Raw genomic sequence first — 57,671 nt, forward strand, 5'->3', positions numbered from 1 at the left:
GACGTCTCATGGCGCACCGCATAAGAGAGGCGCGCGGAGAGCGAACCGTTGAGCTTGCCGGTGAGGCCAGTGGTGTTCGCATAGCTGCTATTGCCGGAGCTCCACACCGCCTGGGCATTGTTCTTGAGCTCGAAGGCGCGCGAAATCTGCCAGCGCAGATCGGCGGCGGCCAGCGTGTTCAGTTCAGTCGTATCGGGCTCGTCGATCCCGACGGTGTGCCGCCAAGCCGGTCCGCCCTTGATGTCCAGACTGAAATCGGCCTGCCGCACCAGCCGCACACCGACGCCGCCCGAGGCCGTGGTGCGGTCCGAAAAGCCCTGAAACCGGTCTTTCTCATAGGTCGCCAGGCCATATGCGTAAATCGCATCGTTCAGGGTGAAGTTCGGCTCGTAGCTGGCAAGCCATTGGTTGCGCGTCGTGACGCCATCGCTGCGCTGATAATCGACATTGGCGCGGAACTTGTGCAGCCAGTCTATCCCTCGCCGTTCGAGCGAGAGACCTGCGCTGATGCCGGAGCTTTCGGTATTGCCGGTGGTGATAAAGCCACCCAGTTCGCCACTGCCTGACCAGGCGTGAAAGAAGCTCGCCTGCCTCAGCCGGGCTTCCCGCTCGGCATCAATGGCGGCCTTGTGCGCCTGAATCTTCTCGTCGATCTCCGCGGCATTGTCGGGATGCGTCTGCTTGGCAAAGCGCGCGACGGTGGCGAGCGCCCCGGCATCCCCGCTTGCGATGGCGGCATCCAGCATGGCCTTGACCGATGGCGGCAGTTCGGCCGCTGCGGGTGCAGCCCCGATGCCGCTCGCGATCATCGCCATTGCGCCAAGCCTGAGGGCCGACTTCATGCCCAACTCCTTCTAGAACGGCAGGACGGCCATCCCGCACGGGGACCGCTTCCTGACCTCACTCGCCTCGTTCGAGCCGCCGACTGGCGCGAAGATGCGCATGGGTGATGGCGACGGCAAGTGCATCCGCTGCATCAGGACCGACCACGCTCGTTCCCGGCAGCAACCGCATCACCATAGCGTGTATCTGATCCTTGCTCGCATTGCCTACGCCCACAATGGCTTTTTTGACGAGCCGGGCTGCATATTCGCCGACCGGTATGCCGGTGCGCGCGGCGCCGAGCAAAATAACGCCCCGCGCCTGCCCCAGCTTGAGGGTCGATTGCGGGTTGGTGTTGATGAACACCTCTTCGACCGCCGCTTCCGCCGGCCGATATTCCGCAATGAGGGCCGCCAGCGCCGCATCGAGCGCGACCAGCCGGGCGGGCAAGGCATCGCTCGCTGCCGTGCGGATCTGGCCATTGGCAATATGAGACAGGCGATTGCCCTGCGCACGGATCAGGCCCCAGCCCGTGGTGCCAAGGCCGGGGTCGAGACCCAGAATGATCATGGCCGCAAGATGCGGGCGATCACCCCAGCTTTTCCATCACGTCGTCGGGAACCTCGTAATTGCCCCAGACGGTCTGAACGTCATCGTCATCGTCCAGCGCGTCGACGAGCTTGAGCAGCGTACCTGCATTGCTCTCGTCCAGTTCCACGGTGGTCTGCGGCTTCCACGCGAGGTTGGCGCTTGCTGCGGCGCCGAGCTTGTCCTCCAGCGCCTTGGCGACCTCGTGCAGGGCATCCATGGCTGTCCAGATCTCGTGCTCATCGTCGTTCGACGACACATCGTCCGCGCCCGCTTCCAGCGCAGCCTCGAAGATCGCGTCCGGATCGCCGACGGAGGCCGGATAGGTGATCAGGCCCATGCGATCGAACCCATGGCTCACCGCGCCGGACGCACCCAGATTGCCGCCATTTTTGGAGAAGGCCGTGCGGACGTTGGTCGCGGTGCGATTGCGGTTGTCGGTCAGCGCCTCGACGATGATCGCCACGCCACCCGGGCCGTAGCCCTCATAGCGCACTTCCTCGTAATTCTCCGCGTCTCCCTTGCTCGCCTTGTCGATCGCGCGCTGGATGTTGTCCTTGGGCATGGACTGCGCCTTGGCCGCGTTGATCGCCAGCCGCAGACGCGGATTCATGTCCGGGTCCGGCGCGCCCATCTTGGCCGCGACGGTGATCTCGCGCGAGAGCTTGGAGAACATGGCCGAGCGCTTCTTGTCCTGTGCGCCCTTGCGGTGCATGATGTTCTTGAATTTGCTATGGCCTGCCACGGCCGGCTCCTTCGATTAGTGATCCGGATTTTTCTTGGGGGCCTCCTATCGCGGCAAGTCCAATCAGGCAACGGGCGCGAGGGCAGGAGGCAAAATGAGCGCCATCGTCCTGTCACGAAGATGCGCCAGCACGACGCATAGGCTCGTGCCCGTCCTGACTCTCGCGATGGAGGTGGAATGTTGACCCGAAGGCATGCCATCGGTCTGGGCGTCGCGGCCTTGGCGACCCCTGCTCTCGGCGGAGAGACGGGGCGCGCTCAGACGCTCGACGGCAACCAGCCTCTCGTATTCGCTCACCGCGGCGCGAGCGCCCTGCGGCCCGAGCATACGCTGGAATCTTATGGCCGGGCCATTGCGGACGGCGCGGATTTCATTGAGCCGGACCTGGTGATGACCCGCGACGGCGTGCTCGTTGCGCGGCATGAAAACGAGATCGGCGGCACCACCGATGTGGCAACGCGTGCTGAATTTGCGGACCGCCGGACCACGAAGCAAATCGATGGCGAGGCGGTCACCGGCTGGTTCACCGAGGATTTTTCGCTCGCGGAACTCAAGACCCTGCGTGCCGTCGAGCGATTGGGTGCCATCCGCCCGGAAAGCCAAAGCTACGACGGCCAGTTCCCCATCCCGACGCTGGATGAGATCATCGCCTTCATCGCGGCGCAAGGGGTAGCGCAAGGCAGAACGATCGGCCTGATTCCGGAAATCAAGCACTCCACATACTTCGCCAGCATCGGCCTGCCGCCTGAAGACGTCCTGCTCAGTGCGCTGGCCGGCCACGATTATACGCGCCGCTGCCCGATCGTGATTCAGTCCTTCGAAACCACCAATCTGCGCGCCATCCGGCAGAAAATCGGTCGGCCGACGAACATCCAGCTGCTCCAGTTGTTCGAAGCCTTCGATCGCCAGCCCGCCGACGCCGCCCTCGCCGGGCTGAAGACAACTTATGGCGATATGGCCTCGCCAGCCGGGCTCGCCGCCATTGCCGGCTATGCCGACGCCATCGGCCCCTCCTCGCGGTCGGTCATGCCGCTGGACGCCGAAGGCCGCCTCGCCAAGCCCACCCGCCTTGTGGCCGATGCGCATGCCGCCCGTCTCCGCGTCTATCTGTATACCTTCCGCCCCGAGAACCGCTTCTTGCCGAGCGATCTGCGCGGTCCTGACGGCGAAAATGCCCGGCATGAGGCGGGCTCAGTGGCAGAGATCCGGCGCTATCTGTCGCTTGGGGTGGATGGCTTCTTCACCGATGACCCGGCTCTGGGGCGCCTCGCCGTGGATGGAGCCTGATCGGCGCTGGCCTCCCGCCCGTGGCCGCGCTATCCCGCTTTGCATGGCTTCCCGCAATCATCTCTATCTCGTCGATGGCTCGAGTTACATCTTTCGCGCCTATCACCAGCTTCCACCGCTCACCAACCGCCATGGCACGCCCGCCGGCGCGGTATATGGTTATACGGCGATGCTCTGGAAGCTCGCCGACGCGCTGGACAAGGAGGAGGGGCCGACCCATCTCGCGGTGATCCTCGACAAGGGCTCGCACACCTTCCGCAACGATCTTTACGATCAGTACAAGGCCCATCGCCCGCCGCCGCCGGAAGACCTGATCCCCCAGTTTCCGCTGATCCGCGAGGCCACCCGCGCCTTTTCGCTGCCCTGCATCGAGGAAGCGGGATTCGAGGCCGACGATATCATCGCCACCTACACCTGCCAGGCGGTGGCGCAGGGCTGGGACGTGACGATCGTCTCGTCCGACAAGGATCTGGCCCAGCTCATCCAGCCGGGCGTGGACATGCTCGACACCATGAAGAATGAGCGGCGCGGCCCCGATTATGTGCAGGACAAGTTCGGCGTCGCACCCGAGCAGCTGCGCGATGTGCTGGCCCTGATGGGCGACAGCGTCGACAATGTCCCCGGCGTGCCCGGCGTCGGCGCGAAGACCGCTGCGAAGCTTATCGGGGAATATGGCGACCTGGATGCGGTGCTCGCCGCAGCGCCGGACATGAAGCCATCCAAGCTCAAGGAACGGCTGATCGAGCATGCCGAGCTCGCCCGCCTCTCGCGCGAACTGGTGACGCTCCACTGCGAAGTGCCGCTGCCCCACGCGCTCGATGATCTCAAGCTGGATGGCATCCCCGCCGAGCCGCTGCGCGCCTTTCTTGAGGATCAGGGCTTCAAGGCGCTGCTGGCCCGCATGGCCAGCCATGCGCCGGGCCGGCAGACGGCGGATCCCGTCGCCGAGGCGGTCGTGGACGCCGCGCTGGACCCGACGACCCCGGATTTCATCCCCCTGCCCCCTATCAACTGCGAGAGCTACGAGACGGTGACGACGCTGGAGCGGCTGGATGCGTGGATCGCGCAGTCCTACGCCAGCGGCATCATCGCCATCGACACGGAGACGGATTCCCTCGACAGCATGGCTGCCAATCTGGTGGGCATCTGCCTCGCCACGGCCCCCGGCACGGCCTGCTATATCCCACTCGGCCACCGCAGCGGCGACGACATATTCGCCGAAGCGCCGCCGCAGATTCCCATCGCGGACGCCATCGCCCGCCTTCGCCCGTTGTTTGCCGACGCGAGCGTGCTGAAGATCGGCCACAACATCAAATATGATCTCAACGTGCTCGCCCGGCATGGGCTGTCCGTCGCGCCCTTCGACGACACGCTGGTGATGAGCTTCGATCTCGATGCCGGGCAATCCCTTGCCGGACACGGTATGGACGAGGTTGCGCACGCGGTGCTTGAGCATACGTGCATCAGCTTCAAGGACGTCACCGGCACCGGCAAGAAGGCGATCAGCTTTGCGCAGGTGCCGCTCGATGCCGCCACACGCTATGGCGGCGAGGATGCGGACGTGACCTGGCGGCTGTGGACGCGGTTCAAGCCCCGCCTCGCCCAGGAAGGCGCGACCCGGGTCTATGAGCTGGTCGACCGCCCACTCATTCCGGTGGTCGCCGGCATGGAGCGGAGAGGCATCAAGGTGGACCGCGATCATCTCTCCCGGCTCTCCGGCCGGTTCGCGCAGGAAATGGCGCGACTGGAAGAAGAGATTCACGCTGAGGCCGGCCAGCCCTTTGCCATCGGATCGACCCAACAGCTGGGTGCGATCCTATTCGAGAAAATGGGTCTTAAGGGCGGCAAAAAGGGCAAGTCCGGCGCTTATTCCACGGATGTGACCGTGCTCGAGCGGATGAAGGCGGATGGCGTCAAGATCGCCGGCCTGGTGCTGGACTGGCGCCAGCTTTCGAAGCTCAAATCGACGTATACCGACGCTCTGCAGGCCCAGATCAACCGCGATACCGGTCGCGTCCACACCAGCTACTCGCTGACTGGCGCGCAGACCGGCCGCCTCTCCTCGACCGACCCGAACCTGCAGAACATCCCGATCCGCACCGAAACCGGTCGCCAGATTCGCGATGCCTTCATTGCCGAACAGGGCAATGTGATCCTGGCTGCGGACTACAGCCAGATCGAGCTTCGCCTTGCGGCGCACATGGCCGACGTGCCACAGTTGCGGGACGCCTTCCTGCGCGGCGAGGATATTCATGCCGCGACTGCCCAGGAGCTCTTCGGCGAGATGAACCGCGAGACGCGTGCGCGGGCCAAGACGATCAACTTCGCCATTCTCTATGGCATCTCACGCTGGGGGCTGGCGGCCCGTCTGGAGATCGACGCAGACGAAGCACAGGCCATGATCAGCCGCTATTTCGACCGCTTCCCCGGCATCTCGGCCTATATCAACGAGACGCTGGAGAAGGTGCGTTCCACGGGGCACACAACCACGCTGTTCGGCCGCAAGACCTGGTTCAACCAGATCAAGTCGCCGGTGCAGCACGTCCGCCAGGGGGCGGAGCGCGCCGCGATCAACGCCCCTATTCAGGGGACCAGCGCGGACATCATCAAGCGCGCGATGGTGCGCATGGGTCCGGCTCTTCGCGATGCCGGGCTGGACCGGGTGAAGATGCTGCTGCAGGTCCATGACGAGCTGGTGTTCGAACTGCCGGAAGACGATGTGGCGGCCGCCACGCCGATCATCCGGTCTGTCATGGCCAGCGCCGCAGAGCCACTCGTTACGCTCACCGTGCCGCTTGGCGTGGAAATCGGGACCGGATCGAGCTGGGGCGCTGCCCATTAGGCGCAGCCATATGCGGAAATCGACCTGATGCCCCACATGCTGATCTTTGGACTGGGTTACACCGCCACACGGCTCGCCGAGGCGCTCCGATCGCGCGGTTGGACGGTCGAGGCGACCGGGCGTGCCGGCACGATCGCATTCGATGACGACGCGGCGGTCACGAACGCCATGCGCCGGGCGACCCACATCCTGTCCTCTGTTCCTCCGACGGATGAAGGCGATCCAGTGCTGCAGCGCTACGGTGCCTTGCTGGAAGAAGCATCTGCCGGTTGGATCGGCTATCTGTCCTCGACGGGAGTTTATGGGGATACAAACGGCGCATGGGTGGATGAAAGTGCACCCGTCGGCCAAGGCCGGCGCAATGCGCGAGCCGCTGCTGATCTGGCGTGGCAGAAGCTTGGTGCGCGCGTTCGGGTGTTTCGGCTGCCGGGCATTTACGGCCCGGGGCGCAGTGCCCTTGATCGGATTCGCGAAGGCCGGGCCCGCAGAATCGATCTACCGGACCAGATATTCAGTCGAACCCACGTGGAGGATATCGTCTCAGGCGTGCTGGCGGGCATGGCCGGGCCTTCCGGCATTTATAACCTCGCCGATGACATGCCCTGTTCTCAGAATGACGTCATCGCGTTCGGCTGTACCCTACTCGACCGACCAGCGCCGCCCTTGCAATCCATAGAAGCCGCAGGTCTGTCTCCGGCCGCACAGGCTTTCTACAGCGAGAACCGGCGTGTCGCGAATGGCAAGGCGAAACGCCTGCTGGGATGGCAGCCCCGGTTTCCAGATTATCGCAGTGGCCTCGCCGCCTGTCTGGCGGAAGAATAAGCGAGCGGCGCCGACAACGCCTGCCGGCACCGCTGCTCGGGCTTTGCGGGACCGCGTCGGGCGGCTATGCGGGTTGCATGACAGAGATTGCCCCTCACAGCGTCACCATCGGCCCGCTGCGCATCGCCAACGACCGCCCACTTGCCCTGATTGCCGGCCCCTGCGCGATGGAATCGCGCGCGCATGCGCTGGAGACGGCGCAGGCCCTTGTCGAGATGACCAGCGCACTTGGAATGCCGCTCATCTACAAGAGCAGCTTCGATAAGGCGAACCGCACCTCCGTGGATGCGCCGCGCGGCATCGGCCTAGCCCAAGCGCTGGATGTGTTTGCAGAGGTGAAAGCGCAGTTCGGCTGCCCGGTGATCACTGATGTGCATGATGCGGCGCAATGCGCGCCAGTCGCTGAGGTGGTGGATGTCCTCCAGATTCCGGCCTTCCTCTGCCGCCAGACCGATCTCTTGCTGGCTGCTGCCGCAACAGGCCGCGTCGTCAACGTCAAGAAGGGCCAGTTTCTGGCCCCTTGGGACATGGCGAATGTCGTCCGCAAACTGCGCAGCGCCGGAAACGATCAGGTCATGCTGACCGAACGCGGCGCGAGCTTTGGCTACAACACATTGGTCAGCGACATGCGGGCGCTCCCGCTTCTGGCGGAGACGGGCTGCCCGGTCGTTTTCGACGCCACCCACAGTGTCCAGCAACCGGGCGGACGGGGAGAAAGCTCAGGCGGCGAACGACGCTTCGTGCCCGTGCTGGCGCGCGCTGCGGTTGCAATCGGCGTCGCGGCCATATTCATCGAAACGCATGAAGACCCTGACCGCGCGCCGAGCGACGGCCCGAACATGGTGCCGTTGCGCGACCTGCCAGCGCTTCTGCGCGACCTTCAGGCTTTCGACGCGCTGGCCAAGCGGCGCTGACGCCCGAAGGAAGCGATTAGAAGCCGCCGCCGGTCAGCTTCTGGCAGATCATGTCCAGCTGTTCGAGGCTGGAATATTGCAGGGTCAGCGTGCCTTTCCCGCCCTCATGATTGATGCCGACGCGCAGGCCGAGCAGATCCGACAGATGCTGTTCCATGGCGATCAGATCGGGATCACGTCCATAATCAGCTCGTGCCTCAGCACGCGGCGCCGATTTTCCTTCACGTGCCAATCGAACCAAGCGCTCGGTTTCGCGAACAGACAGGCCCTTGGAGGCGACATCTTTTGCCAGTTCCGCGCAATCGGCGGAACCGATAAGGGCGCGCCCGTGGCCCATGGACAGGGCCCCGGTCATCACCAGCTCCTGAACAGGCTCCGGCAGATCCAGCAACCTGATCAGGTTCGCAATATGACTGCGGGATTTGCCGACGATCCGGGCCAAGGCGTCCTGCGTGTGGTGAAACTGATTGATCAGGCGCTGATAGGCTTGCGCCTCCTCAATCGGGTTCAGCTCCTCCCGCTGGATGTTCTCAACCAGCGCAATCTCGAGCGTTTCTGCCTCGGTGAAATCGCGGACGATCGCGGGGATTTGGTGAAGCTGTGCCTTCTGCGCCGCCCGCCAGCGCCGCTCACCCGCGACGATCTGGTAGCGATCATTCCCAAGCGGTCGCACAACGATGGGCTGGATGATTCCTCGCTCGCGGATGCTGTCTGCGAGTTCAGAGAGGGCACCTTCGTCGAAATGTCGCCGCGGCTGATCGGGATGCGGCGACACGCGGACGATTTCAAGGAAGCGGACGGCCTTGGGCCGGTCCGCATCGCTTGCCGCCCCGCTATCCGCCCCAGCCCGGCCCTCTTCCGACACGGATACGTCGCGTTCGACTTCGCCCAGCAAGGCAGAAAGACCGCGCCCCAAACGGCGCGGCTTGCCGGATACATCTGCATCGCTCATGCCGCTACGGTCTCCTTGGGAAGCTTCTCGATCAGTTCGCGCGCGAGCGCCATATAGGCTTCCGATCCGGCGCAGCGCATGTCGTAGATGAGGGCGGGCAGCCCGTGGCTGGGGGCCTCCGAGAGGCGCACGTTGCGCGGGATGACCGTCTTGAACACGAGGTCGCCGAGACAGGCACGCACGTCGTCTGCGACCTGATCGGTCAGCCGATTTCGGCGATCATACATCGTCAGCGCCACGCCGAGAATCGAGAGGTCCGGATTGAACCGTGCACGAATGCGCTCGAAGGTCTGCAGCAGCTGCGACAAGCCCTCAAGGGCAAAGAACTCGCATTGTAGGGGCACAAGGATCGACTGCACCGCGACCATGGCATTGACGGTCAACAGCCCTAGCGACGGCGGGCAGTCAATCAGGCAGACTTCCCAACGCCCGGCTTCCGCATCGTTCAGAGCGTTGGCGAGACGATGGGTTCGTTGCTCGACATCGATCAATTCGATTTCAGCACCAGAGAGATCCTGTGTGGCAGGAATGAGGTCCAGGCCCGGCACGACCGTGCGAATCACCGCATCGTCAAGCTCACAGTCCCCCATCAGCAAATCGTAGCTCGACCGCGCGCGATCCTTCGTCGTGACACCCATCCCCGTGGAGGCGTTCCCCTGCGGATCAAGATCGATCAGCAAGGTGCGATGGCCAGTGGCAGCCAAGCCAGTAGCGAGATTGATCGCCGTGGTGGTTTTTCCAACGCCGCCTTTCTGGTTCGCGATTGCAATACTGATCATGAGTGTCCTTTTGGCCCCGCCGACGTCACTATCGCCCTGCGCCTCTTGCCATTCCGTCCCGAACTGCCCGGCTTTTTATCGATCGCTCGGACCGGGACACGTTTTTTCAGCTGGCGGACTGTTAGGATGGCGCTTTCGGCGTCCGTTACGCTTTGTTCCACGTGAAACACAGCTTGCCAGTGCGGCCGGACAATTTCCAGTTCCTTCTCGCTGCTCCGGCCCTTGGGGAGCAGCCAGATGGTGTTTTCGTCCGCCAAATGATGCGCTGTGGTGAGCAGTCGATCCAAAGGCGCATAAGCACGGGCGCTGATAATGGCAGCGGGCCGGTCAATTCGGGCCGATTCTACCTTGGATTGCAAGACTTCCACACGATCGAGGCCGAGAGACTCGGCACAGCGTTTGAGGAAAGCGACTCGTAAGGGACGGACCTCTACGAGACGAATTGGCGCCTCGCGCAAGCAGCCGATAACCAGGCCCGGAAACCCAGCGCCGGTTCCGAGGTCCAGCCACAGCCCATCGGCGGGCGTTTGAGCGGATACCGCATGAGTTAGCAACTGGGCGGAGTCTACAATATGCCGCGCCCAAATGGATGCCTTGGTCCCAACAGAAATGAGGTTCTGCCGGTCGGCCTCTTCCAGTACGAGGTCCACAAAAGTCCGCAGCCTATCCCCGGTTGGACCATCCCACCAGCCTTGAGCGGAGAGCCACGCTTGCGCCTCTTCCTCTGTCATGCAGCCCGACCAGTCCGCGCAGCGACGAGGAGCGCCGCCAAAGCTGCCGGCGTAATTCCCCTGATCCGGGCGGCGCCACCGAGCGTCTCAGGGCGGGCGAGGGTCAACCGTTCGACCATCTCTGTGCTCAAACCGCCGACCGCAGAAAAATCGAGGTCGGCGGGCAGCGCTATGGCATCATTGGCCCGGAGCGCCCTCACTTCCGCGTCCTGCCTTTCGACGTAAGGCGCATAGATCGCGTCCTGCAAAAGCTCGTCGACAAGGCCGTCGTTTCCCGTTTCGAGGGCCGGCGCATATTTGGCAAGATGCCCGCGCGCCACTGCCGGGAAACGAGCCCACTCGGCGAGAGATCTGCGGACACCGTCGTCGCGAACATCGGCCCCTGCCGCGCGTAAATCAGTGCCGGACACTTGCTTCTCCAACACGCCAGCGAGCACCACGCGTACTTCCTCTCGCTCGTGCCACCAAGTCGTTCGGGCTGCGGTTGCCAAGCCAAGCCGAACGGCCGTCGGCGTAAGGCGCGTGGCAGCATTGTCTGCCCGCAGTCGCAGCCGGAACTCGGCACGAGCGGTGAGCATTCGGTAGGGTTCGGTAATCCCCTGCAGGCAGAGATCGTCGATGAGGACGCCAATATAGCTTTCCGCCCGGTCAAGCAGCAGCGGCTCAAGACCCAGCGCATGAGCGGCAGCGTTCGCGCCAGCGACAAGGCCCTGCGCCGCGGCTTCCTCATAGCCGGTGGTGCCGTTGATCTGCCCGGCCAGAAAGAGCGAAGGCATGGCGCGGAGCGAAAGGGTCCGATCCAGAGCGCGCGGGTCGATATGGTCATACTCAACCGCGTAACCGGGAACGGTGACCTCGACTTGCTCCAGCCCTTCCATGGACCGGAGGAATGCAATCTGCACGTCCGTCGGCAGGGACGAACTCAGGCCATTGGGATAGACAAGATGATCATCCAGACCCTCGGGCTCGAGGAAGACCTGATGGCCCTCCCGGTCTCCGAAGCGGACAATCTTGTCCTCGATTGAGGGACAATAGCGTGGTCCCCGCCCCTCAATATCGCCCGAGAACAAGGGTGAAAGGCCGAGGTTATCGCGAATGATGCGATGGGTCTCGGCGTTGGTCCGGGTGATGGCGCAGCGAAGTTGCGGCAGCTGTTCGCGTTCAACCAGACCTAAATAGGACATCGACCACGTATTGAGATCTGACGGCTGCTCCTCCAACCGGGCCCAATCGATCGTGCGTCCATTCAGACGGGCCGGTGTCCCCGTCTTGAGGCGGCCCATCGGGAGGTCGAGGTCCCGCAATTGTTGAGCCAAGGCACTCGCGGCATGCTCACCGATCCGCCCACCCACAACTCGCTCCGCGCCCCTAAACATCAGGCCGCCCAGAAATGTTCCGGTTGTGAGGACAACGGCCTGTCCGCCCACCTTCTGTCCATCCGCGAGCACGACCCCGCTCACAGCCCCGGCAGGGCCGACATCCAATGCTGCCACTTCACCGCCAATGACCGAGAGGCCCGGTTGCGCCGCGATCATACTCTGAATGGCTGCGCGGTACTTCCGGCGGTCGGCCTGGACACGCGGGCCGCGAACAGCGGCGCCCTTGCTGGCATTGAGCATTCGGCGATGGATCGCGGCGCTGTCTGCGGCGCGCGCCATCAACCCATCCAATGCATCCACTTCACGTACGAGGTGGCCCTTGCCCAACCCGCCGATGGAAGGATTGCAGGACATTTCCCCGATGCGGATCGGATCGGCCGTTACCAGAGCGACACGCGCGCCTCGGCGCGCGGCAGCGGCCGCAGCTTCCGTGCCGGCATGGCCACCGCCGACAACGATGACATCGAACATGGCTTGCGCATGCTTGCTCATGTCCCAGCCCCTAGCGGCCACATCAAAGAGCGTCAAAGCATTGCGGGGCCGGCCGATGTTCCACGTGGAACAAACACCCCCTATTTGCCGATGCAGAAGCCGCGAAACACCTCGTCCAGCACAAGCTCAGTCGTGGTGCGTCCGGTCAATTCATCCAGAGCGGCCAGCGCCTGCCGAAGATTTTCTGCAACCAGGATTTCGTCGGACTCACCAGTGCAGGCGTCCACAGCGTCAACCGCTCGCTTTATGACAGCTCGTTGCCGCTGTGACAGCGCATAGTCGCCGGGCACCGGCAGCATGCTGCCGGCCAACGCACACAGTTCCTCAATGAGAGAATCAATCCCCTCACCTGTCACACTCGACACGTACAGGCTCGACGCCTCGCGATCTGCGAGAGCAAGATCGGCTTTCGCTGCGACCTGCACCAACGCCCCCTGACCTGAGGGCGCGTCTTCAGGCCGCCCTAGCCACAGCACGATGTCAGCCTCGGCCAAAAGAGCTTCCGCGCGTCCGATGCCGATCTGCTCGATCTCGTCGCCGGCTTCGCGCAGTCCCGCCGAGTCAGATATCACGAATGGGATGCCATTAAGGGCGACTGACGCCTCGATCACATCGCGAGTTGTTCCCGCATGCGGAGAGACAATCGCAGCATCGCGTCCAACCAGCTGGTTGAACAGGGACGACTTGCCAGCATTGGGCGGACCGCCGATGGCGACGCGAATACCATCTCGTAATCGGTCCGCGGAGGGACGCTGCAGTTCCTTACGCATGTCTGCGCTGATCTCAATCGCTGCTGTGATGCGCGTGAGGTCCGCGCCCGATACGTCCCCTTCATCGGAAAAATCGAGCTGAGCCTCGATCTGTGCGGCGAGCAGTCGAAGGTCGGTCGTCCAGGATTCGATCTTGCGGGAGAACACTCCACCCATCATCGCCATGGCAGCGCGCCCTTGCAGCGCCGTCTCTGCCGCGATCAAATCGCCTAAGCCTTCGATCCCGGCGAGATCCATCTTGCCGCTCAAAAAGGCGCGCCGGGTAAACTCGCCTGCCTCGGCCCGCCGAAAGCCCGGCATGGCAACCAGAGCGGCTTCCAACGCCCGCACCACCGCATGGGAGCCATGGCATTGGAATTCGGCCATGTCTTCGCCGGTCTCTGTATTTGGCCCGGGAAAGCAAATCAGCAAACCTTCATCGAGCAAGTCGCCATTCGCCGGATCGAAAAATCGCCGCAACGTCGCTTGCCGAGCCGCTGGGGCATCCCGACCTGTTATGACGCGAGCAGCCTCAAGCGCGAGAGGTCCAGATACCCGGAGGATCGCAATCGCGGCGGGCAGTTGCCCGCTGGAGAGCGCAAAAATCGTATCCCGATCCGTCATCGATCGTCAAACCACGTGAAAAATCAGCCGTCATTCTTGGATTTTGCAGGAGAGCTAGCGCCCGCCGCGCCCATGCCAATATCCATGAGGCTGGAAAACAATTTCATGCCTGCATCACCCAGCGGCGACATGCTGCGGAACATCCGCTCCATCTGCTCAAGGTTGGTCTGGCCGCTCATCGTATCGAGCACCGCCTGAATATAAAGATCATGGATCGGCTTCAGATCAGGCAGACCGAGAAACGACCGTGCCTCTTCCGGGGTGCACTCAACATCGACCTTGAACTTCATGATGGCAGGGCTCCGCGCGAGATAGGGTGGGCATGACATGCCGCATCGGGGCTCATATCGCTAGCAAATTGCCCTCGGCAGGCGATTATCACCCCGCACTGGTCAGCCAGAAACAAGGAAACCGGCAGCGCTCCTTTGCCGAGCGCTGCCGGTTCCTGTTTAGCGATTTGCTTCTCCGCTCAGGCGAAGAGCTGAAGCAGCCCGATATCCTTGTCTGTGATGCCGGTGTAGATCATCGTCGCGGCCACATAGAGAATGACCAGCAAGCCGATCCAGGCAATCCAACGATAGCGCTCGATATATTTCGCGATGATATTCGCAGCGATGCCCATCAGAGCGACCGCGAAGACCAGGCCGATCATCAAAATGCCGGGGTGCTCGCGGGCTGCACCGGCCACCGCCAGCACATTGTCGAGGCTCATGGAGACGTCTGCAACCGCCACAGCCCAAGCCGCGCCGATGAAGCTCTTCGCGGGACGAAGCCCGGAATGCTCGTCGCCCTCCACCTCAGGCGAGCCGGCATTGTGTCCTGCCCCCTGCACGATCTCGCGGTACATCTTCCAGGATACCCACAGGAGCAGGATGCCGCCGGCAAAAATCAGCCCGATGATCTGCATGAGCTGCGTGACCACGAGCGCAAAGGCGATGCGCAGCACCAGCGCGGCAATGATACCGATGAAGATGACCATCCGGCGCTGATGCGCCGGCAATCCCGCCGCGAGCGCGCCGATGACGATGGCATTGTCCCCGGCCAGGACGACGTCGATCAACAGAACTTTGACGAACGCGGACCAGGCGCTGATATCGCCCGAGAACAGCGTGGAGACGTCCGAGACGATATGTGACCAGATTTCAGCCATGGCAGCGCGTAACCCCTGTTGAAATGCGTTACTGGTTCATCGTGGCGAAGAAGTCTTCGTTGGTCTTGGAATCCTTCATCTTGTCGAGCAGGAATTCCATCGCGTCGATCGTACCCATCTGCATGAGAATACGACGCAGCACCCACATCTTGGAGAGCTTGTCCTTCTCGACCAGCAGCTCTTCCTTACGGGTGCCGGATTTGCCGACATCCAGCGCCGGGAAGATGCGCTTGTCCGAGACCTTGCGATCCAGGACGATTTCCGAGTTACCGGTGCCCTTGAACTCCTCGAAGATCACTTCGTCCATGCGGCTACCCGTATCGATGAGTGCCGTGGCGATGATCGACAACGAGCCACCCTCCTCGATGTTCCGTGCTGCGCCGAAAAAGCGCTTCGGGCGTTGCAGGGCGTTGGCATCGACACCGCCGGTCAGCACCTTGCCGGAGCTGGGAACGACGGTGTTGTAGGCGCGGCCCAAGCGCGTGATGGAATCGAGCAGGATGACGACATCCTTCTTGTGCTCGACAAGGCGCTTGGCCTTCTCGATCACCATTTCGGCGACCTGGACGTGGCGCGTCGCGGGCTCGTCGAAGGTGGAGGAAACCACCTCGCCCTTCACGCTGCGCTGCATGTCCGTGACTTCCTCCGGCCGCTCGTCGATGAGCAGCACCAGCAGGAAGACCTCGGGATGATTGTCGGTGATCGCCTTGGCGATGTTCTGCAGCAGTACGGTCTTGCCGGTCCGCGGCGGCGCCACAATGAGCGCGCGCTGGCCCTTGCCCTGCGGCGCAATAATGTCGATGACGCGGGCCGACTTGTCCTTGATCGTAGGATCAAGCGTGTCGAGCCGCAGCTTCTCGTCGGGATAAAGCGGCGTCAGATTGTCGAAATTGACGCGGTGACGGACCACATCGGGATCGTCGAAATTGACCGAGACGAGCTTGGTCAGCGCGAAATAGCGCTCGCCATCCTTGGGTGCGCGGATCTCGCCTTCGACCGTATCACCGGTGCGCAGGCCGAATTTGCGGACCTGATTGGGCGAGACATAGATGTCGTCCGGGCCGGCCAGATAATTCGCCTCAGGGCTGCGCAGGAAGCCGAAGCCATCGGCCAGCACCTCGATAGTGCCCAGACCCATGATCTGCTCGCCATTTTCCGCCTGCTCCTTGAGGATGGCGAACATAAGGTCCTGCTTGCGCAGCGTCGAGGCACCCTCGACGCCGAGTTCCTCGGCCATGGCGACCAGCTCGGCCGGGGCTTTGCGCTTCAAATCTTTAAGATGCATGGATTGGGTCCGACGGCGGGAGTGAAAATAAAGGGAATATGACTGTGCCGGAATGCCTGGAGAGGGCAATCAGGCGCATAGGTCAGCGCCTGTAAAGGGAACGCCCCGAATTACGCACTGGCCGATTCCAAGTCAAGCGCAGAGCGATGGCGCTCTCACCGCTCGCAACGGGCCGTTCAGAACGGACGGACGATCACCAGAATAACGATCAGGGTCACGAGCAGCGCCGGCACCTCGTTGATCATACGCAAGCGCTTTTCCGGCCAGGGGCGCAGGCCGCGAGCGAGCTTCTTGGAATAGCCGACGATCCAGCCGTGAAAGCCCGACAGGATGATCACCAACAGCAGCTTGGCGTGGAACCAGCCCTCGCTCCAGGCCCCGGTCTGAAAGGCCAGCAGCAGGCCCAGCACCCAGACCAGCACGATCGAGGGGTTCATGATGATGCGCTTCATCCGCGTCTCGCGTTCGATCCACGCCTGATCCTCGGCCGAGCCGGGCTCGGTCTGATGATGGTAGATGAAGTAGCGCGGGATCATGAACAGGCTGGCCATCAGGAAGATGACGAAGATCACATGTGCGGCAAGAACCCACGGATAAGCAGCGCCGAGAAAGCCGATGCCGGGCAGGATGGACATGGAGACTGAACCTCTTCGTCGTGCTTCAACAACCGCGCGCGATCGCCAAGCCTTCTAGGCCAGCCGACCAGGAATTGAAACGGGGTGCGAGGCGCTGGCTTGCGTTTTCCAAGAGCCGCCGATCACCCGCGAACGCGCGCCACCAGTTGCTCGACATGGGCAATCGGCGTGTCTGGCAAGATGCCATGACCCAGGTTGAAGATGTGCGGCCGGCCGGACAGAGCCTCGAGAATGGCGTCCACCGCCCGATCCAGCGTCTCCCCGCCGGCGATCAGCGCCAGCGGATCGAGATTGCCTTGCAGCGGCAGATGGGCGGGCAATTCACGCGCCGCCCAGGCCGGATCGAGCGTCTCATCGAGACCCAGCGCGTCGACGCCGGTTTCCTGGGCATAGTCGACGAGTTTGGCCCCTGCCCCCTTTGGAAAGCCGATGATCGGCGTATCGGGGTGGCGCAGCTTCAAGGCTTTGACGATGCGCGCGTTGGGCGCGATCACCCATCGGCGGAACTGTGCCGGGCTAAGCGAACCGGCCCAGCTATCGAAAAGCTGCACGGCATCCACGCCGGCCGCGATCTGGGCCGAGAGATAATCGACCGTCGTTTCGATAATGGCATCGATGATCGCGCCGAATTTCGCCGGCTGCTGATAGGCCATGCGGCGGGCGGCGGCGTGATCCTTGCTGCCCTGCCCGGCCACCATATAGGTCGCCACCGTCCAGGGACTGCCGGCAAAGCCCAGAAACGTTGTTTGCGGGGCCAGCGCGGCCCTCACGCGCCGGACCGTGTCGATCACCGGCGCCAGCCGCTGCGGCGCCGGCACGAGGCTTGCCAGCTCGCCTTGGAGCAGCGGCGGGGCGAGGCGCGGTCCTTCGCCGGCCTCAAACCAGAGATCCTGACCGAGAGCATGGGGAACCACCAGAATATCGGAAAACAGGATCGCGCCATCGAACCCGAAGCGGCGAATGGGCTGCAAGGTGACCTCTGCCGCGGACTCACTATCATAGCAAAGATCGAGGAAACCGCCCTTCTCGGCGCGCAAAGCCCGATATTCCGGCAGATATCGCCCGGCCTGACGCATCAGCCAGAGGGGCGGACGCGCCGGGACAACGCCGCGCAGGACGCTCAGCAGCGGTGCCGTCACACCGGGATCGATCGCGGACGAGTCATGCACAGACCAATATCCTATTTATATAAAAGAGAAGGTTGTTGGATTCTGTTGGGGAGTGGACAACGGGCATTATTCGCTCATCACCCTTTTGCCAACAGCTTGACCTGAAGGGATCCATGAAGGTGCGACGAGTCACCAGGCTCATCCCCATGATTCACAGCCTGTGGGCAAGCCGGTGGGCCTGTGGATAGATGATCGGGTTCCGACAGGGTGAGTGCGCATGAAATGAGGAGGGGCGGTTATCCACAGTTCTGTCCCTTGTGTTATCCCGCAATGTTCCACATGAACGGTGGATATGGACCGCCTGAACCTGCATCTGCTTTCGGATTCCACCGGCGAAACGCTCGAGCATATCGGCAAGGCGGCGCTCGCCCAGTTCGAGAATGTCGAGACGATCCGCCATTTCTGGCCGATGGTGCGCTCCGAGCAGCATCTCGAGCGCATCTTGGAAGAAGTGGCGCGCAATCCCGGCATGGTGCTGTTCACCCTGGCCAACCCTACCCTGCGCCGCCGACTGGAAAATGGCTGCCGGGCCATCGGCATTCCCTATGTCGCGCCGCTCGATCCGGTGACCGATGCCATGTCCAATCTGCTGGGCCAAGAAATGCGCAATCGTCCCGGTCGCAAACATGTGCTGGACGAAGCCTATTTCGCGCGGATCGACGCCATTCAGTTCACCATCGCCCATGATGATGGGGTGGGCTGGGAGAATTGGGAGGAGGCGGATATCGTCCTTGCCGGCGTGTCCCGCACGTCGAAGACGCCAACGAGCATTTATCTCGCCAATCGCGGCTACAAAACGGCCAACATCCCGCTGGTGTTGGAATCCCCGCCCCCGCCAAGCCTGTTCAAATTGCGGCATCCGATGGTCGTCGGCCTGACCGCCGGCGCCGAGCGGCTGGTGCAGGTGCGGCGCAATCGGCTGCTCTCGCTCAATCAAGCGCCGGAAACCGCCTATGTCGATCTCGAACGCGTGAATGGCGAGGTGGCGCACGCCCGCCGCATGTTTGCCGATCAGGGCTGGCCGGTGATCGATGTCACCCGCCGCTCCATCGAAGAAACCGCCGCAGCCATCGTCAACCTGTATCAGGAACGGCTGAAAAGCAGCAGCGGCTTGCCGGGGCTTGGGCCGGTATGAGCACGCCCCCTCTGCTGCTCGCCTCGCAGAGCGAGAGCCGCCGGCGCCTGCTCGCCGACGCTGCCGTGCCCTTTGAGACGGTTCCAGCCGGTGTCGACGAGGATGCGATCAAGGCCAGCCTGGTCGCCGAGGGCCTGAACGCCCGCGATCTGGCAGACGCGCTGGCGGAATGGAAATGCCGTCGCCCGTCGATGCGGCACCCGGACGCGTTCGTGCTGGGCTGCGACCAGACGCTGGAGCTGGATGACGGCAGCCTGATCGACAAGGTGGAGACACGGGAAGCCGCGGCCGATCTGCTCGCGCGGATGAGCGGCCGGGCGCACAAGCTCCATAGCGCGGCCGTGATCGCGCAGGCCGGGCAGGCGCAATGGCGCCAGATCGAGAGTGTCGCGCTCCAGATGCGTCCGCTCAGCGCGGCTTTCATCGACCATTATCTGGACCTCGACTGGGAGCAGTGCCGCTGGTGCGTCGGCTGCTATCGGATCGAGGGGCCGGGCGCGCAGCTTTTCTCGCGCATTTCTGGCAGCCTCTTTGCCGTGCAGGGCCTGCCCCTGCTTCCTTTGCTCGACTATTTGCGCGTGCGCTCTATCTTGCCGGCATGAGTCAGGGAAAACCATATGCCGAAGTGATCGGCGACCCCATCGCGCACAGCAAGTCGCCGGTCATCCACAATTTCTGGCTGGAAGAGCTGGGCATCGACGCGGAGTATCGCAAGACCCGGGTCGCGCCGGAGGACCTGGCCGGCTATTTCCTCAGGCGCCGGGCCGATCCGGACTGGCTGGGCTGCAATATCACCATTCCGCACAAGATCGCGGCTCTGGATTATGTCGATGATCCCGGCGGGGTGCGTGATCGCATCGGCGCCATCAACACGGTGGCCTGCGAAACCGGCGGGCCGCTGATCGGCACCAACACCGACGCCGGCGGCTTTCTCCAACCGCTGCTGGCACGGGGCTGGAGCGGCACCAGCGCGATTCTCGCCGGCACCGGCGGTGCGGCGCAGGCAATCGGGTTCGCCTTGCGATCCGTGGGTGTGACCGACCTGACGATCGTCGCGCGTGATGCCGCCAAGGGGCAGACTTTGATGGACCGGCTGGGTCTGGCCGGCCGGGTGCAGGGCTTCGATGCGGCACTGCCGGCAGCTGATCTGCTGGCCAATTCCACCTCGCTCGGCATGGTCGGGCAGCCGGCATGGACGCCCGATCTGTCACCGTTGCCTGACAAGGCTATGGTCTACGACATCGTCTATGCCCCGTTGGAAACACCGCTGCTGGCGGCGGCGCGCAAGCGCGACCTCATGTGCATCGATGGGCTGGAGATGCTGATCGGCCAGGCCGCGCTCGCCTTTGACATCTTCTTCGATGCCCAGCCGCCGCGCGAGCTGGATGCGCAGTTGCGCGAACGCCTGCTCGTGCCTGCCTGACCGCCGCTTGTCGGGTCTGCGCGTGAGACATCGTCCATTCCGCATCGGACTGACCGGATCGATCGGCATGGGCAAATCGACCGCAGCCGCCATGTTTCGCGCAGCGGGCGTGCCGGTGTTCGATGCCGATGCCGCAGTCCATCAATTGCAGGGGCCGGGTGGCGCCTTGCTCGGCGCGATTGAAGCGCGCTTTCCCGGCACGACCAGCGCTGCTGGCGTCGATCGCCGGATGCTTGGTGCCCGGGTGATCGGTCAGCCGGAGGAAATGCGGGCCCTGGAGCGGATCGTGCATCCCGCCGTTGCCGGGGCACGCGCAGCGTTTCTGCGCCGTCATCGCAGCCGGCCGATGGTCGTTCTCGATATCCCGCTGCTGTTCGAAACGCGGGGCGAGCGGCACATGGGCATGGTCGTCGTCGTTTCCGCCGCGCCGTCTCTCCAGCGGCGGCGCGTGCTTCGCCGGCCCGGCATGACGGTAAAGCGGTTTGAAGCCATCAAGGCCAGTCAGCTTCCCGATCACCTCAAGCGACGCCGCGCTGACCTGGTGCTGGATACAGCACAGCCCAAATGGCGGATGAGAGCGCGGATTTTTCGTCTCGTTGCTTGCCTTCGCACGGCGCTGGTCCGATAATGCCTCCCCAACGAGTGAAATGCCACGATGCGTGAAATCGTCTTCGATACTGAAACCACCGGCTTCGATCCGCTCAGCGGTGACCGTCTTGTCGAAATCGGCTGTGTCGAGCTGATCAATCGCATCCCGACCGGCGAAACCTACCACGCCTATTTCAATCCCCAGCGCGATATGCCCGCCTCGGCCGAGGCGGTTCACGGGCTGTCCGCGCGCTTTCTCTCCGACAAGCCTTTGTTCGGCAGCAAGGCCGCAGAGTTGCTCGAGTTTCTCGGCGATTCCATGCTGGTCGCGCACAATGCGCGGTTCGATTTCGGCTTTCTCAACGCCGAGCTGGAGCGGTGCGGCCATCCCACCGTCGACATGGGGCGGATGATCGACAGCCTGACGATTGCGCGGACTCTTCATCCCGGTGCCAAGCACAGCCTCGATGCCCTGTGCAGCCGCTACGGGATCGACCGCAGCCACCGCATCAAGCATGGCGCGTTGCTGGACGCGGAATTGCTCGCGCAGCTGTATATAGAGCTGACCGGCGGGCGTCAGATCGGCCTCACCTTGATGGCGGAAGAACAGATCACCGTCACCGTAACGACCACACAATCCATGGCCATTCCGGCTGCCCGCCCGTTCCGCCCGGCCCGTCTGTTTTCGCCGAGCCCGCAGGAACTGGCGCGCCATGCCGCGTTTCTGGAAAAGATCGATCACCCTTTGTGGCTCGATCGCCCGGCCTGAGGATTATCCTCACTAGGCGGCGCGCCACGTTCATAGACCATCAGGTCCAACAAGAAGGAGAAATCAGATGGAAATCCGCGTATCGGGTCATCAGGTCGACACCGGCGAGGCGCTTCAGGCGCATGTTGCCGAGCGGATGCAGGCGATCGCCGACAAGTATTTCTCGCGCACCATCTCCTCCAGCGTGACGTTCAGCAACGCGCCTCATGGCGCCTTTCGCTGCGACATCGTCTGCCATGTGATGGCAGGGCTGATCCTCAAGGGCGCGGGCGAGGCCCATGACGCCCATGTCTGCTTCGATCAGGCCGCAGAACGCATCGAAAAGCAGCTGCGCCGCTACATGCGGCGGCTGAAGGATCGCCACAGCCAGGCGCTCGCCGCCGAAGCCCAACGCGATGCGCCCGGCATCGACGATGCCAATTATGTGGTCTTCCAGTCCAGCGAAGCGGAAGAGGAAGTGGATGTCGACGCACCGGTGGTGATCGCGGAGATGCGCGTGGATATTCCGCGCGCCAGCGTCTCGGACGCCGTGATGATGCTCGATCTGCGCAACACCAATGCGCTCATGTTCCTCAACAGCAGCACGGCCACCTTCAACATGGTCTATCGTCGCACCGACGGGACCATCGGCTGGGTGGAGCCGCCCCGCGCCTGAATGCGATCGAGGGCTGCGCGCGATGCGCAGCCCTCCCTCCTCTGACCCCGTGCCCGGCAACCGGTTGACCCGAATGGCCTTTGCGCCTATCAGCCGGCCAAGTTTTCTCCAGGCGGCCATGATGGGTGGACTTCACCCCGGCGCAGAAATCCCCAGGTCGGCCGCAGGACACGGGTTGAACATGGATAATTTCAGCGACTTGCTCGCGGCGAACGCTGTTTCGTCCGCGGTGGCCCTTCCTAACAAGAAACAGCTTTTCCTGAAGCTGGGTCAGTTGGCGGCCGATGCCTATGGGCTCGATGCCGCCGAGGTTGTCGAGCGCATCACCGAGCGGGAACGCCTTGGCTCGACGGGCTTTGGTGGCGGAATCGCGATTCCCCACGCCAAGCTGGAAGGCCTTGAGAGCGTCCATGGCGCGGTGGTCCTGCTGGCCGAGCCGATCCCCTTCGATGCGATCGATGATGTGCCGGTAGATGTTGTGTTCATGCTGCTCTCCCCGCAGGATAGCGGCGCCGAGCATCTCAAGACCCTGGCCCGCGTCTCGCGCCTGCTGCGCAACGAGCGCCATCTTGCGCGCATTCGGGGCGTTGGCTCGGACGCCGCGCTCTATGCCCTGCTCGCCGGCGGCGAGTCGCGTGACGCAGCCTGACGGGACGCCGCCATCCGGCGAGGCCGCGCATTTCCGGGCGCTCGAACGGCTCTATGCCTCGGCGCCCATCAACGGATTATTCCCCTCGAGGCTGGATATCTCGGCCCCCGGCGAGGCGCGCATCGTCATCGACGTGACGCCGGACTATTTCCATGCCGCAGGCGCCACCCATGGCACGCTGTATTTCAAGATGCTGGACGATGCGGCTTTTTATGCCGCCAACAGCCTCGTCACGGATCGCTTCCTCCTCACCACCGCATTCAACCTGCTGTTCACCCGCCCGCTCAAGGCTGGGCCGATCGTAGCGGAAGGGAAATGGCTGAGCGGCAAGCGGCGCGTTTTTGTCGCCGAGGCACGCCTTGTCGATGCCGAGGGCGAGGAAGTCGGTCGCGGTACCGGCACGTTCATGCGCTCCACCATTCCGCTGGTCGGCCTGCCGGGTTATGTGCGCCCGGAAGCAGGAGACCGGTGACCGCGCGCCTGACGAGCCAGATCCTCATCGGGGTTCTGTTGCGCCGTGTCCAGGCGCAGGGGGGGCATGGCACCGTGCTTCACAAAGGGGAGCCGTTGAGCGGAACCATCGTCGTGCAGGCGGTGGATCGCGGCCGGACAATCGGGCTTTTTGAGCGTGTTACGTCCCTTGACGGGACTCTTTCGCTCACCCCCTGCGGGCCTCGGGATTTAACCCAAGACTCTGAAATATCACAATATATAGATAGAAGAACCCGGGTGGACCCCGATATCTGGTTCGTGGAACTGGATGTCGCAGACGGGGAACGGCTCGCCGCCGAGATACTGTGCACGAGTTGACAGTTCCCGGCTGAGCGGCCAAAGGCCCCACCAACTCGCGCAGGTTGCGTGTGGCCGTCATGGGGACAGGTCATCGCAAACACGCAGACGGGGGGCGGACCGGAGCGCTGAGCGTCGCACGATAGATGCGACCTGCATTCCGATCTCCGACCCACCGCACAGTACTGAGAATGAATGCCCAATCGTGTCGTGGTCGCCATCGTGGCGACCGTTGGACTTCTCTCGTCCACAATCGCTCTGGCTGCTGCTCCTGAGGGGACAGCCCGCCAAGGTTTCTCGACCATGCTCGAGGTTCCCGCCGTCGTCGCTGCAAGCCTGACGACCCCCGCAACGGTTGAACCCGATGCCGAGACGGCTCCGAACGAAGCCGCTTCTGCCGACTCTGTCGATTCGCTGGCCGAATTGGTCCAGCAGGCCAATGTCGAAGAGATTTCCGACGCTGATGCGAAATGTCTCGCCACCACCATTTATTATGAAGCGCGCAGCGAGAGCCTGACCGGCCAGCTCGCCGTCGCCAATGTCGTGCTCGAGCGGGCGCGGTCCGGGCGTTTCCCCACCAGCCTGTGCGGCGTCGTTACGCAGCCGGGTCAGTTCAGTTTCGTTCGTCAGGGCCAGCTGCCCACGCCGACCCATGCCGGTCAGTGGCGCACCGCGCGCGCCATCGCCCAGATCGCTCTTGATGGAAGCTGGGACAACCCGGTCGAAGGCGCCCTGTTCTTCCATTCCGCGCGCGTGTCGCCGAACTGGAAGCATGATCGCCTCACGCGCATTGGCGGTCACATCTTCTACCGCTGAACCAACCAATCATCACAAGCCGGGCCGGGTCAGCAGAGCGCTGGGCCGGCCCGCCTCGTTTGAGCTCGGCTTGCAGTTGTTCCCATTGTGTTCTAATCCCGCCTCATGGCCTCACATCCTGAACCTGCGCCTGAACCTGTGCCTGAACCTGCGATCGCCTGCGATCCTGCATTGACCGATGGAACGGCGCTGGCCGTCACGCGCGGGGTGCTGCGTCTCTTTGCGCGCCACGATATTTTCGGCATTTCCGAAGTGCCGCTCCCCAATGGTCGCCGGCTGGACATTATGGCCGTGGATGCCCGCGGCCAGATCATTGCCGTGGAAATCAAATGCAGCCGTGCCGACCTGCTCGGGGACGGCAAGTGGCCGGACTATTTCGATTATTGCGATCGCTACTTCTGGGCCGTGCCAGCCGGCTTTGATTTGACGCTGTTCGAGTCCGAGGCGCTGTGGCCAGGGCGCACGGGCCTTATCGTCGCCGACCAATATGATGCCGAAATCCTCCGCCCCGCGCCCAGCGAACCTCTGGCGCCCGCGCGGCGCAAGGTCGAAGTGCAGCGGCTTGCGCGGCGGGCAGCGCGCCGGCTGACCCAGATCACCGATCCGGACGGCCAGTTGCTGTGGAGCAACGACGCCTGAGACTGGGCGCCTGCTTCTTGGACCGGCATTCCGTGCCACCCGCGATGGACTTGGCATGGCCGGCAAATCGGCTAAGGTTGGCGCATAACAGTCTTTGGAGAAGTGCGTGAGCCAGCCCCTTTACCCTGTGCCTGCGAATTGGCGCGAGCGCGCCTATGTGACCGGTGACGATTATTCACGCCTTTATACGCAATCGATTGCAGAGCTGGACAGCTTCTGGCGCAAGGAGGCGGCGCGGCTCAACTGGATCAAGGACTTCACCCAGGTCAAGGACGCCAGCTTCCATGAAGCCGATTTTGGCATCAAATGGTTTGCGGACGGCACGCTCAACATCGCGGCCAATTGCCTCGACCGGCATCTGGCGGAGCGTGGCGATGTCCCGGCGATCCTCTGGGCTGGCGACAATCCCGATGAGAGCCGCACGATCACCTATCGCGAATTGCACGGGGAAGTTTGCCGCTTTGCAAATGTGCTGAAGGCGCAAGGCGTCGGCAAGGGCGACCGGGTCACCATCTACATGCCGATGATCCCGGAAGCGGCGATGGCGATGCTCGCCTGTGCCCGCATCGGCGCCATCCACTCGGTGGTGTTCGGCGGCTTCTCGCCCGACAGTCTGGCGGGGCGCATCACCGATTGCGATTCCACGGTGGTGATCACGGCCGACGAGGGCGTGCGCGGGGGCAAGACGATCCCGCTCAAGACCAATGTGGATGAAGCGCTGGACGACTGCACCTGCGTGGAATCGGTGATTGTGGTGCGCCGGACCGGCAATGCCGTTGCGATGACAGAGGGCCGCGATCATTGGTATGACGTGCTGCGCGACAGCGTCTCGGACGATTGCCCGGCCGAGGAAATCGGCGCCGAGGATCCGCTGTTCATCCTCTACACCTCAGGCTCCACCGGCAAGCCCAAGGGCGTGCTGCACACCAGCGCAGGTTATCTGCTCTGGGCGGCGATGACGCATCATTACGTGTTCGATTACCGCCCCGGCGATATCTATTGGTGCGCCGCCGATATCGGCTGGGTCACCGGCCACAGCTACATCGTCTATGGCCCGCTCGCCAACGGCGCGACGACGGTGATGTTTGAGGGCGTGCCGCATTATCCCGATTTCAGCCGCTTCTGGCAGGTGGTCGATCAGTTTAACGTCAGCACCTTCTATGCCGCGCCGACCGCGATCCGCGCCCTGATGCGCGAGGGCGATGCCTGGGTGGAGAAGACCAGCCGCAAGAGCCTGCGCATTCTCGGTTCGGTCGGCGAGCCGATCAATCCCGAGGCGTGGGACTGGTATCACCGCGTCGTCGGCGACGGGCGCTGCCCGATCATGGACACCTGGTGGCAGACCGAAACGGGGGGCCACATGATCACGCCCCTTCCCGGCGCGATCGACCTCAAGCCCGGCAGTGCCACCAAGCCGTTCTTCGGCGTGGTGCCGCAGATCGTCGATACCGAAGGCAAGGTCCTCGAAGGCCCGTGCGAGGGCAATCTGGTGATTGCCGAGAGCTGGCCGGGCCAGATGCGCACCGTGTGGGGCGATCATGAGCGCTTCTTCCAGACCTATTTCAGCACCTATCCCGGCAAATATTTCACCGGCGATGGCTGCCGGCGCGATGAGGATGGCTATTACTGGATCACCGGCCGGGTCGATGACGTCATCAACGTCTCCGGCCACCGCATGGGCACGGCCGAGATCGAATCGGCACTGGTTGCGCATGCCAAGGTGGCCGAGGCGGCCGTGGTAGGCATGCCGCATGACATCAAGGGACAGGGCATCTACGCCTATGTCACGCTGAATGTCGGCATTGAGGGCGATGACGACCTGCGCAAGGCGCTGGTGCAATGGGTGCGCCACGAGATCGGCCCGATCGCCACGCCCGATGCGATCCAGTTCGCCCCTGCCCTGCCTAAGACCCGCTCGGGCAAGATCATGCGCCGGATTCTTCGCAAGATTGCCGAGGACGCGGTGGATCAGCTTGGCGACACCTCCACGCTGGCAGACCCGGCCGTGGTGGATCATCTCGTCGCCAACCGGCAGCGCCCGGCGCGCTGAGGTACCGAGCGGCGTGGATTAATGGAATATTAGGCAAGATCCTTCACTCCCGGAGTCGACCTGTTCGGTTCCGGGGGACCTGCCTGAATGTCGAATTCCGCCCATTCCGTTGATGTGGCCATCATTGGTGCTGGCCCAGCCGGGCTGACCGCTGCCTATCTGCTGACCAAGGCGGGGCTGCGCGTGACGGTGATCGAGAAGGATTCCGCGCAGGTCGGTGGCATCAGCCGCACGGTCGAGCATGAGGGATTCCGCTTCGATATCGGCGGCCACCGCTTCTTCTCGAAGTCGCAGGAGGTGGTCGATCTGTGGAACGAGATCCTGCCCCATGATTTCATCGAGCGGCCCCGCATGAGCCGCATCTATTATCAGGGCCGCTTCTACAGCTATCCGCTGCGCGCCTTCGAGGCGCTGCGCAATCTCGGCATCATTCGCTCGACCCTTTGCATGCTGAGCTACGCCAAGGCCAAGATCGCGCCGATCAAGCCGGTGCGCAGCTTCGAGGACTGGGTGGTCAACCAGTTCGGTCGCAAGCTCTATTCCATCTTCTTCAAGACCTACACCGAGAAGGTGTGGGGGATGCCGTGCGATACCATGTCCGCCGACTGGGCAGCGCAGCGCATCAAGGGCCTGAGCCTGGGCAAGGCGGTGCTGGATGGCCTCAAGCGCAGCCTTGGCCTCAACAAAAAGCCAAACAACGGCATGGGTGCCAAAACCCTGCTCGAGAATTTCCGCTACCCGCGCCTCGGGCCCGGGATGATGTGGGATGCGGCGCGCGACCGCGTGGTCGAAGGCGGCAATCATGTGCTGATGGGCCATGCCCTCAAGCAGATTCACCGCGATCAGGTGACAGGCCGGTGGCGCGTTACCGCGACGCGGGCGGCCGGCGATACGGTCGCGATCAGTGCTGACCATGTGATCAGCTCCGCGCCGATGCGGGAGCTGGCGAGCCGCATCCATCCGGTGCCCAAGACGCTCGGGCACGCGCTGGCGCTCAACTATCGCGATTTTCTGACGGTCGCGCTGATGATCCGCTCCGAAGACCTGTTTCCAGACAATTGGATCTACATTCACGATCCGCGCGTGAAGGTGGGTCGGGTGCAGAATTTCCGCAGCTGGTCACCCGAAATGGTGCCCGATCCCGATATCGCCTGCGTGGGCCTCGAATATTTCTGCTTCGAAGGCGACGGGCTCTGGTCATCCAGCGATGAGGAGCTGATCGCGCTGGCGACCGAGGAGATGGTACTGATGGGCCTCATCCGCGCGGATCAGGTGGTCGGCGGCGCTGTGGTGCGTCAGGAGAAAGCCTATCCCGTCTATGACGAGGCTTATGCGGCGAATGTCGCGGCTATTCGCGCCGAACTGGAAGACACATATCCCACGCTGCACCTGATCGGGCGCAATGGGATGCATCGCTATAACAATCAGGATCACGCGATGATGACGGCCATGCTGACCGTGCGCAACATCATCGCCGGCAAGCGGGTGTTCGATATCTGGGGCGTCAACGAGGATGCCGAATATCATGAAGCGGGCCATGAGGGCGCCCTGAGCGCGGGAGAGCGTGCGGCGCTGGAGAGCGAGCGGGCCGTGCCGACCGGGCGCCGCATGGTGGCGTGATCGGGTGATGGGCGCGTTCCTGGCCAGGCTGCTCGGCCACACCTATCTGCGTTATGGTCTTGCCAGCCTCGTCGCGCTGGCTGGCGACGTGGGGCTGTTTATGGCTGGCCTGCACCTCGGCATGGCCCCCGCCGCCGCGGCGGCTTTTGGCTATATGGCGGGCATCTTCATGCACTGGCTGATCTCCTCGCGCCTGGTCTTCGCGCAAGGCGTGGCTGCGAGCGGCGCGGATCGCGTTCGTCAGAAGGCACTGTTCGTGGGGTCAGCGCTGATCGGTCTGGCGCTGACGACCGGTATCGTCGCGCTCGGCGCGATGCTCGGGGTGATGCCCCTGCTCGCCAAAGCGCTGGCGGTCGCTGTCAGTTTCCAAGCGACCTATATGCTGCGCAAGGCGATCGTTTTCGCATGACTGCCGGGGATGTTTCGGGCCAGCGCCTCGGGCACGGTGAGCCCTTTTACCGGTACGTGCCGCTCATCTGGCTCTTCGCCATGGCCCTTCTCGCCATTCCCAATTGGACCGAGACGAGGGCGGGTTCGCTCGGCGATCCGGACAATTACATGCGCGTGGTCCAAGTGCGCGACTGGCTGAATGGCCAGGCGTGGAGCGACGTCACCCAATATCGCATGAACCTACCGACCGGTGGGGACCTGCACTGGTCCCGGCTGGTGGACCTGCCGATCGCTTTGGTGATCGTGCTGCTTCGGCCCCTCGCCGGCCAGCCCATGGCGGAACTCGTCGCTTTGGTGGCGGTGCCTGCCATGCTCTGTCTCGCGCTGATGCTCGTCATGGGCCGGCTGCTCCGGGATATAGCCGGCCGGGAAGTCGCATTGCTGATGCTCGCCCTGCTGCCTGCGTGCCTCATGGTCGGGCTGCAGTTTGCGCCGATGCGGGTCGATCATCATGGCTGGCAGTTGCTGATGGCGGCCTGCGCCCTGCTGGCGTGGACCCGACCCGGCCGCTGGCCTGCGGTCGGATGCGCGCTTGCTTGTGCGGTCTGGATGCATGTATCGATCGAGGGCCTGCCTTATGCGGCGCTGTTCGCCGGCCTCTATGCCCTGGCGTTCGTGCGCACCGGCGACCGGCGCATCCATCTGTTCATGGCGACGCTGATCGGCGCGAGCCTGTTCCTGATTCTCGGCACGCGCGGCGCTGGCCTGATTGTGAAGAGCCATTGCGATGCGATCTCCGCGCCCTACATCGCCGCGCTGTTCGTTGCGGGCGCAATGTTCTTCCTGGTCGACAGCCTGCTTCGTCCCGCCAATCCAGCGCTGCGCCTCGTCCCGCTCATTGTCGGTGGGGCCGGGGCCGCCGCTGCGGTCGCGCTGATCGCGCCCGCCTGTCTGGCCGGGCCATTTGCCGGGCTGGATCCTCTGGTGCGCGATTACTGGTATTATAGCGTCCGCGAGGGCCTGCCCTTTTGGCGACAGGGCGGCGCGTTCGCGACCTTGATGATTCTGGCCGCTCTCCCCGGCGTCATCGCCGCCATGTGGCGAGCCTGGGCTTGTCGCAGGTCGTCCGATGCGATGATGTGGCTGGGCTTGGCGTTGGCGGCCGCCTTCGCCTGGCTGCTCGGCATGGCCGTGATGCGGGCCACAGCGGTGGCAGAGCTTTATGCCCTGCCCGGCATGGCCGCCGCCATTATGCTGCTCGCCGGCCAGCGCCATCGTTTTCGGCCGCGAATCGGCTGGAGCCTCACGATGGCGGGCACCCTCCTCCTCTCGACGGCACTCCCGGCCTATGGGCTCGGCCAGATGCTGTTCCCGCCCAATGAAGGCAGCACCGACGCGCGGACGGATGGCGACTGCCCGACCGCCATCGCCAGCCCGATGTTCAAATCTCTGGGTGCGGGCCAGATCTTCGCTCCGATCGATATGGGACCGCTGATTCTCTATCGCACCAATCTCTCGATCGTCGCAGCGGGCTACCATCGGAACAGCGCCGCGATGGCGACAGTCATTCGCGCCTTCACGGCCAAGCCGGACGAGGCGCGCGCGATCGTCCTCGCGACTCCTGCCCAATATCTGCTGCTCTGCCCGACCGCGCCGGAGGCGCGCAATTATCTCAAGGCCGCGCCTCACGGCCTTGCTGCCGGTCTGACGGATGGGCAGGTGCCGGCCTGGCTTGTCCCCGACGATCGCCTGCAACTGCCGGGCGCGCGTTTGTACCGCATTTTGCACTGACGCCACGCCTTCCGGCGCATCCGTGCCCGGCCTGTCCCTCCCGACTTGCATCGCAGGGCGACCCCTGCTAACCGCCCCCCCGTGTCAAGGGGGGTGCAGCCGTACCTCCCCTTTTCTGGCGCGATTCAATTCGGACAAGAGGCAAGGCGCGCGTGGAGCATTCCAGCGGTATTCAGGCTAGCTTGGCGGGGCGTTATGCGCTCGCGCTTTTTGAGCTGGCGCGGGACAAGGGGGCGCTCGATTCGGTGGCGGCAAGCCTTGAGACTCTCAAGGCCGCGCTGGCCGAATCGAACGATCTCAAGGCGTTGACGCAGAGCCCGCTGGTCGGCCGCGACAATGCTGCCAAGGCGATCAAGGCCGTGGCGCAGAGCCTCGGGCTCGATTCGCTGACGGAGCGGACGCTGGGCGTACTGGCGCAGAATCGCCGCCTCTCGCAGATTCCTGCCGTGATTCGGGCATTCTCCACGCTGCTCTCTGCCCATCGTGGCGAGACGCGTGCAGAAGTGACCTCCGCCTTCCCGCTGACCCAGGACCAGCAGAATGCGCTGGCCAGGCAGCTCAAGGCGCGCACGGGCCGCGACATGGCTCTTGATCTTACCGTCGATCCCGAAATCATGGGTGGCCTCGTCGTCAAGATGGGCAGCCAGATGATCGACAGCTCGCTCCGTACCCGACTGAACAAGCTCGCCCAGGCGATGCGCGGCTAACGCGCCAAAGAATCCGATGAAAGGCTGAACATGGATATCAACGCCGCAGAAATCTCCAAGGTCATCAAGGACCAGATCGCCAACTTCGGCGCCGAAGCGGAAGTCAGCGAAGTCGGCACCGTGCTCAGCGTCGGTGACGGCATCGCGCGCATCCACGGCCTCGACAAGGTTCAGGCCGGTGAGATGGTCGAGTTCTCCAACGGCGTGCAGGGCATGGCCCTCAACCTGGAAGCCGACAATGTCGGCGTCGTGATCTTCGGCTCCGACGCCGAGATCAAGGAAGGTGACGTCGTCAAGCGGACCGGCACCATCGTGGACGTTCCGGTCGGCAAGGGCCTGCTCGGCCGCGTGGTTGACGGCCTCGGCAACCCCATTGACGGCAAGGGCCCGATCCAGTCGGACCTGCGTTCGCGCGTCGAGGTGAAGGCCCCGGGCATCATTCCCCGCAAGTCGGTGCATGAGCCGGTGCAGACCGGCCTCAAGGCCATTGACGCGCTGGTGCCGATCGGCCGTGGTCAGCGCGAGCTGATCATCGGTGACCGCCAGACCGGCAAGACCGCTGTCGCGATCGATACCTTCATCAACCAGAAGGGCCCGAACGCCGGCACCGACGAGAGCAAGAAGCTCTACTGCATCTATGTCGCCGTCGGCCAGAAGCGCTCGACCGTTGCGCAGATCGTCCGTCAGCTCGAAGAGAATGGCGCAATGGAATATTCCATCGTCATTGCCGCGACTGCTTCCGAGCCGGCGCCGCTGCAGTTCCTCGCGCCCTATACCGGCGCCGCGATGGGCGAGTATTTCCGCGACAATGGCATGCACGCCGTGATCGTGTTCGACGACCTTTCCAAGCAGGCCGTCGCCTATCGCCAGATGTCGCTGCTGCTTCGTCGTCCTCCGGGCCGCGAAGCCTATCCGGGCGACGTGTTCTATCTGCACAGCCGTCTGCTCGAGCGCGCCGCCAAGATGAACGACGCCAATGGCGCCGGTTCGCTCACCGCGCTGCCGATCATCGAGACGCAGGCCGGCGACGTGTCCGCCTACATCCCGACCAACGTGATCTCGATCACCGACGGTCAGATCTTCCTCGAAACGAACCTGTTCTACCAGGGCATCCGTCCCGCCATTAACGTGGGTCTCTCGGTGTCCCGCGTGGGTTCGGCGGCGCAGACCAAGGCGATGAAGAAGGTGTCCGGCTCGATCAAGCTGGAGCTGGCCCAGTATCGCGAAATGGCGGCATTCGCCCAGTTCGGTTCGGACCTCGACGCCTCGACGCAGAAGCTGCTGAATCGCGGTGCGCGCCTGACCGAGCTGCTCAAGCAGCCGCAGTTCTCGCCGCTGCCTTTCGAGGAGCAGACCGTGTCGATCTTCGCCGGCACCAATGGCTATCTCGATGGCATCGCGACCAGCGACGTCACCCGCTACGAGGCGGCGATGCTGGCCCATATGCGCGCGCATCATGCGGATATCCTGACCGCGATTCGCGACAGCCGTGACCTCGGCGACGATGTGAAGGCCAAGGTCAAGGACGTGCTGGACGCGTTCGGCAAGACGTTCGCCTGAGATGGTTCGCATCCCCATCGGCCTAGCCGGTGGGGACCTGATGCCGGCATGACCGGCACGACGATGAAAAGGTAGGTTGAGCCAGTGGCTTCGCTCAAGGAACTCAAGGGTCGGATCGCCTCGGTCAAGTCGACCCAGAAGATCACCAAGGCCAAGCAGATGGTCGCTGCGGCCAAGCTGCGCAAGGCGCAGGCGGCGGCCGAAGCCGGGCGCCCCTATGCCCAGCGGCTCGAGAAGGTCGTTGCCAGTCTTGCTGGCAAGGTGACCGGCGACAGCGCACCGCGCCTGCTTGCGGGCACGGGCAAGGACGACGTGCATCTGCTCGTTGTGGCCAATGGCGACAAGGGTTTGGCGGGTGCCTTCAACGCCAACATCGTCAAGGCGGCTGTCGCCAAGGCGCGCGTGCTGATCGCACAGGGCAAGACGGTGAAGTTCTACCTCATCGGCCGCAAGGGTCGCGCGGTGATCGCGCGCACCTTCCCCGGCCTCATCGCCGGTCAGTTCGATACGACGGACGTGCGCACGCCCGGTTTCGACGAGGCGCAGGCCGTCGCGCAGGACATCTCCGAGCGCTTCTTCGCCGGCGAGTTCGACGTGGCGCACCTCTTCTATGCCGCGTTCCGCTCGCCGCTGGTGCAGATCCCCACCGAGCAGCAGATCATCCCGGTCGCTGTGCCGGCGGATGCGCCCGCCTCTTCGGGCGCCGCCGTCGAATATGAGCCGGACGAGGAAGCGATCCTCGCGGATCTTCTTCCGCGCAACATCACCATCCAGATCTTCAAGGCGTTGCTGGAGAACATGGCCAGCGAGCAGGGCGCATCGATGACCGCGATGGACAATGCGACGCGCAACGCTGGCGATCTCATCAATCGTCTGACGATCGAGTACAACCGCAGCCGTCAGGCCGCGATCACCACCGAGCTGGTGGAAATCATTTCGGGCGCAGAAGCGCTTTAACGGACAAGCAGGCAAGGAAGCAGAGACATGGCAGCCACCAACAATGTCGGCAAGATCAGCCAGGTGATCGGCGCCGTCGTCGACGTGATCTTCGAGGATCGGCTCCCGGCGATTCTCTCGGCGCTCGAGACGGACAATAACGGCCAGCGGCTGGTGCTCGAAGTGGCGCAGCATCTGGGCGAGAACACCGTGCGCACCATTGCCATGGACGCGACCGACGGTCTGACCCGCGGTCAGGACGTGAGGGATACCGGCGCGCAGATCTCGGTGCCGGTCGGCCCGATGACGCTCGGCCGCATTCTCAACGTGATTGGCGAGCCGATCGACGAGCGTGGCCCGGTGAATGCCGCGACCACCGCGCCGATCCACGCCAAGGCTCCGGAGTTCGTCGACCAGTCGACCGAGACCAGCATTCTGGCGACGGGCATCAAGGTCATCGATCTGCTCGCACCTTATGCCAAGGGCGGCAAGATCGGCTTGTTCGGCGGTGCCGGCGTGGGCAAGACCGTGCTCATCCAGGAGCTGATCAACAACATCGCCAAGGGCCATGGCGGCACCTCGGTGTTCGCCGGCGTTGGCGAGCGCACGCGCGAAGGCAACGATCTCTATCACGAGTTCCTCGATGCCGGCGTTATCGCCAAGGATGCCGACGGCAACCCGACGCCGGAAGGCTCCAAGGTGGCGCTGGTGTTCGGCCAGATGAACGAGCCCCCGGGCGCCCGTGCGCGCGTCGCGCTCTCGGGCCTGACGATCGCCGAATATTTCCGCGACCAGGAAGGGCAGGACGTGCTCTTCTTCGTCGACAACATCTTCCGCTTCACGCAGGCTGGTTCGGAAGTGTCCGCTCTGCTCGGCCGTATTCCTTCGGCCGTGGGCTATCAGCCGACGCTCGCGACCGACATGGGCGCGCTGCAGGAGCGCATCACCTCCACCAACAAGGGTTCGATCACCTCGGTGCAGGCCATTTACGTGCCGGCAGACGACTTGACCGATCCGGCGCCGGCCACCAGCTTCGCGCACCTTGACGCCACGACCGTGCTCAACCGCGCGATCTCGGAGCTGGGCATCTACCCGGCCGTGGACCCTCTCGACTCGACCAGCCGCGTGCTGACCGCCGCCGTCGTGGGCCAGGAGCATTACGACACGGCCCGCCGCGTTCAGGAGACGCTGCAGAAGTACAAGTCGCTGCAGGACATCATCGCGATTCTGGGCATGGACGAGCTGTCCGAAGAGGATAAGCTCACCGTCGCCCGTGCGCGCAAGATCCAGCGCTTCCTCTCGCAGCCGTTCCACGTCGCCGAGGTTTTCACCGGCATTCCGGGCAAGTTCGTCCAGATCGAAGACACGGTGAAGAGTTTCAAGGCCGTCGTCGATGGTGAATACGACCATCTGCCCGAGGCTGCCTTCTACATGGTCGGCGGCATCGACGAAGCCATCGAGAAGGGCAAGAAGCTGGCAGCGGAAGCAGCCTGATCTGACGGCTTGAAGCGCCTTTCGCCGATGGCGGGAGGCGCCGACGCCCTTTCGCGGGGCGCAATCGAAACAGGGTCGGCGCCGGGCATGTTCAGCCGGCGCGACCATTCCACCCTTTACCCCTCCGATGTGAGGGGGGAGAGAAGACCATGGCACTGCACTTCGAACTCGTGACCCCTGAGAAGCTCGTCCTCTCGCAGGACGTCCACATGGTCGTCGTGCCCGGCACCGAGGGCGAATTCGGCGTGCTGGAAGGCCACGCGCCCTTCATGTCCACCGTCAAGGACGGCGCCCTGAAAGTCTACGACCGCGACGGCGCCGAGCCGCGCGTGATCATGGTCGAAGGCGGCTTTGCTGAGGTAAGCGAGGCTGGGTTGACGGTGCTGGCTGAGAAGGCTGGTTGAGGGCGGCAAGTCCGCATTAGCGCTTTCTATACCAAAGTTCGCCAAGGAAGCGGCGCGCCAGAGCTAGGCGTTGCGTCCTTGGGGGGAACGATTGTTACTCGAGCGCCCGGTCCAGACCTATGACGTGGAAGCGCGTAATCTGCCATTTGATTGGCGATTGGCGTGCCAAAAGGCATTCCGCGCAGACTATCTGATCGTCGTCATTCTCGCCAGCGTGGTCTTGTTGGTGCGCTGGCCTTATCTTGGCGATCTCGCGCCGGACTATGACGAGCAGCTTTACCATATAATCGGCCAGCGACTCCTTCTTGGCGATTTGCCTTTTGTGGATCTTTGGGACCGCAAGCCGTTCGGTCTCTTCCTGATTTTTGCATTCGCCAGCTTGGTTGCGGGTGGCAGTGTGTGGGGCTACCAGTTTCTCGCCTGCGGATGTGCCTTGTGGAGCGCACTTCTCATTCGCAGGATCGCGAAGCCGTTCGCAGGCGAGCGCGGCGGCGCGACCGCAGCTTTGCTCTATATTCTGTACCTGAGTGCCTTTGGCGTATTCGCCGGGCAGAGCGAAGTCTTTTACACGCCGCTGCTCCTCCTGATGCTGTTGTTGGCAATCCGGGTGTTGCGCAGCAGTCATCTCCCTGACGTCGCGCGCCTCAGCATGTGGATCATGGTGCTGGGCGGGCTATGCCTGCAGGTGAAATATACTGTTCTGCCCCAGTGCGTGTTTTTCGGCCTGTTCTGTTTGTGGCGGTGCCATGTTGCGGGCGCCTCTCATTCGACCGTCTTTCGCTATGGGCTTATATTTGCAAGCCTAGGTCTCTTGCCGACACTCTCAGTGGCTGTCGCATACCTCGCCTTGGGCCAGTTCGATGCGTTCTTCTTTGCGAACTTCTCGTCGATCTTTTTTCGAGGCCCACTCACCGGCGCGCTTAAGGCACGCTATGAGCTTCAGGTTGGTGTCATGCTGGTCCCATTGCTGATAGCGGCGCTCGCTGGCGCGTATCGCGCCGCCAAGTCGCAGGACCGTTTCGCGCCTGCCTATCTGGTCATTCTGCTGTGGACGGTTTCTTCGCTCGCCGGAGCCCTGATGGTCGGCAACATCTATATCCACTATTTCGCACCTGTTCTGCCGGGTTTGCTCTTGCTGGCTGCGCCGGGCTTCGCTGCACGTCAGTCGGGGCCGCTGCTCGGGGGACTGGTCATGTTGATTGGCCTGCTCTTCTACAATCCGCTCCAGCATAGCGAAATTTCAGTGAAAAGCCGGGAAGGCTTCTTTGGCGTGACAGCCTTGGCCAGACCGTTTCTCACCGAACCTCGCAACTGCCTGTATGTATTTGACGGTCCTACGGCTCTCTACACTAGCACCGGTAGTTGTTTACCGACTCGATACATTTACCCGGATCATCTGAGCAACGAGATGGAGGCCGGAGCGATCGGCGTGAACCCTGCATGGGAGGTTAGCCGCATTCTCCATAGCCGACCTGGCGTCATCATTACCGCGTCGCGGACCATCGTGCCTCGCTACAACGCGCAGACCAAAGCGCTCGTTGATCGAGCATTGGCACGCGATTATGTCGAAATCGACGACTTCTACTACTTCCCCAGACGACTGAATGTCTTCGTAAGAAAAGATCTTTGTGGAGATGGCGCGAGGTCCTGCCCGCGCGGCGGAAGATGAAACATCCGACATTAGCCATTTGTAAAAGCTCACTCGATATTCTCGCATCTGGTCGGGCCTGAGGGCCGGTGCCAAACGGGAAGACAGCCGACGATGAACGCATTTGGACGAAAGAGCGGATTGGGCGGCAAATCGTCCTTTGGCTTGGCGCGGCCTATGCACGGGCCGGGCGTCTCTTCGCAGTCAAGTCCCGCGCCATCGGTCCCGCCATCGCCAGAACCCGTACCGGCCGACCTCCCGGCCAATCCCACCCCCGACCGCCACGCCGACGCGCTCGGGCGCCTCAATGAGCGAATGAATTCGGAGCATGCGCAGACCGATCACTCGCAGGGGTTCGAGGCCAACGTCCATCGCATCAAGGAGCAGGTGCTGCCGCGCTTGTTGGAGCGGGTGGACCCGGAAGCGGCCGCGACGCTGACCAAGGATGAGCTGGCCGAGGAATTCCGGCCGATCATCATGGAGGTGCTGGCGCAGCTTAAGCTCACGCTCAACCGGCGCGAGCAGTTTGCACTGGAGAAGGTGCTGGTTGATGAGCTGCTCGGGTTCGGGCCGCTCGAGGAGTTGCTGGCCGACCCGGATATCAGCGACATCATGGTCAACGGCCCGGCCCAGACCTACATCGAGAAGAAGGGCAAGCTGCAGCTCGCGCAGATTCATTTCCGCGATGAGGAGCATCTGTTTCAGATCGCCCAGCGCATCGTGAACCAGGTTGGCCGCCGGGTCGATCAGACCACGCCGCTGGCTGACGCCCGCTTGCCGGACGGCAGCCGCGTCAACGTGATCGTGCCGCCGCTCTCGTTGCGCGGCACGGCGATCTCGATTCGTAAGTTCGCCGCCAAGCCGATCACGCTGGACATCATGGCGCGGGGCGACTCGATGTCCGACAAGATGGCGACGGCGCTCAAGATCGCCGGGGCCTGCCGGTTCAACATCGTGATTTCAGGCGGTACCGGCTCGGGCAAGACGACGATGCTGAATGCCCTCTCCAAGATGATCGATCCGGGCGAGCGCGTGATCACCATCGAGGACGCGGCGGAACTGCGTCTCCAGCAGCCGCATTGGCTGCCGCTGGAAACCCGGCCACCGAATCTGGAAGGGCAGGGGGCGATCACTATCGGCGACCTGGTCAAGAACGCCCTGCGTATGCGGCCGGACCGCATCATCCTGGGCGAAATTCGTGGCGCGGAATGCTTCGATCTGCTCGCGGCGATGAACACCGGCCATGATGGCTCCATGTGTACGCTCCACTCCAACAGCCCGCGCGAGTGCCTGGGCCGCATGGAGAACATGATATTGATGGGGGACATCAAGATCCCCAAGGAAGCGATCTCCAAGCAGATCGCCGATTCGGTGGACCTGATCGTGCAGGTGAAGCGCCTGCGCGACGGCTCGCGGCGCGTCACGAACGTCACCGAGGTGATCGGCATGGAAGGCGACGTGATTGTCACCCAGGAGCTGTTCAAGTTCGAGTATCTGGATGAAGATGCGGACGGGCGGATCATCGGCGAATATCGCTCGATGGGCCTGCGCCCCTATACGCTGGAGAAGGCGCGCGGGTTCGGCTTCGATCAGGCGCTGCTGGAAGCCTGCCTGTAACGCCTAACCCCAGTTTATATGCGACCGAGGACATTGAGTGGATCTTCAGAAGATTCCCAATGATGCGTGCATTGTGTTCAATGCCATGATTGCGAAACGTCGTTTCAATGTTAAAAGAATGTAATTTTTAAATGGCGGTGGGAAGTCGATGAAAAATTTAATTATGGGATTTTCTACAAATCAAGAAAGAAGATCTGTAGAGATATTTTGCAGATCTGCTCTTCAAAGCCATGGCAGAGATAACTGTGACGTTGTAATAATATCCAATAAATATGAAGAATATTTTTTGGATCTTGAAAAAATTGGCGTAAAATTTGTAATGACGCCTAGCAAGTATAGTTCTAGTACGAACAGAGCGTGTAAAATAATTAACAGATTAGTTCTGAATTCACTAAGAATTTCCAAAAAAATATCTATCGGGAAATATATTCCAGATGTTATAAAAACATATCCTTTAATGATTGAAACTTGGCACCATCCGCATTTTGCAAGATGGTTTGCTTATAAAAGCTATTTGGAAATGAACCGGAATTACCAAGACGTTTTTATTTCAGACGTTAAGGATGTTGTTTTTCAAAGCGACGTTTTTGTAAAATCGGGACAAGAATACTTAAATTTGTTTAAGCAGCATGTCGTTTACGGCGATGATGACTGGGACACGAGGTGGTATAGCGATGCTTGGGGCGAGCAGGAACTGAAAAAAATTCTCGGAAAGCCGGCGCTATGTATTGGAACAATAATGGGGTCCTTGTCTTCAATTAGAAAGATGGTGGACACGTTAGTGGGATTTTTCGAAAAATACCCATTCAGGGGCATTGAACAGGCCGGATTCAATTACTTGATTTACCACGACATGATTGACGTCAGATACACGGTAGTTGAGAATGTGGATCATCAAGTCGCTACACTTACACGAGGGGCATATACGCTTGTCGAATTTGACGGCAAAAATATAGTACGCAAACGTGAAAAATCGATCATACCAGCTGTACACATGTATGATCGTTTTCCTGATACAATGAGAATCGCTGATCTCTACTAGGTTGGTCGGCTCATTACGGAAGGCAGCAGAACGAGCGGGAAAGGGCCAGATTCCGTCGTCGGATTTGCTATTTACAGCGGCTTGCCCATGAAGGGGCATTACAGCATGCTTCCCCCTAGCATCCCATCGCAGAAGGAGAGCAATCTCATGCCCCTCAAGTCCTCCATCAGATTTGCCAGCGCGCTTTTGCTCGGTGCAGGGCCATTTGCGGCCGTTCACGCGACGAGTTCGGAGTCTGTTGCAATTAGCGGAGAGGCTGCCATTGCCGCTGCCGTGGCTGCGCCGACCCGCACAGTCAGCAATGTCGCGCGCGACAAATATCGTCATCCGGCGGAGACGCTCAGCTTCTTTGGCGTGAGCGGTAAGCAGACCGTCGTGGAATATTTCCCCTCCGGCGGCTGGTATCTCGAGATACTGGCCCCGCTGGCGGCCAAGGGCGGCGGTACTTATTATGGCGTCCAGCCAAGCGGGCCGGGACGCCAGTCCACCCAGAAGCTGATCGATTCCAATCCTGCGCTCTATGGCGGAGTGAAGCTGGTCGAGCTGACCGAAGTGCCGGATGGCGCGGCGGATACTGTGCTCACCTTCCGCAATGTCCACAATATGGTCATGCGCGGCAATGGTGGCGAGATTTTCGGCCAGTTCTTCCGGATGCTCAAGCCCGGTGGCGTGCTGGGCGTGGTCGATCATCGCCTGCCCGAAGACCGCGACACCGCGGCCGAGAAGACGAGCGGTTATCTGAAAGTCTCGACGGTCCGCAAGTTGGCTGAAGATGCCGGCTTCGTTCTGGAGGCAAGTTCCGACGTGAACGCCAATCCGCGCGACACGGCCGATTGGGCCACCGGCGTCTGGACGCTGCCGCCGACCCTGCGCAATGGCGCGGTCGATCGGGACAAATATCTGGCGGTGGGCGAAAGCGACCGCATGACGTTGCGGTTCCGCAAGCCCGGCTAAGCGGCACGGCCCCGCGCTTTTACGCGGGGGCGGGCGGGTTGCCGTCCGATTGCGGCTGTGCGGCGATCTGGCGTAACGCCTGCTCATAGGCCTCGGCGGGCTGCGCGCCGGAGATCAGGTAGCGACCGTCGATGATCGCTGCCGGCACGCCTGTCACGCCGCGGGTCTGCCAGAGATATTCGGCTTGGCGCACATCATTGGCATATTGGTCCGAGCCGAGAACCGCGCTTGCTGAATCCCGGTCCAGCCCGGCTTGCTCGGCGGCGTCGAGGAGCACGTCAGCGGTCGCGATATTCTCGTTGCGGCTGTGATAAGCCTCGAACAAGGCTCGCGCAAGGGCCGGCTGCCGGCCCTGCAGCCCTGCCCAATGCATCAGGCGATGGGCATTGAAGCTGTTGTAGACGCGCGTCTCCAGCGAGGTCTTCATCTTGAAGCCCAAAGCGGCGGCGCGATCGCTCACCACGGCGCGGCGCTGGAGGATCTCGTCGGGCGTTGATCCATAAGCCTGCGCAAGATGATCGACGACGGTGCGGCCCTCCGGCGCCATATCCGGGCTGAGCTCGAACGGTTGGAAATGCAGATCAACATCGACGTCCCCTGCCAGGCGACCGATCGCCTCTTCAAGTCCGAGCAGGCCCAGCACGCACCAGGGGCAGGCGATATCGGATACGAAGTCTATTCTGAGGGCGCGGTGCATGGTCTCTCCTGATCGCGACGAGTGTAGCGGAGGGGAGGGGGAGCACAACCCCGGCGAAGGCCGTCCAACAGTCGCCGGTCGGACATGAAGAAGGGGCGACAGACCATCGTCCATCGCCCCTTTCTCGATGTCGATCGGGTCAGCGTGCCCGGTCCCTTGAACCTCAGGCCGCGAGCTTGCGCAGCACGTAGGGCAGGATGCCGCCGTTGAGGAAGTAATCCAGCTCGTTCACCGTATCGATGCGGCAGAGCGCCTCGAAGGTGAAGCTGGTGCCGTCTGCGCGACGCGCTTCCACCGTCACCGTCTGGCGCGGCTTGAGGCCGGCGACGTTGCGGATGGTGAAGCTCTCGTCGCCCGTGAGGCCCAGCGTCTCGCGGTTGGTGCCCTCGGGGAACTGCAGCGGCAGTACGCCCATGCCGACGAGGTTTGAGCGGTGGATGCGCTCGAAGCTCTCGGCCACGACCGCACGCACGCCGAGCAGGCGCGTACCCTTGGCCGCCCAGTCGCGTGAGGAGCCGGTGCCATATTCCTTGCCGGCGATGACGACGAGCGGCGTGCCGTCGGCCTCATGCTTCATGGCTGCGTCATAGATCGGCATCGTTTCGCCGGCATAGCTGGTCATGCCGCCTTCCACGCCGTCCAGCATCAGGTTCTTGATGCGGATGTTGGCGAAGGTGCCGCGCATCATCACTTCATGATGGCCGCGACGCGAGCCGTAGCTGTTGAAGTCGGCGGGTGCGACCTGCCGCTCCTGCAACCACTGGCCAGCCGGGCTGGCCGCCTTGATCGAGCCGGCCGGGGAAATGTGGTCGGTGGTGATCGAATCGCCGAAGATGGCGAGCGGCTTGGCGTCGATGATGTCTGCGACCGGTGCCGGCGTCATCTCCATGCCCTCGAAATAGGGCGGGTTGGCGACATAGGTGCTGCCGGCGCGCCACGCATAGGTGTCCGAGCCGGTCACGTCGATGGCCTGCCAGCGCTCGTCGCCGGTGAAAACGGCGGCATAGCGGCTCTGGAACATGTCGCGGGTGAGGGCACCTTCCATCACCGAGCGGACTTCCTCGTTCGACGGCCAGATGTCCTTGAGATAGACATCCGTGCCATCGCTGCCCTGGCCGATCGGCGTCTCGACGAAATCGGTCGTGACCGTGCCCTTGAGCGCATAGGCAACCACGAGGGGCGGGGAGGCGAGGAAGTTGGCGCGCACATCCGGGCTCACGCGGCCTTCGAAGTTGCGGTTGCCCGAGAGGACCGAGGCGGCGACGATGTCGTTGCCGTTGATCGCCTTGCTGATCGGATCGGCGAGCGGGCCGCTGTTGCCGATGCAGGTCGTGCAGCCATAGCCGACGAGATTGAAGCCGACGGCATCCAGATAGGTCTGGAGGCCCGCCTTCTCGAGATAATCGGTAACCACCTGCGACCCAGGCGCGAGGCTGGTCTTCACCCATGGCTTGGGCTTGAGGCCTTTTTCGGTGGCCTTCTTGGCGACCAGACCGGCGGCGACGAGTACGCTCGGGTTGGAGGTGTTGGTGCAGCTGGTGATCGCGGCGATCACAACGTCGCCGTCACCAATGTCATGCGCCGCGCCCTCGACGGGCACGCGCACGGCGGCATCCTTCTTGTAAACCTTGGCGAGGTCGGCGTTGAACACCTCGTCTACCTGCGTGAGGATCACCTTGTCCTGCGGGCGCTTGGGGCCGGCGAGGCTGGGCACGACCGAGCCCATGTCGAGCTCCAGCGTGTCGGTGAAGATCGGGTCGGCAGCTTCGGGGTCGAGCCAGAAGCCTTGCACCTTGGCATAGGCCTCGACCAGCGCGATCTGGTCTTCGTCACGGCCGGTGAGGCGCATGTAATCGAGCGTCTTGCCGTCAATCGGGAAGAAGCCGCAGGTCGCGCCATATTCTGGCGCCATGTTGGCGATGGTCGCACGGTCGGCGAGGCTGAGCGCCGAAACCCCGGGACCGTAGAACTCGACGAAGCGGCCCACCACGCCCTTGGCGCGCAGCATCTGCGTGACTGTGAGCACGAGGTCGGTGGCGGTGATGCCCTCGGCCAGCGTGCCAGTCAGCTTGAAGCCGACGACCTCAGGGATGAGCATGGAAACCGGCTGGCCGAGCATCGCCGCTTCGGCCTCAATGCCGCCGACGCCCCAGCCGAGCACGCCCAGGCCATTGATCATCGTCGTGTGGCTGTCCGTGCCGACGCAGGTGTCGGGATAGGCGACCGTTTCGCCATTGGCGTCGACCGAGGTCCATACGGCTTGCGCGACATGCTCCAGATTGACCTGGTGGCAGATGCCAGTGCCGGGAGGGACGACCTTGAAGTTGTCGAGGCTCTTGGAGCCCCATTTCAGGAAGTCGTAGCGCTCGGCATTGCGCTGATATTCCAGCGCGACATTGTCCTCGAACGCCTTGGGCGTGCCGAACTCGTCGACCATCACCGAGTGATCGATGACGAGGTGGACAGGCACCTGCGGGTTGATCTTGCTGGCGTCCGCGCCGAGCGCGTTCATCGCGTCGCGCATCGCGGCGAGGTCGACCACGCAGGGCACGCCGGTGAAATCCTGCATCAGCACGCGCGCGGGGCGATACTGGATCTCGTTGCTGGAGGCCGTGGGGTTCTTGAGCCAGTCGATGACCGCCTGCGCATCGTTGGTGGTGACAGTGACGCCATCCTCGAAGCGGAGCATGTTCTCCAACAGCACCTTCATCGAGAAGGGAAGGCGCGAGCAATCGCCGAGCTTCGCGGCGGCCTTCGCCAGCGAGTAATAGCCATAGCGCTTGCCACCGACATCCAGTGTGTCGCGCGTGCCAAGCGTATCCTGTCCGATCGCGGTCATCAGCGGGTCTCCTCGAAAAATATCAGTGGCTGGCACTCCGCATGGTTCTAGCCGTTCAGTGCGGTCGCAGCGCAGGGCGTTTTGATCGGTTGGGCCATAACGGTTCAATGCGACCTGTCAACGGGAGCGCGAGCGCGGGCCGGGCCAATCAGAGCGCGGACGTGGCGCCCCGGCTCGGTGCCGATAGGATTGGATTGGTGGCGGGACAGCCAATTCATCCAAAATGGAACAAAACTGGTTCAAAAGGTTAATCGAATGGCGCATATTGGTGTCAGATCAAGCAATTGAGGCTCCAAATGTTAACAGGCTTCGATGACAACCCGCGTTATGATGCAAGCTTTGCGCCCCGGCTCGACCAGATGCTGTGCGAAGCGTTGGAGCAGCCGACGATTCTGGTGGGAGGGGATCGCCCGGCAAGTGACTTTTTGGCGCGGGCTGCAGAGCGCGCGGGACTGCAATGCATCGGGTCTACAAGCCTCACGGCCCTTCTTTGGTCGGCGGTCTCGACCGTGCCCGATCTGCTGCTGCTCGATCTAAGGGGTGAGGAGGCCCACGACTGGCTGGAGCATCCCTTGGCGCCACAAGTCATGCTGAAGGGGCGCCGCGTCTGTGTGCTCGTCGATCTGGCTTCCCTCGAGCGCGCTTTTGCGCTTCTCGAAGGCGTCGAGACCGAGGTCTTGTGCAACCCCAGCCTTGCGGACATCGTCACGATGCTCGTCTCCGCCGGGCTGCGCCCAATGACGTCCGGACCTGCGACGATGCGCGATATCGCCGGGGACGGGGAGGGCGTTCGGCTGGAGAGACTGAGCGAGGAAGTCCGCCGGCTCGCCCAGACGCTCGAGCGACTGTCCGGCAGCGCCAAGCCTGCCTCGTCGCTAGCGGGTTCGACATCGCAAAGCGGACAGGCGCTTTCCCCGCCGCCCTCCACACAAAAGCCTCAGGCCGCAGCGGTCCCAGCCCAGCCGGCCATGGCGGAGCGGTCGCCGATCGAAAGCCGCGCCAGTGCCGCGGAGATCCGCGCCCTCATCCGGGCGCGGCGGCTCCGCGACGAGTTTCTGCCGGCGGACCTGTTCGCCGATCCCGCCTGGGACATGCTGCTGGACCTGCTGGCGGCCCGCCTTGCCGGCCAGCGCGTTTCGGTTTCGAGCCTCTGCATCGCCGCTGCGGTTCCGCCGACCACGGCGCTGCGCTGGATCACGCAGCTGACCGAGCGCAAAATCCTGGTCCGCCTTGCCGACCCCACCGACGGGCGGCGGGTATTCATCGACCTGACCGACGAGACGGCGGACGCGGCGCTGCAATGGGTCGACAAAGTGCGCCGCAGAGGCGGGCTTCTGGCGCCGCAGCGTTGAAGCACAGCTTGACCCGCCCCCATAGCGACCGATAAGGGGCGCCTGTGACGGGCGAACCGTCACGATGCTGCTGGGGCGATTAGCTCAGTTGGTAGAGCGTCTCGTTTACACCGAGAATGTCGGCGGTTCGAGCCCGTCATCGCCCACCAGCATCCTGTCCGGCTGTTGAGACCGGTTTAAACCGCCTCAAATCGGGTCTAACGCTGCCTCACGTGACTGCTGCTGGGGACGATCCGGAACGTCGCGTTTTAAGCGCCGGTTGAAGGAAAGCGGACGGTTGTTTACTTGAGTGCGAGGGCAGCTGCCGACCACAGCCGGTCGTTGCTGGCAGACATTTTGACCGTCCACCCATGCCATAAGCTGACCATCGGGCGCTCCGAAGCGGATCGTTAGGAAAGTGCTGTATTTAGTGCCGCTGCGGTGCGGCGGGCAGTTCACCGAAAGCTGACGCACGGAATCTTGGTGCTGCGCTGCTTGCTAACTCGCCCGCTCCAAGCGCGGCTCAAAGCCGTTGAGGATTTCGACAATCCGTATGACCAGCGGGCCTTCGAACATGTCGCTTACGCCGCTCGGTGCCGTGTCAGTGAAAGGCGGTTCGTAAAGTGCGGCGGGATCCATGGTCCCGGAGGCAGTCAGATAGTCGACGATCCGCTCGACGAAATCGATCTGCCTTGCTGAAAGCACGGCTCCGGCCAGCGCATTATTGAACGCCTCCTGCGCAGCGCGGCGATCCAAGCCGACGAGCGAACGGATAAAGCTGGGCATGTCCGGCATCTGCCGAAGACGCTGAAAATCGGCATCGTCGGCTACGCCGGCGTCGATGAACAGCTTCTGCAACTCGTCCAGATCGGTCGGCGTTAGGGGGCGTCCCTGGCGCAGGCGTGCTAGCGTTACGTGATCGGCATGGGCATCGACATAGGCGCGTGCCTTGCGCCGGAACTGCGCGAGCGAAGATGCGCCGCCCAAATCGACCAGCTCGATTTCGCGCTTGCGGCCCATGGCATCGGCGAGGTCGGTCGTGACGATCACCTGGCGCGCGGCCTCGATCAGGCTCATCAGCCCGCGGAGGCGGCGGCGCGCGATCTCGACCATCTGCGGGGTCGCATCGGTCCACCACTCGTCGGTCTGCACCTCAAGGATCAGCGCCATCTGCCGCGCCACGTCGGGCACAGCGCCCTTGGCTTCGAGCTGATGCACCTGCCGGATAAATGCCTGGCGCAGCGGGGTGAAAGCAGCGTTGCGCAGCATGGCGAGCTGAATGCGCAGGCACAGCAGATCGAACCGCTTCGCATCGATGTCACTGTCGGTCAGGCTGGTCGGCAACCCCGCCACATGCTCGATCAGCTCGTGCCGGTCCTCTTCCCCCAGATGGTCCCAGACCGTGGCGTCAAGGAATTTCTCGACATAGCGGCGCTTGGCCCGGACGATGAAGTTGTCGAGCGGCATGCCCGCCACCTCGTCGCGCAACTGCTTGCGCACGCCTTCGTAGAGGCCCGGCTCGTCGCCTTCGCTGCGGAACCCGGTTGTCGGTGAGCGAACCGCGCCGCCTGCCCTGCGCTCAGGCTGCATCAGGCCGACCAGCTCCACCCGCGCCGCGAACAATCTTTCACCCAGCGGCGCTGCGGCCCGCGCCTCGGTGCCGTCGATCTGGGCGTTGAAATAGTCGAGATTGCCGAGATAATCGAAGACGTAGAAGAACTCCTTGTCGGCGCGTTGCCCCTCCGCGTCGACGAAAATCCCCTTCCGCAGCCGCGTTCCGCGACCGATCATCTGCCAGAATTTCGACTTCGAGCGGACGATCTTGAAGAAGACCAGGTTAAGGACGTCTGGGATGTCGATGCCGGTATCGAGCATGTCGACCGACACGGCGATATGCGGGGCCTTCTCCGGCTCCTCGAATTCTTCGATCAGGCTGTGGGCGTATTTCACCTGATTATCGATCAGGCGACAGAACACGCCCCTCAGCGCGGGGTAATTGGCGTCGAAGCGCTCGACGATGAACTCGGCGTGGCGGTGGTTCTTCGCGAAGATGATCGTCTTGCCCAGCCGATCGCCGCCCGCGACCTTGAGCCCGTCTTCCATCAGCTGCTTCAGCATCAGGTCGATCGTGTTGATGTTGAACAGCCAGTCGTTGACGTCGGCCGCACCCACTTCGTCCGGCGGTCCGTCCTCGCCCCAGTCGAGCGCGTCCCACTCCTCCTTCTCCGCCTCGGACAGGTCATCATAGCGGATACCGGCGCGCGGATATTTCAGCGGCACGTCGATCGCGCGCGGCGGCACCAGGAAGCCGTCGGTCACCGCCTGCTTCAGGTCATAGGCGTCGGTCGGGACGCCATCCTCCAGCTGAAACAGCGAATAGGTATTCTTGTCGATCTCGTCCTTCGGCGTCGCGGTGAGGCCGAGCAGGGGCGCATCGAACCAGTCGAAGATCGCCTTGTATTTGCGATAGACCGACCGGTGCGCCTCATCGATGATGATCAGATCGAAATAGCCGGGTCCGAACCGCCCCTTGCCGTCCTGTCGCCCGCGTTCGATCAGGTTCATCATCGTGGGATAGGTCGACAGGAAGACGCGCCCCTCCGCCCCCGGGTGCATCGTCAAATTCACCGGCGAACTGTCGGGCAGATATTTGCGGAAATTGCCCGTTGCCTGTTTCACCAGCGGCACGCGATCGGCCAGGAACAGGATGCGCTTGGCATAGTTGGCGCGCATCAGCACGTCGGAAAGCGCGATCGCCACGCGGGTCTTGCCCGATCCGGTGGCCATGACCAGCAACGCGGTGCGCTGGTTCTCGCCGCCACGGTCGCCATCCTCGAACCGATGGCACACGGCGCGGATCGCCCGCTCCTGGTAGGTGCGGCCATGCGCGCCGGCGATCTCACGGTTGGTCGGCACTTGCGCGAAGGGCGTGCGCGTCGTGCGCCGCTGAATCATCAGCGCCAGTTCGTCCTTGGTGCGAAAGCCGGAGACGGGGCGCGGCGGATAGTGGAGGTCGTCCCAGATCCAGTGATCGTAACCGTTGGTGTAAAAGATCACCGGGCGCTGGCCGAACTGTGCCTCCAGGCAATTGGCATAGAGCCGCGCCTGCTCCTTGCCCTCGCGCGCATCCTTGCGCGTGCGCTTGGCCTCGACCACCGCCAGCGGCTTGCCGTCATCGCCCCACAGCACATAGTCGACAAAGCCCGCGCCCCCCATTTTACCATCTGGGCCATCCGCGCTGCGGTCGTTGGGCATGCCATGGACGGGAAATTCGATGTCGCGCGCATCGGTCAGCGCCCATCCGGCTTCGCGCAGCAGCACGTCGATGATGTCGGACCGGGTCTGCGCCTCGCCATAGTCATGGCCCGCGTCGCGGCCCTCATTGGCCTGGCGCAGCGCGGTCATCTCCGCCCTCACGGCGGCGAGTTCGGCCTCCAGCGCCGCGCGGCTGTCGGCATCGGCCATCCGCGCCTTGCGCTCGGCCTCCAGCGCCGCACGCGCCGCTTCTGCGGCCGCTTCGAGGGTCCGGGCCTGATCGACGCTGGTTTGCGCGCCCGCATCGGCGCGGGGTAGCAGGTCGGCGGAAAAGCTGAGGTCGGCGGGCGGCGGGGTCTGCGAATAGCGGGTCGCGAACCACAGGCCGATATGGAACAGCTCACGTAGCGCGCTCACCGCTTGGGCAGGCGCGAACTGGCCGGGATGCGCGGCGCGGTTGCCGATCTTGCGCACCAGATCAATCTTGGTGCGGATCATCAGGCCGGCGAGCTGGACAAAGCTGGGCTCGGCGGTCAGCGCGGCGAGATGGTCGTCATAGGGTGCCCGCAGCGCGGCATCATGGTCGTAAAGCCAGCGCACCATCGCCTCGACCGCGAGGCGCGCATGCACCGCCGCACCGCGCGGATCGGGCAGCGCCTGCCGCTCGGCCATGGCGACATGATCGGCGAGGAAGGGGAAGGGGGCGAGGAAGGCGAACTGCGCGGCGGGCTGCGACGGCGGCGGAGGCGGCGAACCACCACCCCTAATCGACAGCGTCTTGCGCCCGCCCGGTTCGCCCTCGTTCATGCGTTATAGCTCTCCGCGAAAGGCGCGATGTTGGAGGGAGGCGAAGAGCGAGTCAAAGCGGATTAGTGAGTTGTTGAAGAGTTGCTCCTGATTCTCCAAAGCCTCAATCGACAGGGCAAATTCTTCTTGCGCCTCCATCGTGGGAACCTCGACCGGCAATTCACGCAATCGCGACAACGTTATTTCTCTGAAGGTCGCGCCTTTCACTTGCCGCTGAATCCATCGCTGAACCCGTTCAGAGCGAAGATACTCGAGCAAGTATCTTTTATGGGTTCGCGGGCCAGGTGAAATGCGAGCCGTCCCTTGCGTTAAGTTCGCACCGTCAAGCCAATCCGGCACAACAGCCGTCGTGCCGACCGTAGCCCGGATGCTCATGACAATTTCCCCTGCACGCACCTTTGATCGGTGGAACCTCTCCGCGATGGTCGGGTCCGTATGTCGCAGATCTTCGCCTCGGATCACGCCGTCCTTAATGTCCCCAGTCCGAATGTAAGGCACGCCCCCCGCAAACTCCTCGCCCGCCTGGACGATACCGTAGGTTACAATTGTCCCCGGTGCGACTACGTTCGAAAGCGGCACGGTTTCGAGACGCGCTTGATTCTTAAAGGCTGCGTCGAACGCGGCTCTTCTCAAGTCGGAGAGGCGGGAGAGGGATTGGCGGCGCAGGCGGCGCAGCGCATCCGCCTGATCCAGGATCGCCGCAATCCGCCGCTGCTCCGGCAGGGGGGGAGGATCAAGGCGTAGCCGCCTGATGTCTTTCAAGATTATTCGCCTGAGGGCACTACCCGTCTTGCTACGTTCGGTGGCCGAGGTCGCTGCTGGAGACCTCAAAAAATGAGCAAGGTAGTTCGCGTCCAGCCTTTGTGAATCGGGTCTGATAATCGCAATTGATGAGAGCACAGCGAAAGGCTCTTCGTCTTTGACGACATGGACTTTACCGACGGTGCCATCCTTAGAGAACAAAACGTCTCCGCGCTTCGGTGCAGAATTTTGGCGATCTGCCTCCGCGAAATCGTGTTCAGAGATACGCGAACACGAGATAAAATTGAGGCCGGCAGGATGCATGTCCGCGACGGTGAGGAAAGGAACTCCCTCTCCGGCGTCGGCGGGCGTGTAGTGAGTGCCATCGGTCAAAAGCGTACAGAGCGACTCTAAGCAGACACTCACGCCAGCATCCCCTCAAGCGCCGTCAGCCCCTTGGCGATCTCCTCCTCCAGCGCGCGCAGTTCGCGGATGATGTCGGCGGGGGCGGCGTGTTCGACCTCGGCGTGGACCACTTCCTTGTAGCGGTTGATCGACAGGTCATAGCCCGCCGCGACGATGTCCTCGCGCGACACGCAAAAGCTTTGCGCGGTGCGCGGGTTGTCGCATTCGGCACCGCCGCGCTCCGCCCAGCGGGTCAGCAGGTCGGGCAGGTTGTTCTTCGCATGCTCTTCCTCGGTCAACGCGCGCGCGGGGGCGGGGCCGAGCAGGCTTTCGTCGAGCAGCGGATTGCGCTTGTCGTCCAGGCTCCAGCCATCGGCCGCCATGTCGTAATACCACACCTTGTCGGTGCCGCCGCGCCCGGTCTTGGTGAACACCAAGATGCCGGTGGAGACGCCCGCATAGGGGCGGAACACGCCGGAGGGGAGCGAGATCACCGCCTCCAGCCGGTGGTCGTCCACCAGCTTCTGCCGCAGCCCCTTATGCGCCTTGGACGATCCGAACAGCACGCCATCCGGCACGATCACCGCCGCGCGCCCGCCGGTCTGCAACATGCGCAGGAACAGCGCGAGAAACAGCAATTCGGTCTTCTTGGTGCTGACGACCTTCAGCAGATCCTTCGAACAGCTTTCATTGTCCAGGCTGCCGGCGAAGGGCGGGTTGGCCAGGATCATGCTATATTGCCCGGCATCGTCGCCGCCGCCCTCGGCCAGGCTGTCGCGATAGGCGATGCGCGGCTCTTCGATCCCATGCAGCATCATGTTCATCGCGCCGATACGCAGCATGGTCTCGTCGAAATCATATCCGGTGAAGGCGCGGGTTTCGAAATGCGTGCGCGATGCTTCGTCATAGAACAGGCCGGGATGTTCGCGCCGGACATGCTCGGCCGCCATCATCAGGAAGCCCGCGGTGCCGCAGGCTGGGTCGCACACCGTGTCGTCCGGGCCGGGGTTCATCAGCCGGACGATCAGGTCGATGATGTGGCGCGGGGTGCGGAACTGGCCATTCTCCCCCGCGCTGGAGATCATCGAGAGCAGATATTCGTAAACGTCGCCCTTGGTATCGCGATCGTCCATCTGAATCTTGTCGAGGCCCTGCACCAGCTTGTCGAGCAGGCCGGGCCGGGTGAAGGCGAGGCGCGCGCCCTTCATGTGGCTCGCCATCACGCTCTCCGCGCCGCCGAGGCCACGCAGGAACGGCATCAGGTGGTCGGCGACGATCTCATACATCCGCTCCGGCGCTTCGTTCTTGAACTTCGACCAGCGCAGCAGCTCATAGGGGCAGCCGCCGTCGCGGAACTGCGGGGTGTCGAGACCGTCCTTGCCTTCGGGGAAGATGCGGCGGGCCAAGGGGCGCTTGAGCGCCGCCGCCTTCGCTTCCTCGCGCAACTGAATGTCGTCCAGACGCTTGGCGAACAACAGATAGGTGATCTGCTCGACACCGGTCAGCGGATTGGACACCCCGCCCGCCCACAGGTCGTCGCGCAGTTTGTTGATCTGGCTGCGGATTTCACCGGTCAGCATGAAACTGATTCCCCTTGCGATAGTAAGCGCCTGGCAGCAAGGCGCCGGCTGTATTCGCCTCATATCGCCTGGCAAGGCAACCGCAACGGTTGCGAGCCTCGTCAGCTTTGCCTCGCATCCCGCGCGGAGCAGTCGGCCGGCTCGCGGCTCATTATCTGTCGTACGGAGATGCAGGGCGGGCGGATCGTCGATGCCGTCTCATGACGAAAGCTGCCGTCCGCTATGTCTGTGGCAACGGCGGAAAAGTCCCTAGTGAGGGTCGATCGCTGCCGCGACAGCCTAATGAACGAACGGCAGGTTCGAGCGAGCCGCTTCGGGCGGTCGAATGACCGCTTTGTTGGCGGGAGGCGACCATCCCAAGTCTCACCATAGCTATAACCGCCGCGCTTCCTATCTACAGGGAATGAGGATATTTTCGATCGGATATGAAGGTGCGACCCAGGCGGAGTTTGTATCCTCTTTGCTTCGTGCCAGAGTGAAATGCGTCGCTGACGTTCGCGCAGTCCCGCTTTCCCGCCGACCGGGCTTTTCGAAGAATATTTTGGCGGCCGGGTTACGAGAGGCGGATATTGCCTATGTCGGCTTGAAGGCTCTTGGCACGCCCCCTGCAGGCCGCGAAGCTGCGAGAAAAGGCGATCATGCTCGCTTGGCCGAGGTTTATGCCGGTCAGCTGGAACTGCCCAATGCAATCGCGCAAGGAGCGCAGTTATGCGACCTCGTGAACGAGATGCCTACCGCCTTGCTTTGTTTCGAGCGCAACCCAGAAAGTTGTCACCGTTCTCTACTGATTGGCGCTCTCATGCCTGACGCAGAGGTCACGCATTTGTTCGCATGAGCGTCAGATATGTTCGCAAATCCAGCTAGGGCCCTCCCCACTAACGAATGTCCGGCTTCGACACTCAAGCGAAGCGTGCTGAACAACGGCTATGTTAGCGGCAACCGACCAAACCTGGTCGTTCAGATCCGGCGTAACGGACGTCTGCTCCAAGCAATAGCAGTCGTTCGGGCCGCATCATTCCGACGGGCGGGACGCGCAAACATATCACGTCAATGACGTGCCAGTTCCCCTGTCCAGCGCCTTATTACCATTGGGCCGAGACACCAACACAGTTCTGACCGATGCTTTTGATGCACGCTCAACATGAGGGGTTGGCCGCCTTCCCGCTCTTAGGAGACAGTGAGATCTGACCTCTGGCGGAGATAGCGTAGGTGCAGGAAAGGTGCGTGCCCGTTTTGGAGGATGAGCGCGTCGCGCTGCGCAACCGCGCCTTGCACCGTTACTTCGCTAGGCGCGTGCCCGTCGGTGAGGTGAAACATCTGATGGAGGATGTGCTCGCCAGCACAACTGTCAGAAAAAGCCCTCAGATCGAGACGTTGCAGGGCGCTCATTCGCAGGCCAATAGTTGCTTTCGTCCACTATGAGGTGCTGCTAAGACGAGCAGATATAAGCGCTGGAACACAGAATTTTTGCAGTCTGCGCGGAGGGATGGACGAATGAGGGGGAGCTACAGCGCGGTAGCGCGACCTGAGGAATGGCATGGCCGCAGGATTGCTATCTCGCAGTTCCCCCGCAACCAGCTCACTTTTCTAATCGCTTTTGCCCTTCACGCTTTGGCTGCCTGCTCGGAAAAAGCGCCACCGCCGCCGCCTACACCGCAAGTCATTATCGCAAAACCCTTCAGCCGCAATGTGGCCGATTGGGTCGATTATGCAGGACGTTTTGAAGCGGTGGACGCCATCGATGTGCGTCCGCGAGTCTCTGGCTTGCTGCAATCGGTCCACTTCAAGGACGGGCAGTCCGTCACGCGCGGACAATTGCTCTTCACGCTCGATCAACGGCCCTTCGCCGCAAGACTGTCGCAAGCTCGCGCCGGCGTCGCCCGTGCGCAAGCGGCGCTCGCCAGAACCTCGGCTGATTATAAGCGCGCGACGGCCCTGATCGGCGATGGCTTCATCAGCCAGTCCCTGGTCGATACCCGCCTTGCTGATTGGGAGCAGGCGGCCGCTGAGCTGGCCAACGCCCGCGCCGTCGCTCAGGCCGCATCGCTGGATCTCTCGTTCACGCGCATCACGGCGCCAGCAAGCGGGCGGGCATCCTATCGCAGGCTTGCAGCAGGCAATCTGGTCTCGGCCGAGCAGACCTTGCTCACCACCATCATGACACAGAACCCCATGCGCTTTGTGTTCGATGCGCCGGAGCGTGCTTTCCTGCAATTCCGCCGGGCTCGTGAGAGTGGCGCTGTCGTGCGGATCCGCCTTGAGGATGAAACCGAGTTCAATTGGGCCGGTCAGATCGAGATGCTGGACAATGCGCTCGATCGAAGCTCCGGCACCATCCGCGGACAAGCGCTCGTACAGAACCCCACCGGCTTGCTCACCCCCGGCATGTTTGGAAGGATGCGCTGGACTTTGGGCGCGCCTAGCCCTGCACTGCTTGTTCCAGAGAAGGCGATCATTGTCGATCAGACCCGTCCGACCGTATTCGTCGTCGGCAAGGATGGTCTGATTGCCCAGCGCATTGTGGAGCTGGGCAATATAGCGGACGGCCTGCGGGTGATCCGCAGCGGCCTCGCGCCCGGCGAGCAGGTCGTCATCGCCGGCATGCAGCGCGCGCGAGTGGGGCAGAAGGTCGTCGCCAAGCTAGGCAAGATCGAACCTGAGCGGCCCGCACCGGGAGCGACCAAGTGAGCGCCGCCAACGCGCGGATGAGCTTCTCGCATTTCTTCATCGCGCGACCCATCTTTGCTTGCGCCTTGTCGCTGTTCATTCTGCTCGTCGGCATCATTAGCTATTGGCGCTTGCCGGTCGACCAATATCCAAAAATCTCGCCGCCGGTGGTCAGCGTCACCGCCGTCTATCCCGGCGCCTCTGCCGAGGTTATGGCGGACACCGTTGCAGCCCCACTGGAGCAACAGATCAATGGCGTGGACAACACGCTGTATGTGAGTTCGACCGCGATTGCGGATGGCCGCGTGACGATCAACATCAGCTTCCAGATCGGCACCGATCCTGATTTGGCGCAGGTGCAGGTGCAGAACCGCGTGCAGACCGCGCTGCCCCAGCTGCCGCAGGAAGTGCAAAATCTCGGCGTGACGGTGCGCAAGGCGCAGAACGACACACTGATGATCGTCCACATGCTGTCGACTTCACCCAGTATCGATCGCGAATATCTCGCCAACTACGCAACCATGCAGGTGCGGGAACGGCTGCTCCGCCTGCCCGGCGTGGGCGATGTCGGAACATTCGCTTCACGTGATTATGCCATGCGCATCTGGATCGACCCGGACAAGGCAGCCGCGCGCGACCTGACCGTGCAAGAGATATTGGCGGCGCTGCGCGGCAACAATATCCAGCTTGCGGCGGGAACGGTTGGCGGCGCGCAAATGAGCCAGAATCCCGGCCCTACCCAATATAATCTGAATGTTCAGAGCAAGCTCAACCAGCCCAAAGAGTTCGAGCAAATCATCGTCAAACGCGATGCGCAAGGGCGCGTCACCCGCATCGGCGACATTGCGCGGGTGGAGCTGGGCGCACAGACCTATTCGATCAACGCCTATCTCGATCAGGGAGAAGCCTATCCCCTAAGTGTTTCGCAGGCATCGGGCGGCAATGCACTCCAGACGGCCACCGCCGTTCGCGAGACGATGAAGGAACTCGCCAAGAGTTTCCCGCCCGGCGTTTCCTACCGGATCGTATTCAACCCCAGCCAATATATCAGCGATTCCGTGAATAAGTTGCGCGACACGATGGTCGAGGCGGTCATTCTCGTTGTGATCGTCGTCATATTGTTCCTGCAAAGCTGGCGCACCGCCATCATCCCGTTGTTGGCCATACCCATCTCGCTAGTCGGCACCTTCGCTGTCATGGCGGCGGCGGGCTTCTCGCTCAACAACCTCTCGCTGTTCGGGCTGGTTCTTTCCATCGGGATCGTGGTGGATGATGCCATCGTCGTGGTGGAAAATGCCGAGCGCCATATTCGCGCCGGCGTTTCCCCGCGCGAGGCGGCGTATCGGACTATGAATGAGGTGGGGGGCGCGCTCATCGGCATCGCGCTGGTGCTGGTGGCCGTGTTCGTGCCGACCGCCTTCATGGGCGGCGTCACGGGGCAATTCTACAAGCAGTTCGCACTGACGGTGACCGCCGCAACCGTCATCTCGCTCATCGTGTCGCTTACCCTCTCGCCCGCCCTGTGCGCGCTGCTACTGCGCCAGCATGACAGTGTCCCGCCGCGCACCGCCATCGTGCGTTGGCTGCACCGGAGCGGCGAGCGCTTTACGATGATGTTTGACCGCTTCGGTCAAAGCTATGGCAGGCTCACACGGCGCTTGCTGCGTATGATGGGCCTCGTCTTCATCCTCTATATCGGCTTGCTGTT

50 protein-coding genes and 1 tRNA gene (2 of these 51 cut by a window edge) are annotated in these 57,671 nt (G+C 62.8%); 33 read left to right on the forward strand and 18 right to left on the reverse strand.

Going from position 1 to position 57,671, the window contains the following annotated elements; all coding sequences use genetic code 11:
* The 3 genes in view from M2342_RS01125 to M2342_RS01135 are tightly spaced (at most 58 nt apart) and all read right to left on the reverse strand, a layout consistent with a single transcriptional unit that may run on beyond the window.
* Nucleotides 1-842: the 5' portion of a YdiY family protein gene (locus M2342_RS01125; RefSeq protein ID WP_264571646.1), read on the reverse strand. 64 nt of this gene lie to the left of the window's left edge; 842 of the gene's 906 nt are visible here — the first part of the coding sequence; its start codon is at nucleotides 840-842; its stop codon lies off the left edge, out of view.
* 58 nt (nucleotides 843-900) lie between these two features.
* A complete protein-coding gene (ruvC, locus tag M2342_RS01130; protein ID WP_264577727.1) occupies nucleotides 901-1,392 on the reverse strand; it encodes a crossover junction endodeoxyribonuclease RuvC in 492 nt (163 codons plus the stop codon).
* A 19-nt stretch (nucleotides 1,393-1,411) separates the two neighbouring features.
* Nucleotides 1,412-2,155 (reverse strand): YebC/PmpR family DNA-binding transcriptional regulator, encoded by a 744-nt coding sequence (locus tag M2342_RS01135; protein ID WP_181561084.1) that lies wholly within the window; start codon nucleotides 2,153-2,155, stop codon nucleotides 1,412-1,414.
* Between the two features lie 177 nt (nucleotides 2,156-2,332).
* On the opposite strand from M2342_RS01135, the gene M2342_RS01140 reads away from it, so the two are divergent.
* The 4 genes from M2342_RS01140 (at nucleotide 2,333) to kdsA (ending at nucleotide 8,020) form a co-directional block, all read left to right on the forward strand.
* Nucleotides 2,333-3,442 carry a glycerophosphodiester phosphodiesterase gene (locus M2342_RS01140; RefSeq protein ID WP_264577728.1) on the forward strand — a complete coding sequence of 370 codons (1,110 nt, stop codon included), beginning with the start codon at nucleotides 2,333-2,335 and terminating at the stop codon, nucleotides 3,440-3,442.
* A gap of 43 nt (nucleotides 3,443-3,485) precedes the next feature.
* Nucleotides 3,486-6,284: a DNA polymerase I gene (polA, locus tag M2342_RS01145; RefSeq protein WP_264577729.1), complete on the forward strand. Its 2,799-nt coding sequence runs from the start codon at nucleotides 3,486-3,488 to the stop codon at nucleotides 6,282-6,284.
* A gap of 27 nt (nucleotides 6,285-6,311) precedes the next feature.
* Nucleotides 6,312-7,106: an SDR family NAD(P)-dependent oxidoreductase gene (locus M2342_RS01150; protein ID WP_264577730.1), complete on the forward strand. Its 795-nt coding sequence runs from the start codon at nucleotides 6,312-6,314 to the stop codon at nucleotides 7,104-7,106.
* A 77-nt stretch (nucleotides 7,107-7,183) separates the two neighbouring features.
* Nucleotides 7,184-8,020, forward strand: coding sequence for a 3-deoxy-8-phosphooctulonate synthase (gene kdsA, locus M2342_RS01155; RefSeq protein ID WP_264577731.1), 837 nt, complete (start codon nucleotides 7,184-7,186; stop codon nucleotides 8,018-8,020).
* Between the two features lie 16 nt (nucleotides 8,021-8,036).
* Here the strand turns inward: kdsA and M2342_RS01160 are convergent, their stop codons facing one another.
* The 10 genes from M2342_RS01160 to hemE all read right to left on the reverse strand — a co-directional run bounded on the left by M2342_RS01160 (nucleotide 8,037) and on the right by hemE (nucleotide 17,965).
* Nucleotides 8,037-8,972 carry a ParB/RepB/Spo0J family partition protein gene (locus M2342_RS01160; RefSeq protein ID WP_264577732.1) on the reverse strand — a complete coding sequence of 312 codons (936 nt, stop codon included), beginning with the start codon at nucleotides 8,970-8,972 and terminating at the stop codon, nucleotides 8,037-8,039.
* Nucleotides 8,969-9,751 carry a ParA family protein gene (locus M2342_RS01165; RefSeq protein ID WP_264577733.1) on the reverse strand — a complete coding sequence of 261 codons (783 nt, stop codon included), beginning with the start codon at nucleotides 9,749-9,751 and terminating at the stop codon, nucleotides 8,969-8,971. Before M2342_RS01165 ends, M2342_RS01160 begins: the two co-directional genes overlap by 4 nt.
* Nucleotides 9,748-10,482 carry a 16S rRNA (guanine(527)-N(7))-methyltransferase RsmG gene (gene rsmG / locus M2342_RS01170; protein ID WP_264577734.1) on the reverse strand — a complete coding sequence of 245 codons (735 nt, stop codon included), beginning with the start codon at nucleotides 10,480-10,482 and terminating at the stop codon, nucleotides 9,748-9,750. Before rsmG ends, M2342_RS01165 begins: the two co-directional genes overlap by 4 nt.
* Complete coding sequence (mnmG, locus tag M2342_RS01175) at nucleotides 10,479-12,332, reverse strand: tRNA uridine-5-carboxymethylaminomethyl(34) synthesis enzyme MnmG (protein WP_264577735.1); 1,854 nt, start codon at nucleotides 12,330-12,332, stop codon at nucleotides 10,479-10,481. Before mnmG ends, rsmG begins: the two co-directional genes overlap by 4 nt.
* Before the next feature lie 101 nt (nucleotides 12,333-12,433).
* Nucleotides 12,434-13,726 (reverse strand): tRNA uridine-5-carboxymethylaminomethyl(34) synthesis GTPase MnmE, encoded by a 1,293-nt coding sequence (gene mnmE / locus M2342_RS01180; RefSeq protein WP_264577736.1) that lies wholly within the window; start codon nucleotides 13,724-13,726, stop codon nucleotides 12,434-12,436.
* A 23-nt stretch (nucleotides 13,727-13,749) separates the two neighbouring features.
* Nucleotides 13,750-14,016, reverse strand: coding sequence for a DUF6489 family protein (locus tag M2342_RS01185; protein WP_264574004.1), 267 nt, complete (start codon nucleotides 14,014-14,016; stop codon nucleotides 13,750-13,752).
* A gap of 179 nt (nucleotides 14,017-14,195) precedes the next feature.
* Nucleotides 14,196-14,876, reverse strand: coding sequence for a YjbE family putative metal transport protein (locus M2342_RS01190; RefSeq protein WP_181561075.1), 681 nt, complete (start codon nucleotides 14,874-14,876; stop codon nucleotides 14,196-14,198).
* 28 nt (nucleotides 14,877-14,904) lie between these two features.
* The gene (gene rho / locus M2342_RS01195) at nucleotides 14,905-16,161 is read right to left on the reverse strand and encodes a transcription termination factor Rho (RefSeq protein ID WP_181561074.1); all 1,257 of its coding nucleotides are present in this window, start codon (nucleotides 16,159-16,161) and stop codon (nucleotides 14,905-14,907) included.
* Between the two features lie 176 nt (nucleotides 16,162-16,337).
* On the reverse strand, nucleotides 16,338-16,778 hold the full coding sequence (locus M2342_RS01200) for a CopD family protein (protein WP_264574951.1): 441 nt from the start codon (nucleotides 16,776-16,778) through the stop codon (nucleotides 16,338-16,340).
* Nucleotides 16,779-16,918: 140 nt separating this feature from the next.
* Entirely contained in the window at nucleotides 16,919-17,965 is a 1,047-nt protein-coding gene (gene hemE / locus M2342_RS01205) for a uroporphyrinogen decarboxylase (RefSeq protein WP_413715055.1), read from the reverse strand.
* A gap of 292 nt (nucleotides 17,966-18,257) precedes the next feature.
* On the opposite strand from hemE, the gene M2342_RS01210 reads away from it, so the two are divergent.
* The 24 genes from M2342_RS01210 (at nucleotide 18,258) to M2342_RS01325 (ending at nucleotide 41,641) form a co-directional block, all read left to right on the forward strand.
* A complete protein-coding gene (locus M2342_RS01210) occupies nucleotides 18,258-19,100 on the forward strand; it encodes a pyruvate, water dikinase regulatory protein (protein WP_181561073.1) in 843 nt (280 codons plus the stop codon).
* A complete protein-coding gene (locus M2342_RS01215; protein WP_264577737.1) occupies nucleotides 19,097-19,702 on the forward strand; it encodes a Maf family protein in 606 nt (201 codons plus the stop codon). Before M2342_RS01210 ends, M2342_RS01215 begins: the two co-directional genes overlap by 4 nt.
* Nucleotides 19,699-20,523 carry a shikimate dehydrogenase family protein gene (locus M2342_RS01220; protein WP_264577738.1) on the forward strand — a complete coding sequence of 275 codons (825 nt, stop codon included), beginning with the start codon at nucleotides 19,699-19,701 and terminating at the stop codon, nucleotides 20,521-20,523. The genes M2342_RS01215 and M2342_RS01220 overlap by 4 nt, the downstream gene beginning before the upstream one ends.
* Before the next feature lie 22 nt (nucleotides 20,524-20,545).
* Nucleotides 20,546-21,151 (forward strand): dephospho-CoA kinase, encoded by a 606-nt coding sequence (gene coaE / locus M2342_RS01225; protein WP_264577739.1) that lies wholly within the window; start codon nucleotides 20,546-20,548, stop codon nucleotides 21,149-21,151.
* Between the two features lie 27 nt (nucleotides 21,152-21,178).
* A complete protein-coding gene (gene dnaQ / locus M2342_RS01230) occupies nucleotides 21,179-21,880 on the forward strand; it encodes a DNA polymerase III subunit epsilon (protein ID WP_264574008.1) in 702 nt (233 codons plus the stop codon).
* 67 nt (nucleotides 21,881-21,947) lie between these two features.
* Complete coding sequence (hpf, locus tag M2342_RS01235; protein ID WP_181561069.1) at nucleotides 21,948-22,535, forward strand: ribosome hibernation-promoting factor, HPF/YfiA family; 588 nt, start codon at nucleotides 21,948-21,950, stop codon at nucleotides 22,533-22,535.
* A 181-nt stretch (nucleotides 22,536-22,716) separates the two neighbouring features.
* Nucleotides 22,717-23,184 carry a PTS sugar transporter subunit IIA gene (locus tag M2342_RS01240; RefSeq protein WP_181561068.1) on the forward strand — a complete coding sequence of 156 codons (468 nt, stop codon included), beginning with the start codon at nucleotides 22,717-22,719 and terminating at the stop codon, nucleotides 23,182-23,184.
* Nucleotides 23,144-23,656, forward strand: a complete 513-nt coding sequence (locus M2342_RS01245) for a PaaI family thioesterase (RefSeq protein WP_264574011.1) — start codon at nucleotides 23,144-23,146, stop codon at nucleotides 23,654-23,656. Before M2342_RS01240 ends, M2342_RS01245 begins: the two co-directional genes overlap by 41 nt.
* Nucleotides 23,653-23,994 carry a DUF1491 family protein gene (locus M2342_RS01250; protein WP_264577027.1) on the forward strand — a complete coding sequence of 114 codons (342 nt, stop codon included), beginning with the start codon at nucleotides 23,653-23,655 and terminating at the stop codon, nucleotides 23,992-23,994. Before M2342_RS01245 ends, M2342_RS01250 begins: the two co-directional genes overlap by 4 nt.
* A gap of 174 nt (nucleotides 23,995-24,168) precedes the next feature.
* Entirely contained in the window at nucleotides 24,169-24,789 is a 621-nt protein-coding gene (locus M2342_RS01255) for a cell wall hydrolase (RefSeq protein ID WP_181561065.1), read from the forward strand.
* Nucleotides 24,790-24,894: 105 nt separating this feature from the next.
* The gene (locus M2342_RS01260; RefSeq protein ID WP_264577740.1) at nucleotides 24,895-25,428 is read left to right on the forward strand and encodes an MmcB family DNA repair protein; all 534 of its coding nucleotides are present in this window, start codon (nucleotides 24,895-24,897) and stop codon (nucleotides 25,426-25,428) included.
* A gap of 106 nt (nucleotides 25,429-25,534) precedes the next feature.
* Complete coding sequence (gene acs / locus M2342_RS01265; RefSeq protein WP_264577741.1) at nucleotides 25,535-27,478, forward strand: acetate--CoA ligase; 1,944 nt, start codon at nucleotides 25,535-25,537, stop codon at nucleotides 27,476-27,478.
* A gap of 87 nt (nucleotides 27,479-27,565) precedes the next feature.
* Nucleotides 27,566-29,098 carry an NAD(P)/FAD-dependent oxidoreductase gene (locus tag M2342_RS01270; protein WP_264577742.1) on the forward strand — a complete coding sequence of 511 codons (1,533 nt, stop codon included), beginning with the start codon at nucleotides 27,566-27,568 and terminating at the stop codon, nucleotides 29,096-29,098.
* Nucleotides 29,099-29,105: 7 nt separating this feature from the next.
* Nucleotides 29,106-29,507, forward strand: coding sequence for a GtrA family protein (locus tag M2342_RS01275; RefSeq protein WP_264577743.1), 402 nt, complete (start codon nucleotides 29,106-29,108; stop codon nucleotides 29,505-29,507).
* Complete coding sequence (locus tag M2342_RS01280; protein ID WP_264577744.1) at nucleotides 29,504-31,279, forward strand: hypothetical protein; 1,776 nt, start codon at nucleotides 29,504-29,506, stop codon at nucleotides 31,277-31,279. The genes M2342_RS01275 and M2342_RS01280 overlap by 4 nt, the downstream gene beginning before the upstream one ends.
* Before the next feature lie 152 nt (nucleotides 31,280-31,431).
* Nucleotides 31,432-31,986, forward strand: a complete 555-nt coding sequence (locus M2342_RS01285; RefSeq protein ID WP_264577021.1) for a F0F1 ATP synthase subunit delta — start codon at nucleotides 31,432-31,434, stop codon at nucleotides 31,984-31,986.
* 30 nt (nucleotides 31,987-32,016) lie between these two features.
* Complete coding sequence (gene atpA, locus M2342_RS01290) at nucleotides 32,017-33,546, forward strand: F0F1 ATP synthase subunit alpha (RefSeq protein WP_264574019.1); 1,530 nt, start codon at nucleotides 32,017-32,019, stop codon at nucleotides 33,544-33,546.
* An 84-nt stretch (nucleotides 33,547-33,630) separates the two neighbouring features.
* The gene (locus M2342_RS01295) at nucleotides 33,631-34,503 is read left to right on the forward strand and encodes a F0F1 ATP synthase subunit gamma (RefSeq protein WP_264577745.1); all 873 of its coding nucleotides are present in this window, start codon (nucleotides 33,631-33,633) and stop codon (nucleotides 34,501-34,503) included.
* 27 nt (nucleotides 34,504-34,530) lie between these two features.
* Nucleotides 34,531-35,976, forward strand: coding sequence for a F0F1 ATP synthase subunit beta (gene atpD, locus M2342_RS01300; RefSeq protein ID WP_264571624.1), 1,446 nt, complete (start codon nucleotides 34,531-34,533; stop codon nucleotides 35,974-35,976).
* A gap of 149 nt (nucleotides 35,977-36,125) precedes the next feature.
* The gene (locus M2342_RS01305) at nucleotides 36,126-36,380 is read left to right on the forward strand and encodes an ATP synthase F1 subunit epsilon (RefSeq protein ID WP_181561055.1); all 255 of its coding nucleotides are present in this window, start codon (nucleotides 36,126-36,128) and stop codon (nucleotides 36,378-36,380) included.
* Between the two features lie 91 nt (nucleotides 36,381-36,471).
* The gene (locus tag M2342_RS01310) at nucleotides 36,472-38,049 is read left to right on the forward strand and encodes a hypothetical protein (RefSeq protein ID WP_264577746.1); all 1,578 of its coding nucleotides are present in this window, start codon (nucleotides 36,472-36,474) and stop codon (nucleotides 38,047-38,049) included.
* Between the two features lie 93 nt (nucleotides 38,050-38,142).
* Nucleotides 38,143-39,645, forward strand: a complete 1,503-nt coding sequence (locus M2342_RS01315) for a CpaF family protein (RefSeq protein ID WP_264574023.1) — start codon at nucleotides 38,143-38,145, stop codon at nucleotides 39,643-39,645.
* Nucleotides 39,646-39,793: 148 nt separating this feature from the next.
* A complete protein-coding gene (locus tag M2342_RS01320) occupies nucleotides 39,794-40,687 on the forward strand; it encodes a hypothetical protein (protein ID WP_264577747.1) in 894 nt (297 codons plus the stop codon).
* A gap of 147 nt (nucleotides 40,688-40,834) precedes the next feature.
* The gene (locus tag M2342_RS01325; protein WP_264577748.1) at nucleotides 40,835-41,641 is read left to right on the forward strand and encodes a class I SAM-dependent methyltransferase; all 807 of its coding nucleotides are present in this window, start codon (nucleotides 40,835-40,837) and stop codon (nucleotides 41,639-41,641) included.
* A 19-nt stretch (nucleotides 41,642-41,660) separates the two neighbouring features.
* On the opposite strand, the gene M2342_RS01330 is transcribed toward M2342_RS01325, so the two are convergent.
* Together M2342_RS01330 and acnA are read right to left on the reverse strand one after the other, a co-directional pair.
* Nucleotides 41,661-42,338: a DsbA family oxidoreductase gene (locus M2342_RS01330; protein WP_264577749.1), complete on the reverse strand. Its 678-nt coding sequence runs from the start codon at nucleotides 42,336-42,338 to the stop codon at nucleotides 41,661-41,663.
* 163 nt (nucleotides 42,339-42,501) lie between these two features.
* Nucleotides 42,502-45,177: an aconitate hydratase AcnA gene (acnA, locus tag M2342_RS01335; protein WP_264577750.1), complete on the reverse strand. Its 2,676-nt coding sequence runs from the start codon at nucleotides 45,175-45,177 to the stop codon at nucleotides 42,502-42,504.
* A gap of 296 nt (nucleotides 45,178-45,473) precedes the next feature.
* On the opposite strand from acnA, the gene M2342_RS01340 reads away from it, so the two are divergent.
* Together M2342_RS01340 and M2342_RS01345 are read left to right on the forward strand one after the other, a co-directional pair.
* Nucleotides 45,474-46,529, forward strand: coding sequence for a MarR family transcriptional regulator (locus M2342_RS01340; protein ID WP_264577751.1), 1,056 nt, complete (start codon nucleotides 45,474-45,476; stop codon nucleotides 46,527-46,529).
* A gap of 73 nt (nucleotides 46,530-46,602) precedes the next feature.
* A tRNA-Val gene (locus M2342_RS01345) sits at nucleotides 46,603-46,678 on the forward strand.
* 328 nt (nucleotides 46,679-47,006) lie between these two features.
* On the opposite strand, the gene M2342_RS01350 is transcribed toward M2342_RS01345, so the two are convergent.
* Genes M2342_RS01350 through M2342_RS01360 form a run of 3 tightly spaced genes read right to left on the reverse strand, consistent with a single transcriptional unit; the run spans nucleotide 47,007 to nucleotide 53,296 of the window.
* Nucleotides 47,007-50,570, reverse strand: coding sequence for a DEAD/DEAH box helicase family protein (locus M2342_RS01350; RefSeq protein WP_264577752.1), 3,564 nt, complete (start codon nucleotides 50,568-50,570; stop codon nucleotides 47,007-47,009).
* A gap of 3 nt (nucleotides 50,571-50,573) precedes the next feature.
* On the reverse strand, nucleotides 50,574-51,737 hold the full coding sequence (locus M2342_RS01355; protein WP_264577753.1) for a restriction endonuclease subunit S: 1,164 nt from the start codon (nucleotides 51,735-51,737) through the stop codon (nucleotides 50,574-50,576).
* Nucleotides 51,734-53,296, reverse strand: coding sequence for a type I restriction-modification system subunit M (locus M2342_RS01360; protein ID WP_264577754.1), 1,563 nt, complete (start codon nucleotides 53,294-53,296; stop codon nucleotides 51,734-51,736). The genes M2342_RS01355 and M2342_RS01360 overlap by 4 nt, the downstream gene beginning before the upstream one ends.
* Before the next feature lie 403 nt (nucleotides 53,297-53,699).
* Here M2342_RS01360 and M2342_RS01365 point away from each other — a divergent pair, with 403 nt between their 5' ends.
* The 3 genes from M2342_RS01365 to M2342_RS01375 form a co-directional block, all read left to right on the forward strand.
* A complete protein-coding gene (locus M2342_RS01365; protein ID WP_264579960.1) occupies nucleotides 53,700-54,131 on the forward strand; it encodes a DUF488 family protein in 432 nt (143 codons plus the stop codon).
* Between the two features lie 659 nt (nucleotides 54,132-54,790).
* The gene (locus tag M2342_RS01370) at nucleotides 54,791-55,984 is read left to right on the forward strand and encodes an efflux RND transporter periplasmic adaptor subunit (RefSeq protein WP_264577755.1); all 1,194 of its coding nucleotides are present in this window, start codon (nucleotides 54,791-54,793) and stop codon (nucleotides 55,982-55,984) included.
* On the forward strand, nucleotides 55,981-57,671 hold the 5' portion of the coding sequence (locus M2342_RS01375) for a multidrug efflux RND transporter permease subunit (protein WP_319801072.1). 1,531 nt of this gene lie beyond the right edge of the window; the window shows 1,691 of its 3,222 coding nt (coding positions 1-1,691); it begins with the start codon at nucleotides 55,981-55,983; the stop codon falls past the right edge of the window. The genes M2342_RS01370 and M2342_RS01375 overlap by 4 nt, the downstream gene beginning before the upstream one ends.

The sequence above is a fragment of the Sphingobium sp. B8D3A genome (assembly GCF_025961995.1).
Classification (GTDB): domain Bacteria; phylum Pseudomonadota; class Alphaproteobacteria; order Sphingomonadales; family Sphingomonadaceae; genus Sphingobium.

Coding starts and splice junctions, on each gene's coding strand:
- ruvC (WP_264577727.1), bottom strand. CDS start 1,392: ATGATCATTCTGGGTCTCGACCCCGGCCTTGGCACCACGGGCTGGGGC.
- M2342_RS01140 (WP_264577728.1), top strand. CDS start 2,333: ATGTTGACCCGAAGGCATGCCATCGGTCTGGGCGTCGCGGCCTTGGCG.
- polA (WP_264577729.1), top strand. CDS start 3,486: ATGGCTTCCCGCAATCATCTCTATCTCGTCGATGGCTCGAGTTACATC.
- M2342_RS01150 (WP_264577730.1), top strand. CDS start 6,312: ATGCCCCACATGCTGATCTTTGGACTGGGTTACACCGCCACACGGCTC.
- kdsA (WP_264577731.1), top strand. CDS start 7,184: ATGACAGAGATTGCCCCTCACAGCGTCACCATCGGCCCGCTGCGCATC.
- M2342_RS01160 (WP_264577732.1), bottom strand. CDS start 8,972: ATGAGCGATGCAGATGTATCCGGCAAGCCGCGCCGTTTGGGGCGCGGT.
- M2342_RS01165 (WP_264577733.1), bottom strand. CDS start 9,751: ATGATCAGTATTGCAATCGCGAACCAGAAAGGCGGCGTTGGAAAAACC.
- rsmG (WP_264577734.1), bottom strand. CDS start 10,482: ATGACAGAGGAAGAGGCGCAAGCGTGGCTCTCCGCTCAAGGCTGGTGG.
- mnmG (WP_264577735.1), bottom strand. CDS start 12,332: ATGTTCGATGTCATCGTTGTCGGCGGTGGCCATGCCGGCACGGAAGCT.
- mnmE (WP_264577736.1), bottom strand. CDS start 13,726: ATGACGGATCGGGATACGATTTTTGCGCTCTCCAGCGGGCAACTGCCC.
- M2342_RS01185 (WP_264574004.1), bottom strand. CDS start 14,016: ATGAAGTTCAAGGTCGATGTTGAGTGCACCCCGGAAGAGGCACGGTCG.
- M2342_RS01190 (WP_181561075.1), bottom strand. CDS start 14,876: ATGGCTGAAATCTGGTCACATATCGTCTCGGACGTCTCCACGCTGTTC.
- rho (WP_181561074.1), bottom strand. CDS start 16,161: ATGCATCTTAAAGATTTGAAGCGCAAAGCCCCGGCCGAGCTGGTCGCC.
- M2342_RS01210 (WP_181561073.1), top strand. CDS start 18,258: ATGGACCGCCTGAACCTGCATCTGCTTTCGGATTCCACCGGCGAAACG.
- M2342_RS01215 (WP_264577737.1), top strand. CDS start 19,097: ATGAGCACGCCCCCTCTGCTGCTCGCCTCGCAGAGCGAGAGCCGCCGG.
- M2342_RS01220 (WP_264577738.1), top strand. CDS start 19,699: ATGAGTCAGGGAAAACCATATGCCGAAGTGATCGGCGACCCCATCGCG.
- dnaQ (WP_264574008.1), top strand. CDS start 21,179: ATGCGTGAAATCGTCTTCGATACTGAAACCACCGGCTTCGATCCGCTC.
- hpf (WP_181561069.1), top strand. CDS start 21,948: ATGGAAATCCGCGTATCGGGTCATCAGGTCGACACCGGCGAGGCGCTT.
- M2342_RS01240 (WP_181561068.1), top strand. CDS start 22,717: ATGGATAATTTCAGCGACTTGCTCGCGGCGAACGCTGTTTCGTCCGCG.
- M2342_RS01245 (WP_264574011.1), top strand. CDS start 23,144: ATGCCCTGCTCGCCGGCGGCGAGTCGCGTGACGCAGCCTGACGGGACG.
- M2342_RS01255 (WP_181561065.1), top strand. CDS start 24,169: ATGCCCAATCGTGTCGTGGTCGCCATCGTGGCGACCGTTGGACTTCTC.
- M2342_RS01260 (WP_264577740.1), top strand. CDS start 24,895: ATGGCCTCACATCCTGAACCTGCGCCTGAACCTGTGCCTGAACCTGCG.
- M2342_RS01270 (WP_264577742.1), top strand. CDS start 27,566: ATGTCGAATTCCGCCCATTCCGTTGATGTGGCCATCATTGGTGCTGGC.
- M2342_RS01275 (WP_264577743.1), top strand. CDS start 29,106: ATGGGCGCGTTCCTGGCCAGGCTGCTCGGCCACACCTATCTGCGTTAT.
- M2342_RS01280 (WP_264577744.1), top strand. CDS start 29,504: ATGACTGCCGGGGATGTTTCGGGCCAGCGCCTCGGGCACGGTGAGCCC.
- atpA (WP_264574019.1), top strand. CDS start 32,017: ATGGATATCAACGCCGCAGAAATCTCCAAGGTCATCAAGGACCAGATC.
- atpD (WP_264571624.1), top strand. CDS start 34,531: ATGGCAGCCACCAACAATGTCGGCAAGATCAGCCAGGTGATCGGCGCC.
- M2342_RS01305 (WP_181561055.1), top strand. CDS start 36,126: ATGGCACTGCACTTCGAACTCGTGACCCCTGAGAAGCTCGTCCTCTCG.
- M2342_RS01315 (WP_264574023.1), top strand. CDS start 38,143: ATGAACGCATTTGGACGAAAGAGCGGATTGGGCGGCAAATCGTCCTTT.
- M2342_RS01320 (WP_264577747.1), top strand. CDS start 39,794: ATGAAAAATTTAATTATGGGATTTTCTACAAATCAAGAAAGAAGATCT.
- M2342_RS01325 (WP_264577748.1), top strand. CDS start 40,835: ATGCCCCTCAAGTCCTCCATCAGATTTGCCAGCGCGCTTTTGCTCGGT.
- M2342_RS01330 (WP_264577749.1), bottom strand. CDS start 42,338: ATGCACCGCGCCCTCAGAATAGACTTCGTATCCGATATCGCCTGCCCC.
- acnA (WP_264577750.1), bottom strand. CDS start 45,177: ATGACCGCGATCGGACAGGATACGCTTGGCACGCGCGACACACTGGAT.
- M2342_RS01340 (WP_264577751.1), top strand. CDS start 45,474: ATGTTAACAGGCTTCGATGACAACCCGCGTTATGATGCAAGCTTTGCG.
- M2342_RS01350 (WP_264577752.1), bottom strand. CDS start 50,570: ATGAACGAGGGCGAACCGGGCGGGCGCAAGACGCTGTCGATTAGGGGT.
- M2342_RS01360 (WP_264577754.1), bottom strand. CDS start 53,296: ATGCTGACCGGTGAAATCCGCAGCCAGATCAACAAACTGCGCGACGAC.
- M2342_RS01365 (WP_264579960.1), top strand. CDS start 53,700: ATGAGGATATTTTCGATCGGATATGAAGGTGCGACCCAGGCGGAGTTT.
- M2342_RS01370 (WP_264577755.1), top strand. CDS start 54,791: ATGAGGGGGAGCTACAGCGCGGTAGCGCGACCTGAGGAATGGCATGGC.